Source organism: Enterococcus diestrammenae, assembly GCF_049384045.1.
GTDB classification, from domain to species: Bacteria; Bacillota; Bacilli; order Lactobacillales; family Enterococcaceae; genus Enterococcus_C; species Enterococcus_C diestrammenae.
In genome coordinates this window covers 57,672-115,342 of record NZ_JBMRGR010000006.1, presented here as the reverse complement: position 1 = coordinate 115,342, position 57,671 = coordinate 57,672, and the positions used below count along the sequence as shown (strand labels likewise).

Annotated in this window: 45 protein-coding genes (1 of these 45 only partly in view); 10 read left to right on the top strand and 35 right to left on the bottom strand. The window is 41.0% G+C overall.

The features are described 5' to 3' along the window. Window positions 1–90: 90 nt before the first annotated feature. The 16 genes from ACO03U_RS06020 to ACO03U_RS05945 all read right to left on the bottom strand — a co-directional run bounded on the left by ACO03U_RS06020 (window position 91) and on the right by ACO03U_RS05945 (window position 22,330). Entirely contained in the window at window positions 91–549 is a 459-nt protein-coding gene (locus tag ACO03U_RS06020) for a hypothetical protein (RefSeq protein WP_204686109.1), read from the bottom strand. A gap of 148 nt (window positions 550–697) precedes the next feature. Beyond that, a complete protein-coding gene (gene yicI / locus ACO03U_RS06015) occupies window positions 698–2,989 on the bottom strand; it encodes an alpha-xylosidase (protein ID WP_161870234.1) in 2,292 nt (763 codons plus the stop codon). Next, the gene (locus tag ACO03U_RS06010; protein WP_204686111.1) at window positions 2,986–3,882 is read right to left on the bottom strand and encodes an ROK family protein; all 897 of its coding nucleotides are present in this window, start codon (window positions 3,880–3,882) and stop codon (window positions 2,986–2,988) included. The genes yicI and ACO03U_RS06010 overlap by 4 nt, the downstream gene beginning before the upstream one ends. Before the next feature lie 78 nt (window positions 3,883–3,960). Further along, window positions 3,961–5,622, bottom strand: coding sequence for an ABC transporter substrate-binding protein (locus ACO03U_RS06005; protein WP_204686113.1), 1,662 nt, complete (start codon window positions 5,620–5,622; stop codon window positions 3,961–3,963). A 76-nt stretch (window positions 5,623–5,698) separates the two neighbouring features. Then, window positions 5,699–6,589: a carbohydrate ABC transporter permease gene (locus ACO03U_RS06000; RefSeq protein ID WP_161870231.1), complete on the bottom strand. Its 891-nt coding sequence runs from the start codon at window positions 6,587–6,589 to the stop codon at window positions 5,699–5,701. A gap of 13 nt (window positions 6,590–6,602) precedes the next feature. Continuing rightward, window positions 6,603–7,556: an ABC transporter permease gene (locus ACO03U_RS05995; RefSeq protein ID WP_204686120.1), complete on the bottom strand. Its 954-nt coding sequence runs from the start codon at window positions 7,554–7,556 to the stop codon at window positions 6,603–6,605. Between the two features lie 295 nt (window positions 7,557–7,851). Further along, on the bottom strand, window positions 7,852–9,096 hold the full coding sequence (locus tag ACO03U_RS05990) for a hypothetical protein (RefSeq protein WP_161870229.1): 1,245 nt from the start codon (window positions 9,094–9,096) through the stop codon (window positions 7,852–7,854). Next, the gene (locus tag ACO03U_RS05985; protein WP_204686122.1) at window positions 9,093–9,746 is read right to left on the bottom strand and encodes a DUF624 domain-containing protein; all 654 of its coding nucleotides are present in this window, start codon (window positions 9,744–9,746) and stop codon (window positions 9,093–9,095) included. The genes ACO03U_RS05990 and ACO03U_RS05985 overlap by 4 nt, the downstream gene beginning before the upstream one ends. Continuing rightward, window positions 9,743–11,185, bottom strand: coding sequence for a response regulator transcription factor (locus ACO03U_RS05980; protein WP_204686124.1), 1,443 nt, complete (start codon window positions 11,183–11,185; stop codon window positions 9,743–9,745). Before ACO03U_RS05980 ends, ACO03U_RS05985 begins: the two co-directional genes overlap by 4 nt. A gap of 1 nt (window position 11,186) precedes the next feature. Further along, complete coding sequence (locus ACO03U_RS05975) at window positions 11,187–12,968, bottom strand: sensor histidine kinase (RefSeq protein WP_161870226.1); 1,782 nt, start codon at window positions 12,966–12,968, stop codon at window positions 11,187–11,189. Between the two features lie 263 nt (window positions 12,969–13,231). Next, a complete protein-coding gene (locus ACO03U_RS05970; RefSeq protein ID WP_204686126.1) occupies window positions 13,232–15,895 on the bottom strand; it encodes a glycoside hydrolase family 3 N-terminal domain-containing protein in 2,664 nt (887 codons plus the stop codon). After that, window positions 15,892–17,910 (bottom strand): beta-galactosidase, encoded by a 2,019-nt coding sequence (locus tag ACO03U_RS05965; protein WP_204686128.1) that lies wholly within the window; start codon window positions 17,908–17,910, stop codon window positions 15,892–15,894. Before ACO03U_RS05965 ends, ACO03U_RS05970 begins: the two co-directional genes overlap by 4 nt. Before the next feature lie 4 nt (window positions 17,911–17,914). Beyond that, window positions 17,915–19,387 carry a glycoside hydrolase family 1 protein gene (locus ACO03U_RS05960; protein ID WP_204686130.1) on the bottom strand — a complete coding sequence of 491 codons (1,473 nt, stop codon included), beginning with the start codon at window positions 19,385–19,387 and terminating at the stop codon, window positions 17,915–17,917. Beyond that, window positions 19,388–20,215, bottom strand: coding sequence for an alpha/beta hydrolase (locus tag ACO03U_RS05955; protein ID WP_161870222.1), 828 nt, complete (start codon window positions 20,213–20,215; stop codon window positions 19,388–19,390). A gap of 10 nt (window positions 20,216–20,225) precedes the next feature. Beyond that, complete coding sequence (locus ACO03U_RS05950; protein ID WP_204686132.1) at window positions 20,226–21,683, bottom strand: alpha-L-fucosidase; 1,458 nt, start codon at window positions 21,681–21,683, stop codon at window positions 20,226–20,228. Next, entirely contained in the window at window positions 21,680–22,330 is a 651-nt protein-coding gene (locus tag ACO03U_RS05945; protein ID WP_237583965.1) for an SGNH/GDSL hydrolase family protein, read from the bottom strand. The genes ACO03U_RS05950 and ACO03U_RS05945 overlap by 4 nt, the downstream gene beginning before the upstream one ends. A gap of 151 nt (window positions 22,331–22,481) precedes the next feature. Between ACO03U_RS05945 and ACO03U_RS05940 the strand changes: the two genes are divergently transcribed. Next, on the top strand, window positions 22,482–23,318 hold the full coding sequence (locus tag ACO03U_RS05940) for an AraC family transcriptional regulator (RefSeq protein WP_161870219.1): 837 nt from the start codon (window positions 22,482–22,484) through the stop codon (window positions 23,316–23,318). Between the two features lie 805 nt (window positions 23,319–24,123). On the opposite strand, the gene ACO03U_RS05935 is transcribed toward ACO03U_RS05940, so the two are convergent. The 4 genes from ACO03U_RS05935 to ACO03U_RS05920 all read right to left on the bottom strand — a co-directional run bounded on the left by ACO03U_RS05935 (window position 24,124) and on the right by ACO03U_RS05920 (window position 28,838). Further along, window positions 24,124–25,497: a PTS galactitol transporter subunit IIC gene (locus ACO03U_RS05935; RefSeq protein WP_204686134.1), complete on the bottom strand. Its 1,374-nt coding sequence runs from the start codon at window positions 25,495–25,497 to the stop codon at window positions 24,124–24,126. Window positions 25,498–25,598: 101 nt separating this feature from the next. Continuing rightward, a complete protein-coding gene (locus tag ACO03U_RS05930; RefSeq protein ID WP_204686136.1) occupies window positions 25,599–26,405 on the bottom strand; it encodes a gluconate 5-dehydrogenase in 807 nt (268 codons plus the stop codon). A 242-nt stretch (window positions 26,406–26,647) separates the two neighbouring features. Beyond that, window positions 26,648–27,406, bottom strand: coding sequence for an IclR family transcriptional regulator (locus ACO03U_RS05925; protein WP_204686138.1), 759 nt, complete (start codon window positions 27,404–27,406; stop codon window positions 26,648–26,650). Window positions 27,407–27,638: 232 nt separating this feature from the next. After that, window positions 27,639–28,838, bottom strand: a complete 1,200-nt coding sequence (locus ACO03U_RS05920; protein ID WP_204686140.1) for an MFS transporter — start codon at window positions 28,836–28,838, stop codon at window positions 27,639–27,641. A 117-nt stretch (window positions 28,839–28,955) separates the two neighbouring features. Between ACO03U_RS05920 and ACO03U_RS05915 the strand changes: the two genes are divergently transcribed. Then, complete coding sequence (locus ACO03U_RS05915; RefSeq protein WP_204686142.1) at window positions 28,956–29,879, top strand: helix-turn-helix domain-containing protein; 924 nt, start codon at window positions 28,956–28,958, stop codon at window positions 29,877–29,879. A gap of 152 nt (window positions 29,880–30,031) precedes the next feature. Here the strand turns inward: ACO03U_RS05915 and ACO03U_RS05910 are convergent, their stop codons facing one another. The 4 genes from ACO03U_RS05910 to arsC all read right to left on the bottom strand — a co-directional run bounded on the left by ACO03U_RS05910 (window position 30,032) and on the right by arsC (window position 33,492). Further along, entirely contained in the window at window positions 30,032–30,703 is a 672-nt protein-coding gene (locus ACO03U_RS05910) for a Type 1 glutamine amidotransferase-like domain-containing protein (protein WP_204686150.1), read from the bottom strand. Between the two features lie 525 nt (window positions 30,704–31,228). Continuing rightward, complete coding sequence (locus ACO03U_RS05905; protein WP_204686158.1) at window positions 31,229–31,837, bottom strand: Fic/DOC family protein; 609 nt, start codon at window positions 31,835–31,837, stop codon at window positions 31,229–31,231. Continuing rightward, window positions 31,830–32,045, bottom strand: a complete 216-nt coding sequence (locus ACO03U_RS05900) for a hypothetical protein (protein WP_204686160.1) — start codon at window positions 32,043–32,045, stop codon at window positions 31,830–31,832. Before ACO03U_RS05900 ends, ACO03U_RS05905 begins: the two co-directional genes overlap by 8 nt. Window positions 32,046–33,084: 1,039 nt before the next feature. Next, complete coding sequence (gene arsC / locus ACO03U_RS05895; RefSeq protein ID WP_002372037.1) at window positions 33,085–33,492, bottom strand: arsenate reductase (thioredoxin); 408 nt, start codon at window positions 33,490–33,492, stop codon at window positions 33,085–33,087. A 357-nt stretch (window positions 33,493–33,849) separates the two neighbouring features. On the opposite strand from arsC, the gene cadC reads away from it, so the two are divergent. Beyond that, window positions 33,850–34,209 carry a Cd(II)-sensing metalloregulatory transcriptional repressor CadC gene (gene cadC, locus ACO03U_RS05890; RefSeq protein ID WP_002372035.1) on the top strand — a complete coding sequence of 120 codons (360 nt, stop codon included), beginning with the start codon at window positions 33,850–33,852 and terminating at the stop codon, window positions 34,207–34,209. Further along, on the top strand, window positions 34,206–36,323 hold the full coding sequence (gene cadA, locus ACO03U_RS05885; RefSeq protein WP_002372033.1) for a cadmium-translocating P-type ATPase CadA: 2,118 nt from the start codon (window positions 34,206–34,208) through the stop codon (window positions 36,321–36,323). The genes cadC and cadA overlap by 4 nt, the downstream gene beginning before the upstream one ends. 220 nt (window positions 36,324–36,543) lie before the next feature. On the opposite strand, the gene ACO03U_RS05880 is transcribed toward cadA, so the two are convergent. Continuing rightward, window positions 36,544–37,356 (bottom strand): helix-turn-helix domain-containing protein, encoded by an 813-nt coding sequence (locus tag ACO03U_RS05880; protein WP_002403997.1) that lies wholly within the window; start codon window positions 37,354–37,356, stop codon window positions 36,544–36,546. A 161-nt stretch (window positions 37,357–37,517) separates the two neighbouring features. On the opposite strand from ACO03U_RS05880, the gene ACO03U_RS05875 reads away from it, so the two are divergent. The 3 genes from ACO03U_RS05875 (at window position 37,518) to ACO03U_RS05865 (ending at window position 40,217) form a co-directional block, all read left to right on the top strand. Then, window positions 37,518–38,861 carry a replication initiation factor domain-containing protein gene (locus tag ACO03U_RS05875; RefSeq protein WP_423104418.1) on the top strand — a complete coding sequence of 448 codons (1,344 nt, stop codon included), beginning with the start codon at window positions 37,518–37,520 and terminating at the stop codon, window positions 38,859–38,861. A 3-nt stretch (window positions 38,862–38,864) separates the two neighbouring features. After that, the gene (locus tag ACO03U_RS05870; RefSeq protein WP_002403995.1) at window positions 38,865–39,062 is read left to right on the top strand and encodes a hypothetical protein; all 198 of its coding nucleotides are present in this window, start codon (window positions 38,865–38,867) and stop codon (window positions 39,060–39,062) included. 105 nt (window positions 39,063–39,167) lie between these two features. Then, window positions 39,168–40,217, top strand: a complete 1,050-nt coding sequence (locus ACO03U_RS05865) for a tyrosine-type recombinase/integrase (RefSeq protein ID WP_204686162.1) — start codon at window positions 39,168–39,170, stop codon at window positions 40,215–40,217. Window positions 40,218–40,273: 56 nt separating this feature from the next. Here the strand turns inward: ACO03U_RS05865 and rpsI are convergent, their stop codons facing one another. The 4 genes from rpsI to ACO03U_RS05845 all read right to left on the bottom strand — a co-directional run bounded on the left by rpsI (window position 40,274) and on the right by ACO03U_RS05845 (window position 41,891). Then, window positions 40,274–40,666 carry a 30S ribosomal protein S9 gene (rpsI, locus tag ACO03U_RS05860; protein WP_161868949.1) on the bottom strand — a complete coding sequence of 131 codons (393 nt, stop codon included), beginning with the start codon at window positions 40,664–40,666 and terminating at the stop codon, window positions 40,274–40,276. Window positions 40,667–40,681: 15 nt separating this feature from the next. Continuing rightward, the gene (rplM, locus tag ACO03U_RS05855) at window positions 40,682–41,128 is read right to left on the bottom strand and encodes a 50S ribosomal protein L13 (protein ID WP_333558755.1); all 447 of its coding nucleotides are present in this window, start codon (window positions 41,126–41,128) and stop codon (window positions 40,682–40,684) included. A 199-nt stretch (window positions 41,129–41,327) separates the two neighbouring features. Further along, window positions 41,328–41,717, bottom strand: coding sequence for a YdeI/OmpD-associated family protein (locus ACO03U_RS05850; protein WP_423104417.1), 390 nt, complete (start codon window positions 41,715–41,717; stop codon window positions 41,328–41,330). Beyond that, complete coding sequence (locus ACO03U_RS05845) at window positions 41,718–41,891, bottom strand: YdeI/OmpD-associated family protein (RefSeq protein WP_423104416.1); 174 nt, start codon at window positions 41,889–41,891, stop codon at window positions 41,718–41,720. A 220-nt stretch (window positions 41,892–42,111) separates the two neighbouring features. Between ACO03U_RS05845 and ACO03U_RS05840 the strand changes: the two genes are divergently transcribed. Both ACO03U_RS05840 and argH read left to right on the top strand, forming a co-directional pair. Continuing rightward, window positions 42,112–43,326, top strand: a complete 1,215-nt coding sequence (locus ACO03U_RS05840) for an argininosuccinate synthase (protein WP_204686164.1) — start codon at window positions 42,112–42,114, stop codon at window positions 43,324–43,326. Window positions 43,327–43,576: 250 nt separating this feature from the next. Then, window positions 43,577–44,956 carry an argininosuccinate lyase gene (gene argH, locus ACO03U_RS05835; protein ID WP_204686166.1) on the top strand — a complete coding sequence of 460 codons (1,380 nt, stop codon included), beginning with the start codon at window positions 43,577–43,579 and terminating at the stop codon, window positions 44,954–44,956. A gap of 52 nt (window positions 44,957–45,008) precedes the next feature. Here the strand turns inward: argH and ACO03U_RS05830 are convergent, their stop codons facing one another. Next, window positions 45,009–45,476 (bottom strand): Dps family protein, encoded by a 468-nt coding sequence (locus ACO03U_RS05830; RefSeq protein ID WP_161868953.1) that lies wholly within the window; start codon window positions 45,474–45,476, stop codon window positions 45,009–45,011. A gap of 204 nt (window positions 45,477–45,680) precedes the next feature. Then, window positions 45,681–46,385, bottom strand: a complete 705-nt coding sequence (locus tag ACO03U_RS05825; protein WP_204686168.1) for a DUF5105 domain-containing protein — start codon at window positions 46,383–46,385, stop codon at window positions 45,681–45,683. Window positions 46,386–46,488: 103 nt separating this feature from the next. Here ACO03U_RS05825 and ACO03U_RS05820 point away from each other — a divergent pair, with 103 nt between their 5' ends. Then, complete coding sequence (locus tag ACO03U_RS05820; RefSeq protein WP_161868955.1) at window positions 46,489–47,211, top strand: prepilin peptidase; 723 nt, start codon at window positions 46,489–46,491, stop codon at window positions 47,209–47,211. 100 nt (window positions 47,212–47,311) lie between these two features. On the opposite strand, the gene gap is transcribed toward ACO03U_RS05820, so the two are convergent. The 4 genes from gap to ACO03U_RS05800 form a co-directional block, all read right to left on the bottom strand. Continuing rightward, entirely contained in the window at window positions 47,312–48,322 is a 1,011-nt protein-coding gene (gene gap / locus ACO03U_RS05815; protein WP_161868956.1) for a type I glyceraldehyde-3-phosphate dehydrogenase, read from the bottom strand. Between the two features lie 228 nt (window positions 48,323–48,550). Then, window positions 48,551–52,201, bottom strand: coding sequence for a DNA-directed RNA polymerase subunit beta' (gene rpoC, locus ACO03U_RS05810; protein ID WP_333558754.1), 3,651 nt, complete (start codon window positions 52,199–52,201; stop codon window positions 48,551–48,553). Window positions 52,202–52,356: 155 nt separating this feature from the next. After that, the gene (gene rpoB / locus ACO03U_RS05805; protein WP_204686170.1) at window positions 52,357–55,998 is read right to left on the bottom strand and encodes a DNA-directed RNA polymerase subunit beta; all 3,642 of its coding nucleotides are present in this window, start codon (window positions 55,996–55,998) and stop codon (window positions 52,357–52,359) included. A 549-nt stretch (window positions 55,999–56,547) separates the two neighbouring features. Beyond that, on the bottom strand, window positions 56,548–57,671 hold the 3' portion of the coding sequence (locus ACO03U_RS05800) for an iron-containing alcohol dehydrogenase (protein WP_204686172.1). It continues 70 nt past the right edge of the window; the window shows 1,124 of its 1,194 coding nt (coding positions 71–1,194); its start codon lies off the right edge, out of view; its stop codon occupies window positions 56,548–56,550.

The window sequence follows — 57,671 nt, the reverse complement described above, 5'->3', positions numbered from 1 at the left end:
CTCCTATCTCAGTCCTAATGCATTTCCCACAAATCTAACCGCAACACAAGTTCTGGTAATTGTGCTTGAGCGATGAGGATGGTCTTGTCTTCAACAATTATCCGCAGCGATTTTTGCTCTTTCTTGCTCACGCCACCAATAGCGTAGGCCCACTCCAAGTAGTAAACCAACTTTTACTAATAAATAGCGCAATGACCAAGTACCTTCCAAGTTAGCATAGGGACCCAAGAGAAGATAGCCACCAATAAACGCTACCGAAAATCCCAATAATTCCCACCGTTTTGTTTTTAAGCCATCAATTACACCCCAGAGTTCACTGACAAGGGAAAAACTTGGAATGAAAAAAAATTCAGTACTGAGAATCAAAAAGCGCAGATCCATATTTGTATCGGCAAGCAGCTGCCAGAGAAAGGCGAGTAACTCATTCCACATAAGGAGCAGCAGCAGACAAACCAGTAACTGCACTTTGGGTCGTTTCGTCACCCAAGTCGCCACTCCACCACAAACCAATAAATAAACCAACAATTGCATACCGATCATCAGTGACATTTGGCATCCTCCCACCAAGCTGATTTTTTATAGAACTGTATAGAGTTTTCTTATTTCGTTCAAAAAATTTTTTTCAAGATATAAAAAGCCAATTCCCAAAAATAGATTTATTGTCTAACTTTTGGAAATTGGCACAAACCATTAATATTTAATTAGCTAAAGAAATCTCCACGTTATCACTTAAATCAGTTTCAAAGATTCTAACATTCCCATCTACTTGCGCTATGTGACATTGAATTTTTCCGCCAACAAAACCTGTCGTTTCAACAATTAATTTTTCAACTTCAGCTTTCACGCTAACAGTAGCTATTTCATTGCCCTTTTTATCGTAAATTACTTCGGATAACGTTTCTCCTGTCGTCGGTTCAAAGATATGAATTGTCGCATCCTTTTGATATTCGTAAACCGCATGGTGATCATCCGCCCCAGTCACTAAGATACTGTTTGGTTTTACCAATAATGGCAAGTGGAAGTAATCGTAGTCTTCTTGATACCAGCGACCACCGGTATACGCCTTCCCACTAAGGTAATCAATCCATGCTCCTTTAACAGTTGGCAAGTAAAATTCACCGATGCCCGCTTCATTAAAGATTGGGGCGACTAATAAATTATCTCCTAACATATATTGACGATCTAACGTATTGACAGCTGGATCATTAGCAAAATCTAAAATCATCGCCCGCATCATCGGAACACCACTGGTCGCTGTTTTCACAGATTGACTTTGGAGATACGGCATCAAGGACAATTTTAATTTCGTAAAGGCTCGAGATACCTCTACTGCTTCCTCTCCATAAATCCATGGCACCTTATATTCCCAACTACCATGATAACGGCTATGGGAAGACAATAAGCCAAATTGGGTCCAACGCTTGTATAAGTCCGGTGAGGCACCCGCTTCAAAGCCGGAAATATCATGACTCCAATAACCAAAACCGCCTAAGCCAAAGGAAAGTCCTGCTCGTAAAGATTCAGCCATTGATGGGTAATCAGAAGTGGAGTCTCCCCCCCAGTGAACTGGAAATTGTTGTGAGCCAACAAAAGCACTACGAGCGAAGAGAACCGCTTCATCGGCTCCTCGTTCTACCACTAATAAATCATAAACAGTTTTATTGTAAAGATAAGCATAGTAATTGTGCATTTTTTCAGCATCACTGCCATCATAGTAAACCACATCAGTCGGGATGCGTTCTCCAAAGTCGGTCTTAAAGCAATCTACTCCCATCTCCAGTAAGCCTTTTAATTGCTCTTGGTACCAAGCGGCTGCTTCTGGATTGGTAAAGTCAACTACCCCCATACCAGCTTGCCATTTATCCCATTGCCAAACGTCTCCGTTGGCTCTCTTTAAGAAATAGCCTTTTTCCATACAAACATCAAAAAGTGGTGATTTTTGGCCAATGTAAGGATTAATCCAGACACAAATTTTTAGACCTTTTTCTTTTAAGCGCCGCAACATTTTTTCTGGCTCTGGGAAGGTGCGTTCATCCCATTGGAAATTACACCATTCATATTCTTTCATCCATAAACAATCAAAATGGAAGACCTCTAAAGGAATATCTCGTTCAATCATCCCATCCACAAAGGAATTAACGGTTTCTTCATCATAGTTCGTTAAAAATGAAGTGGATAACCATAAACCAAAGGACCAAGCAGGTGGCAAAGCGGGTTTTCCAGTAAAGTCAGTATATTTTCCTAAAACATCTTTTAAACTATCCCCAGCAAAGATAAAATATTCCATTTCTTCCCCGGGTACACTAAATTGGACCCGAGCAACTTTTTCAGAGCCCACTTCAAAGCTAGAACGATCCGTAGAATTCACCAAAACACCATAGTTTTTATTTGAAAGATAAAACGGAATATTCTTATAAGCTTGGACCGTACCCGTCCCACCATCTTCATTCCAGATATCTACTGATTGGCCGTTTTTTACAAAATTGGAGAAGCGTTCCCCCAGGCCATAGATATATTCACCCACATCAATTGTCAGCTGTTCACTTAAATGTGCTTTACCTTCAGGATCAGTCACATAAGCTTTGGAACGAGGAGTGCTAGAAGTCAACATTTTCCCTTTATAATTAAAGGACATTGTTAGACTTTCCCCTTTAGTAATAGTCAATTGCAAATCTCCCGAAGAAAATGTGAAATTATCTGCTGTTTCACCAATTTCGGGCACGACTGCTTGCGGATGTAAAGGAATTGATGGTGTTTTTTTCTGCAGCCCTTTAAAGTTGTACATCTTAACCCCAATGACATCTGTGGCAGGTGTCGTGACTTCGATGGTCATCAAACCTCCATCTAGGGTTGCTCCTTTATTGGCAATATAGCTATAAGGCAAGAATAATTTCAATTGATCATCTTTTGTTTGGGCATCATAAACATGTACCCCATATTTCACTGAATAGCCTTCCCGGACTAACCAGCCTCCATCTAAAAATTTCATTGTAGTTGTTTCCTTTCCAATTTAGAAATTAAATAATAAGCACCAATAAGACCACTTTGATTATAAAAATGGCAGGTATCAATCTCAGTTTGAAAATCTTTCCAATAGGGATTTCTGGCTAACGCATCCTTTACTAGCGGTAGCAGAGCTGGATTTTGACTAATCCCTCCTCCCAGTAATACTAAGGCAGGGTCAAATTGAGCCACCATATTAAAAATAGTTACGGCTACATAATCACTCCAAGTTTTTTTTACTTCCTTTGCGACTTCGGAGGTATCTGCCATAATTTCTTCTCCGGAAATTTTTTTCTCCGCTGACCAGCCCATTGCCTGACGATAGCGAGTCACCAAGGCACTGGTGGAAGCTAATTCATGTAATGTTTTGTAGCCTTCTTGAGTAAAGTCACATACCATCATGCCAAACTCCCCGGCGCGAAAATGACTACCTTCGTAAATTTCTCCATTTTGGACTAAAGCTCCGCCAATCCCGGTACCTAATGTAATTAAACAAAAGTCGGTTATTTTCTGGGCTGACCCAGCATACTGTTCAGCGATAGCCGCACAGTTGGCATCATTTCCCAAAGCAATTGGCAAGTCTGGTTGACCAATAGCCTCTCCCAATAAAGCCACAATATTTTCCCCATGAAGAATATCGATAGCCCCGGCTAAAAGGGCTTGACCTTTTTGACTATCAATAAAACCGGGGAAACTAATCCCAATCCCTGTTAAAGAATATTGTTGGGCTAACCGATGGTAGATAGCGACTAAATCTGCTAGAAAATCTGCTTTACTATTAAGAGCGGTGGGTCTTTTGGACTCTGATTGTAGCTGGCCTTGTTCATCAAAGACCCCATATTTTACAAAGGTTCCCCCCACATCAAAACATAAGTACATGGTATTATCTCCTATCTTTGGAAGAAAAACTGGAGGAGTCAAAAAGGCTCTCCTCCAGTTTATTTTGCAAGCTTCCTGTTATTTCTCGCCCCATAATTCTAAACGACCTTGAACTAATTCAGTCATTTCTTTATTGGCACTTTCAATGTTTAAGTCTTCTAATTTATCTTGCATAGCAGACCATTTTGACTCAAAATCATCTGGACTTGAGATGATAATGTCAGTAATCGCTTGCGTAGTATAATCATCTGCCCGTTGTTGAATAACAGACAAATCACTAGAAGCTGGGATTGAAATTTCATATGCTCGGCCATGAGGTGCTTGACCTAATTCTTCTGGATCTGGGAAGAGATCAGTCCACAAGTCAGCATCATAGTTTTTCAAAACTTCTTTTTCTTCATCAGTGTAATTTTCCCGAGTTAAATCAACAGTGGCGGTCCGCACAATTGGTTGTCCTGTAGAATCTTCGGCACCGTTACCCCATTGAGGGAATGGCCAAACATAGGCCCCCACACCGGTACGAGATGAGTATTTAGAATCAGTTGAAGCTTCTTCTAAGTCAGTAGCAACTCGTTTACCATCTTTGATTTCGTAATTTTCCCCTTCAATTCCCCAGTTACATAAGATTTGCGCTTCTTCAGAGGCCATCCAGTCAAGAAATTCAAAAGCTTTTTCTTTATGTTCAGAAGTAGCTGAAATAGAAATCCCGGTTGTTCCAGTGAAACCATAGTCTTTAGTTGACATGCTCTTCTCTTGATTAGACAAGGTAACAGGCAATGGGGCATAAGTCCGCCAGTTTTTACCGTCGGCTTTCAATGCAGCTACAGCGGAAGAAATATCCCAATCTTGGTCAGCTACTGCTAAGACATTACCGGCAGAGAGTTTAGAAATATAAGTGTCATATTTTTGTGTAAAAGATTCAGGATCAATTAACCCTTCATCATACATTTTATTCAACCATTTGAAGTATTCTTTAATTTTTTCATCTTGGAATTTATAAACTGCTTCACCAGTTTTATCATCAACTACCCACTGGCCATCATCTTGATATCCTGCCGCAAAACCAGCTGGATTCCCAACAGTAATTAACCAACGCCAGTCAGAACCTAATAAGCTCATCCCCACCGTTTTCTTCCCATCGATTTCTGGGTATTTTTCCATGTAATCTTTCAAAGCTTGTTCAAATTCATCTAAAGTATTGATTTCTGGGTAGCCTAATTCTTTTAAGACATCCAATTGCAAAGAGAATGTTCCTGAAGTTGCTAAAGCTTTGGTTTTTACACCAGCAGTTCCTAAATGATAAATTTGCGGATCTTCATTACTATTTTTCAAACGAACCAATTGGTCCCCATAAAGTTTTTTGATATTGTCTCCTTTTTCTTCAATCATGTCATCCAAAGGCTCCAAAGCTTCCGCATCGATCATTTTGCCGATATCCCCTTTGGCAAAGATCATGTCAGGATAATCCCCACTGGCAATCATTAATGGAACAGCTTGTTCGTCACCGCCAACCGGGTGACTGATTTCCAGTTTCACACCAGTCCGTTTGGTAATTTCTTTAGCTACTGGATTGTCAAAAGGATCATCTTCTGTTAGATCCGCACTAAAAAAACTTAAAGTAGTCACTTCATCTGATTTTTCACCACTACTATCGGAGCTTTCATTTCCTGACCCGCAGGCTGTACCTAGCACCATTGTCGCCATCAGCAACCCGGCCATCATTACAGACTTTTTCTTCATTCTTTTCATCCTCCTGTTGTACTATTGATAGAAATACTAGTGGTCTAACCACCAGTTTTGAAACCATTTGTTAATACTAACTCTTCACTGCCCCTAACGTTAATCCCGAAACAAAATATTTTTGTAAGAAAGGATACACGACTAAAATTGGTACTGTTGCAATAATCGTAATCGCCATTTTGATGGATTCTGGCGTAGTCTTTGTTTGATTTTGCAATTGATCCAATGCGACTGAATTACCAGCGGATGAATTTTGAGAAGCATTATCCAAAATTTTCATCAATTCATATTGCAAGGTGGTCATATTCGCATTGCTTCTTGCATACAAGTAAGTGTCAAACCATGAGTTCCATTGACCCACTGCGATAAACAATGCTACCGTGGCAATTGCTGGAATACATAAAGGCATAATAATCTTGAAGAAGATGACAAAATCATTGGCGCCATCGATTTTAGCAGATTCTTCTAGCGCATCAGGTAAATTGTCGATAAAACTGCGAATAATAATCACGTTAAAAGCAGACAATAACATCGGCAAAATATAGACGGCAAAGTTATTTACCAAACCTAAACTACGAATCAAGATATACCCGGGAATCATCCCTCCAGAAATATACATCGTCAAAATTAACAAGATGGAAACTGGTTTTCGGAAAACAAAATCTTTTCGACTTAAAACATAGGCCATGACACAAGTACAAAAGACGCCTGCTGCTGTTCCAATTACTGTTCGCAACACGGAATTGATAAACGCCCGAATTAATTGGGAATTTCCCGAAAAGATTTCTTGATAGTTTTGCAAAGTAAATTTTCGTGGCCAAATGTGCAAGCCACCTTTAGCAGTATCCACCGCATCATTTAAGGAAACCGCTAAGACATTCAGAAATGGATACAAAGTCACTACTACCACTACTATCATAAAGGCAGCAATCACAAAATCAGTTACAGTATAATGACGTTTTTTCATGATTTTTCTCCCCCTACATTAGTTGGCCTTCGCCAGTTTTTGAAGCAATCTTATTGAAAGTGAAAATTAAGATGACACTGACTACAGATTTAAAGATTCCGATAGCCGTACCATACGAATACCTAAACATTCCAATCCCATAATCTAAAGCATATTTATCTAAGACTAATGCTTTATCTGCCACAATATTATTTCCTAAGAGCATTTGTTTTTCAAAACCAATGTTGATTAGGTTACCAATACTCATAATTAACAACACCATAATAATTGGTCGAATCGAAGGTAACGTAATGCTCCACATTTTTTGCAAGCGGGTTGCACCATCGATATCAGCGGCTTCGTACATTTCCCGATCAATGGAAACCATCGCTGCCAAATAAATAATTGCATTCCAGCCCATTTCTTTCCAAACATCTGCGAAAGTAACAATAAACCAAAACTTACTAGGATCACTCATAAATTGGATGGGTTCACTAATTAGATGGATTGTCATTAATAATTGATTGACAACACCGTTTGTCGATAACATGGTAGTCACAATGTTGGCTACGATTACCCAAGAGACAAAGTGGGGCAAATAAGAAACCGTTTGAGTAAATTTCTTAAAACGCGTAAATCGTAATTCATTTAGTAATAAAGCAAATAAAATTGAACTCCCGGTTCCAAAGATAATCCCTAAAGAACCCATACCAAGAGTATTAATCAAAGAGCTATAAAATAAATCATCTTGGAATAATGCCTTAAAGTGTTTCAAACCAACAAATGCAGAACCTAAAATTCCTGAGGCAGGCTTATAGTCTTGGAAAGCCATAATCCAGCCTCCTAAAGGGACGTAACAAAAAACAATTAGCCAAATGACTAAAGGCACCACCATTAAAATTAATAGTTTCTGTTCCTTAATTGCCTTCCAAACATTTCTTTTCTTTTTTGCTTTTTTTGGCACCCTTTCTAATCCTACATTTTCCATTTTCAATCGCTCCTTTAGTTCACTCATTGACTCACATTTATTATAAAAGCGATTTCAAAAAACGATAACTGCAAAAAGTACACTTTACTACGGCAAAAAAACCACCTTCTTAGTAAGCGCTATCTATATTATCTTAATTGGCTCACAAAAAGCTGGTATTTTACAAATTCAAAAGCAAAGATGCAGCCAAAAAAACAGTGATCTCGCAGAATAAACACCTACAAAACCACTGATCTTTTTTAAAGTAAATCAACATGGACAGAAGCAAAGCAACAGGTAGCCGCTTTAAAGCTGCCTATTTCAGGGCGTTATCAAGTTGGGAGAGCATTTCATCTAGTTGATCTTGGGAGGTGATGAAATCCATTTTCCCATCAATTGACACGGCTAATTGACTTTCATCATCAGCTAATGGATAAAACGCCAACTCTCTTTTTTCTTGTTTCTCATTACTGGTGAAAAGATAAGTAATCGTAGCACTAGCCGCAGATTTAATTTCTTGATCCTGATATTCTGCCTCAGGAGATAAGACAGCAATGTACTGATAAAGGGAGCGAAAATCCGCTTCTAAAAAGTCTTGGTCATCTAAAGTAAACGTATTGCTATTTGATTCATGAGTCGCTTTTACTTGGTGTTGCGTTTTTCCCACAGTAATATCGACTTCGTCTAATGCATCCGCCATAATCAACATTAAGAAACGATCAACGCTGTCAAAAACCGGCTTAGTGAATAGTTTTCCTGCAGCCGTCGGAATTTGCCACAACTGATCTTTTTCATCTGTCAGGTAATAGGTGTCCTCATATTTACTAATTTGCCAAGTAAAATCATCGGCAAAAGTCAAGGTGCGCAAGACTGCTAGTTTTTCCGAAGCATCACTATCACTGACTTTGGTTCCTCGAAGATCTTTAATCGCAGAGAGCAGATAATTGGCGTAGTCGTAGTTAAGAGACATTGCCTTTTGATAATGATCCTGGACAAACCAACCGCTAACTAATGGTTTTTGTTCCACCTCTGAAAGAGTAGTCTTCGTAGTGTAGCGATAGTTGCGATTGCCTTCTTTGATTTTAATTTCTTGATAACCAGCAGGGTCGCCAATCGCTTCTCCACTAAAAAGTTCACCTTCAAAATCTTGCAACAAAGGTCCCACATTGCTTAATTGGTATTCTTGATCTTGGTAAGCCATTTGCCAAGTATCGCCATCTTTGGCAAATGATGCAGTCCCTTCTGGTAAGACGAGTTGAAATTGAGTTTCGCCAGTGATTTTATCAATTAAGCTGCCTTTCACACTATCTATTTCTTCCACAAATAATTTCATCAATGGTGATTCTTCTTCATTAACAGACCAAGTTTGATCTTCTTGAGTAATCTTAGGTTGCCCCACATCACTGGTCAAAGCGAATTCTTCTAAAGCTGACAGCTGTAAAACTTGCTGGCTATCGGCTGAAGGAGAACTTTCTTTGGTGCTAGTGTTTGTAGTTTGTTCAGTGCTTTGGCAACCAGCTAAAAATAAGAGGCAAGCTGCCATTAGTCCGACTTTTTTCATTGAATAAATTCCTCCTCAAGCTTCTCTAACACCGGCCGTAAATACGTCATAATAAAATAGCCCACCGCCGAAAAGCCAATCGCCACGCCAAAAGCTGGTGCCACAGCTAAGATGGCTAATAAAATAATTAAACAAGAAGCACTAAAAAATAATTTAGGAAAATAGCGAATCACGCCATAAATTCCTACCCGCAATAAAGATTTGAAATTAACCGTAAAACGTCCAATAATCCCACATTGTAAAAGATACATCATAATCGCCAATGCCAATAAAATGACAATAAAAATCAGCAATAAGAAATTCTTGCTGTTAAGTAACCACAAAGCATCAATTATCAAAATAAAGAATAGCCCCCAAGCTAGCATCCCATAGGTGAAAGCCAGTTTAAAGTTTTGTCGATAATCGTGAAAAAAGTCCTTTAGCACATTGATTTGTTTTTCCCGTTGCCAACGACCACAGGTGGCAAAAAGCGCGACTGTGGCTGGAGTGATTAGTAAAGCGGGCAATAAAAAGAAAATTAAGGTCGCCAAACTGGCAGGGAAAAATAAAATCATCAGTACCATAGGCAAATTTACCAACAAATACAGACAATTTAATAGAAAAAGATTGCCTACAAATGACAGATATTTATTTAAGATCAGTGGGTTCATACTCCCTCACCTCCTCTAAAATCATTGGGGGACGCTTGATAAAAACGCCGAAATTTTTTATAGAAATAATCGATATTGTTGCCATATCCTACTTTTTCAGCCACCTCATAAACCATCAGCTGGGTTTGTTGTAAGAGGCGTTTGGCTTTGGTCATCCGTTGTTTTTCAAGATAGGCTGAATAGCCCATCCCTGTTTCTTGCCTAAATCGTTTCCCTAAATACGTGCTATTGTAATTAAAGAGCTCTGATAAACGTTTTAAGGAAAGCTCATCCGCTAAATGTTGTTGAGTATAAATCTCGATACGTTTCACAATGTCCCCTTGACTATTTTCTAATAAGAGCGTCGCCCGAATTTTTTGATAATTTTTCCAAGCCACGTCTTTAAGTTGATAGATATCTTCAGCGGCTGAAATGCTTTCGGTGAAATCTAGCGCAGGTTCTGGCAAGTAGTTTTGCTGGAAGAGAGTGGTCACCATTTGGCGCAGATTTTGTTGGAGACGCCACTTGATTTCTTGCTCCTCACAAGGCACTGCCACAAACAACTGCCAATAAGCCTCAAACGCTAACTGATAGTCTTCTTCTTCCATCACTTGTTGTACCAAGTGCTTTTTAGCTATTTCCAATTTCTTCGAAGGTTTTTTTGCAGCAAGTTTTTCTTCTAGCAAACTTTTGGTGAGAAAGTGAGTCGGATAAAAAAAACTGTAGCTTTCCAATTGGCGAATTTCTTCATAAATACGATTTAACTCAGCTGCGGCACAATGCCAGCCAGACCCCAATAAAAGTTCCCCTTGCTGCTGGGCAAAAGGCTCCAATATTTCTATCAAATCAAGCGCTAAACCTGGCTGGTCACTTAACAAAATCACATGATGATTGCTGTGATGTCCTACAACTTGCAACTGGATATTTAACGGTTTTAAGCTAGCTTCCAAGAGTTGGGTTAAAGCGGCAATATCGCCTTGTTTCCCCAGGCGAATATCCATTACTTGCTGAAAATCTGCTAAACCGGTGGCATCATTACCAAAAATTTTAGCCACCAATTGTTCGTACAAATTCTTTTCTTGCTGACTAATGACTTGATCTGCCAACTGGCTAAGTAACTCTTCTAATTCTTCCTCATCAATAGGTTTTAGTAAATAAGAAACGGCTCCTAAAACTAAGGCTTCTTTAGCATAAGCAAATTCTGAAAAACCAGATAAGATAATTGTATGAAAAGTCAGCCCTTCTTCTTTGGCGCTTTTTAACATTTCTAAACCGTCCATCCCCGGCATGCGAATATCAGTGATGACCAAGTCCGGTTTCAGCTGGCGAATTTTTTCTAAACCATCTACCCCATCTTTACCAGTAGCAATGATTTGATAGCCTAAACTCTCCCAATCTATCAACAAAGGCAAGCCTTCACGAATGGTTGGTTCATCATCGATTAATAATACTCGTTGCATTTTAGTCTAGTCCTTCCTCTTTAATCAAGATATCCACGATTGTCCCTTCGCCAATCACACTATCAATAGTGAGTCCATATTCTGCGCCGTAGAAGCTCTTAATCCGTTGGTCTACATTGTAAAGACCAATATGCCGACCTTCCACAGGAGGGGTATGGAGTTCTTGTCGCACGCGGGCTAAGGTGGCTTCATCCATTCCTAGGCCATTATCCACCACTCGGATTAAGAGCCCTTTTGGTGTGGAGAAAATTTGAATTGAAATCAAAGCTTCAGCGATACGTTTTTCTACGCCATGGGCAAAGGCATTTTCCACAATCGGCTGAATAATTAACGGAATTACCCGCAAATTTTCTTCCTCCACCGTACTAACTAATTGATATTGCAGACGATCGGCAAAGCGAATTTGTTGGATATTCATATACATCCGCACCAAATCCAATTCTGCTTCCAAGGTAATAGTTTGCGACAGATTCGTTTCTAAGGAACGTCGTAACAATTTGCTAAGTAATTTGACACTTTCTGCTACTTCAGGATCTTTATTAATTACCGCTTTCATACGAATCATTTCCAAAGTGTTATATAAAAAGTGAGGATTAATTTGGCTGGCTAACAGTTTAAATTCTGATTGCTTTTGCATAATTTGCCAATTTTTTTCTTGCAGGGAATGCTCATAACGTTCCACGATTAATCGCTGCAAACTTTCCATGGTTTGATACAGCGTAGCATAGATTTCTGTGATTTCATCATTGCCACTAATCGTAGGAGAAATATTGAAATCTCCTTTAGCCACCGCTTGCATGGAGCGCTTTAAAGTCAAAAAACGAGCATTAAAGTGATTAGTAAACACAATGATCATGGCTAAGACTGCGATAAAAACGCCTACAATTAAGGCATAACTACGAAACATGGTTACGTTGACTTCTGCTAAAAGTTGTTGTTGATCAATTAAGACGTTTAGCGAAAAATGATTGATAAAGGATTGATCGATAGTTAATGTCGTATTAGTCAGCTGCAAGCCGCTATCGCTTTGATAGTTGGCTTTCGTTTTATCTGAAGAATCTTCTATCAATTTTACCTGTTGTAATTGATAGATTAGGCTATTAGAAATCGTCTCTTTCTTAGCCAAGATGGTATTATCTTCTTTAAAAACCAAGTAACTTTCAATTGCCGAACCAGATACGATGGATTCAATTAAGGGGTCATTGACTAATAAACACAAGACGCCTAGAGTCCTTCCTTCTGTATCCTGCACCGATCGAATCAAGGCCAAGTTTTTCGCGCCTGTCACCGGATCTGCAATCACTTGCCAGCTAATGCGACCATAATTCGCTAAAGCGTTTTGGTACCACTGTTTTTGACTAATTTCTGTGGTCACATTTAAAAAATTGGAATTGGTTAACATGGTAGGATTTTTCACCAAAAAGCGAATATTGGAAATATCATCATAATAACGCAAGCTTTGATCAAAAACTTGAAAATTAGCATAGGCTTCAATTAACTGACTGGGGGTTTCATATTGTGTCAAAACTACCTGACTAAGCTGAGAAGCTTGATAGATTTGATTAGAAATATGTACAACCGTATTTAAAGTATCTTCCAAGTCTTGCCGCATCCGCTGCATTTCTACTTGGGTATCTCGTTGCTTGGATTCAATAATATCTTGGCGAATACTCCAAGTAAAATACATCCCCACTAAAATTAAAGGAATCACAATCAAAAAGAAGATGACTAGTAATCGCTGACGAATTGAAGTCACCTGAAAAAGCTTCTTTATTTTTGTCACCCGGCTCCAACCTCCTTTTTGATTCTTTCCAACCTTTTGAGGGATTACAATGATTAAAACGGTTGGACTTACTTTACCCTTTGTAAGTCCAACCTTATTTAGAAATTAAACCAGACAGATTGATAATTATTCCGCTATTTAAAATGAAAGTAGCTGAATCTTGAATAAGCGCAGACCTAGATTACGCAAAATAAATCTCTCACCACTAAATCCAGCAAGTTTAAAAAACGCATTTTTATTCAACGATTCTATTTTAACAAAACTCAGGCTTTTGTAAATCGCGAAATAGCTAGCAAGATTTCACTAGCAATAACCAAATCAGCGTCTGCGGCAAGTTTAATCATCACTTGATTTTCGCCAGCAATTAATTCGGTGACTTCTCCATTGATGATAATTTTTCCGGCAGTTTCAGCATGGCACTCCATACAATAACTACTGTAACTAAAGTGATTTGCCAGATAGCTGACCTTCCCTCCTGGTGCTAAAGATAAGACCCGTTGATGATTGCAAGCAATGATTTCTGCCAATTGATAGCTATCAAAACTAAATAGCTCTAAGCTTTCAGCAACTTCGCGAGTGGGGATGCACGCTTCAACTAGCGGAGGAACTAGGGTTGTGAACTGTTGATCTTCACTATTAAAGCCGACAAAGAACTCTAATTCCCCACTAATTGGCTGATGTTTTTGACTGCGAACATCAAAATAAGTTAAAGCTTTTTTTGCCACCGTTAACTCAATTATTTTTTGGCTGTTTTGTAACACTTTCACTTTCTTAAAAGCAACAAGTTTGCGAGGTAACAGGAGATGGGTCTGTCTTTCCTTTAAATAAACTTGGATAGTCTCTTTTCCACATTCGTCACTATCATTGATCAGCCCCACCGAAAAGCGTAAGTCTTCGCCACTTTCACCTAAATAAAGAAAATGATCCAAGCGCAAAGAATGATAACTTAAACCAAAACCAAAGGGATACAAAACTTCATCCCGATAATAATGATAGGTGCGGGGATGCTTGATTAAATCATAGTCATTCATTGCTGGTAAACAATCAGCAGAAGTAAACCAAGTTTGCGTCAAGTGCCCGGTAGGTTGTTTTTGGTCTACTAAAACATCTCCAAAGACTTTCCCCAGTGCTTGCGAACCATGGGTGACAAAGAAAATTCCCGGCACATGTTCTTGGGCCCAACGTAAATCAAAGGGATAGCTGCCTAACAAAACTAAAATGGTTTGTGGATTTTTCGCTAACACTTTTTTTAATAATGTTTGTTGAAATTCTGGCAAGTTTAGATTTTGTCGATCTTGAGTTTCTTTTCCGTTAATCATCGGATGATTGCCTAAAACAACAATCGACCATTGACTTTTGGCAGCTAATTCTTCGGCAGCTTGCAGACCATTTTTGATAACCTTAAGCGTAAAATCCCCTACTTCTCCAGTAACAGTAACGACGCCTTTTTCATCAACTCCTAGAAAATCTCCTTGCCAGTTTTGCATTCCTTCTGGAGTTTCTTGCCACAATTCTTTAATAAACCAATCATAGACTTCAGTTTGATGGAGTTTAAAATAACCCGCTTCCTCATCATAGGCTAAATAACGTCCACTAGCTAACTCTTTTAAGACAAAAGTATTATCTTGCCAAATTTCTTTAACAAAAATAGCAGGCTGCTGGTGATTTTCCCCCACTTGCAAGCGCTCATTTTGTACCACCAACGGCTGATTGTTTAAAAAGATTGCCACTTGATCGTGACTGTCACAAACTCCCACTAGGCGGCTAGCAAATTTTTTTTCTAAGCCGTCTTTAATTGTGGAACGCCCATTTCCAAAACCTCCATACCAATCTCTAGGAGTATTATCCGCTAAAGGCCCAATCACAGCGATTTTTTCTTTACCGGTAAAAGGTAAGACGCCATCATTTTTTAATAAAACCATTCCTTCTGCGGTCACTTTTTCACATAATTCTTGATGAGCAGCAGAATTCAACAAACTTTGATCCACTTGGTCATAAGGGCATTGGCCAAAATGCCCCAAACGTTCCCGGACTGTCAGGCAATTCCCAATCGCTTCATCAATATCTGCTTCAGTGATTAAGCCTTGTTGTAAAGCTTCGGTGGCAGCTTGTTCCACCAAAGCTTTATCATCTACAAAACAGTCGACGCCTTTTTTCAAAGAATCCGCCAAAGCTTCGGCAAATGTATCATAGTAATGATATTCTTCGACATTTAACGTCAAAGCTCCCCCATCACTAACAATAAAGCCATCCATTTGCCATTGCCCTTTGACTTTTTCTTTTAATTCCGGCAATTGCATCCCGGGAATCCCATTGACACCATTGTAGGCTGTCATCATGGACTGGGCCTTTCCTTGTTGGAAAACCGCTTGAAAAGGCTGTAAGTAATACTCTTCTTGGGCACGCAAGGGAATAAAGTTTGAAGTATTTTCTCTGCCGGCTTCATTGTTATTGCCAAAGAAATGCTTGGGCGCTGCTGCCATTAATAGATAACCTGGCTCTTTGCCTTGCATCCCACTAACGATTGCTGTCGCCAGCTCTCTTACCAACTGTGGATCTTCCCCATAGGCCTCTTCATTGCGACCCCAACGAGGATCTCTTTCCATATCAATGGTGGGCGCCCACAAGGTTAACCAGCTAGCTTTGCCTGATTGCAAATATTTAATTCGCGCTTCTGTGCCAATCGCTGTCCCGACTTTTTCCAATAAGCGGGGATTCCAAGTTTGGGACAAGCCTAAAGGAACCGGAAAGCTGGTGGTCTTTTTCCCTTCTCGATCAACGACTCCATGGGCAGCTTCTCCTCCCACTTGATAGGCGCCAATGCCTAAGCGTTCCACCGCAGATTGTTTGGTAGAAAGCAGCTTAATTTTTTCTGCCACCGTCATTGCCTGCAAAAATCCAGCAACTTTTTCTGAGTATTGCTTCACGAGTTTGCCTCCTCATTCACCTTCACAATGAATACCCCATAAGAAGGTAAGGTAACTTCGCCAGTGAGGGTTTTTTTAGTTAAAAGATCTTCACCACTAAAGTTTAGGTTCACCTTTTGGGGAGCTTCTTGGTGATTCATCACAAATTTAAACGTGCCCTGCTGATTTTTTCGCGTGGCCACTTCCACATGTTCCGGCCAAGCTTCACTAGTAATACCGACTTTTCTTAGGACTTCATCAAAGAAACGCGCCATCCCTCTTGTGTCTAAATGCGTTCCCACATAAAAAGCGTGACCTTTTCCATAGTCATTACAAGTAATCACCGGGGTATCTTGGTAAAACTCCCCGCGATAATTAGCCAAGACTTCTGCTGTTTGGGGATGAATAATATCACATAGTAAAGTTCCACTAGCTGCTACTTCATCGGCTAAAAAAGCGACTGGTACTTGTTTTTCAGTTGGCATGGCATCAAACTCTTCCACCCAAATACCCGTAACCTCCTTCAATGGTCCAGGATATCCTCCTAGGTGAATATTGTCGTGTTCATCCACCAAGCCACTCATGGTGCTGGTAACTAAAGTTCCTCCTTTAGCCACATAGTCGTTGATTTTTTCTGCTACCTCTTTTGTTACCATATACAAAGCTGGCGCCAACAAAAGATCATATTGACTAAAGTCGCTTTCTAAGCCCACCATATCAATTGCAATGCCCCGACGATAGATCTCTTGATAATAATGATGTAAAAAGTCGACATATTTCAATTCCACATTCGGACCAATGGCAAATTCTAAGCCCCAATAGTTTTCCCAATCAAAAACTAAGCCAACGCGACTAGGGGTGCGCCCATCTAAAAGAGTATCCTTCAAATCCGCCAATTCCTCACCTAATTGCGTAACTTCTCTAAAGACGCGAGTATCTTTGGTACCTACATGGTCAATAATTGCTCCATGAAATTTTTCTCCCCCACCAACCGATTTTCGCAATTGGAAAAATTGAACCGTATCTGCCCCGTGAGCCACTGCATGATAACTCATTAAGCGCATTTGACCAGGACGTTTCAAGGAGTTAAAAGGTTGCCAGTTTTGTTGCGAAGGCGTTTGTTCCATCAACATAAAGGGTTGTCCGTCTTTTAAGCCCCGCATCAAATCATGCATCATAGCTGAAAAACTAGCCGGCGTATCAAAGCTGGGATAAGCATCCCAACTAATCAAATCCATTTCTTTGGCAAATTCAAAGTAATTTAAGGGTTTATAAGCCCCCATCAAGTTGGTTGTGACTGGTGTTTTGCTATCAAACTTGCGAATTGCCTGTTTTTCATCAATAAAGTTTTGCAAAATGGATTGAGAGTTAAAACGATTATAATCCAAACTCAAACCAGCAAAGGAAGCTTTATCCCCGGGGATGCCATCTCCTAAATAGTTTGGTGGCACGATTTCTTCAAAGGAAGTAAAGCGATGGCTCCAAAAATTGGTATTCCAAGCTTGATTGACCTTTTCCAGGGTGCCATAGCGTTTTTTCAACCACACTCGGAACGCTTTCGCACAATTTTCACAATAACATTCTCCACTGTATTCATTGGAAATATGCCAGCAAACGACTTCCGGCAAATGACCATAACGTTCCGCCAATTTTCCTGCCAAACGGGGGGCATATTTACGAAACGTTGGCGAATTAGGACAAGCATTGTGGCGATGGGAAAATTTATGGGGACGACCATAAAAATCCGTCCGATTGACATCAGGATAACGATGGCTCATCCAAGCCGGTAATGCCGCGGTTGACGTCCCAAAAACAATTTGAAAATGATGTTTTTGCAACATCTCCACGATTTTATCCAGCATCGAAAAATCATATTCTTCTTCTGATGGTTGCAACAAGCCCCAACTAAAGACGTTAATCGTGGCAGAATTCATCTTAGCATCCGTCAAAATTTCCATATCCTCTAGCCAAACTTTTTCCGGCCATTGTTCCGGGTTGTAATCCCCGCCGTAAAGCATGTTTTTAAAAAAAGCCATCTTTTTATTTCTCTCCTTTGGTTAAATTCTGACCATTTGTGGCAATCACTTCTTGGTACCAGTAAAAACTATCTTTTGGCAAACGAGTCAAGGCTTTTTCTGATTGATTGTCTCGATCGACATAAACAAAACCATAACGTTTTTTATAGCCATTTAACCAGCTAAGTAAATCAGTGAAGGACCAAGCACAATAGCCTAAAATCTCGACACCATCAGTCAGTGCTTTTTGCAACTCCAGCAAATGACTTTGTAAATAATCAATTCGGTAATCATCATGAATCAGCCCCTCTTGGAGTTCATCATAGGCTCCCAGGCCATTTTCCGTGACCATAATTGGCAAATCATAAGCGCTGGCTAATTTTCGTAAGGCTACTCGGAAACCTACTGGATCAATTTCCCAACCCCAGTCCGTTTTTTCCAAATAAGGATTTTCTACCGTTTGGAACATGGCTTTTTCCGGTGCTTTTTCCCCCTCTTTGGCTGCCATTTGATAGGGATCTACTTTCGAGAAGTCTTTCTCAGTAGCCATTTGACTACCTGCCTCGTATTCGTTTTGTTTGACTGTCCCCCCGTGATAATAGTTCACTCCCAAAAAGTCGGGTCTTACCGAAGCCAATAACGCTTCATCTTCTGGGGTAATCGTTGGTGCTAAGCCTAAGTTGGTTAGTTGTTTTAACATAAATTTCGGATATTTCCCTTTACAATAAACATCTAACCAGAAACGATTGTTAAAGTCCTCCCCGTTTTCAGCAGCTAACACATCATTCGGATTACAGCTTAAAGGATAGGTGGGGCCATAACCAAAGCTGGGGCCGATTTTGCCTTCAGGAACCAATTGGCGAAAAGAGGCAATCGCTTCGGCATTCGCCAAATTCACATGATGATTTGCTTGGTACATCCGTTTTAAGTCAGTCACTTTCGGCGGATGCGCCCCCCAGCGATAGCCTAGAGGAATAAAAACATTTTGTTCGTTCATGGTAATCCAGTAACGAACTTTCCCAGAAAAACGTCGATAGAGCACTTCACAATATTTTTTAAAAGCGGCGACAGTTTCCCGTCCTTCCCAGCCTTGATATTTTTCTTGTAAAGCTAAAGGCAAATCCCAATGATATAAAGTCAATAAAGGTTCAATCCCGTTAGCAAGCAATTCATCAATCAAATTTTCATAAAAAGCTAAGCCAGCTTCATTAACTTTTCCATTACCATCTGGCAAAATTCGCCCCCAAGAAACGGAAAAACGATAAGCTTTCAAGCCCATTTTCTTCATCCATTGCACATCTTCTTTGTACCGATGATAATGATCAATGGCTACTTTTCCATCAGTATTTTCAAAGGTATTCCCTGCAGTCATGGCAAAATCGTCCCAAATCGTGGGACCTTTGCCATCTGCATCAAAACCACCTTCGATTTGATAGGCTGCTGAAGCCGCTCCCCATAAGAAATCTTTTGGAAAATCATCTAGTTTTGTATGAAACACTTATTTCTCCTCCTCTTTTGTAAACAAACACTCTAACCAAGTAGCAAACAATTGTGGCCAACTTTGGATATTTTTCTCAATACCATAAACCCCATTGCTTTGGGTCTCCCAAGTTCCTAGACTTAAGCCATGACCACCTTTCATAAAAGCATGAAATTCTACTGGCACCCCATGTTCTTGTAAAGCTTCTACAAAGACAAAGCTATTTTTTACTAGGACTAAGCCATCTTCCATAGTATGCCAAATAAAAGTTGGCGGTACGCTAGAGGTGACTTGGTCTTCTAAAGAATAAGCTAAGCGTTCTTCATAACGCTCTTGCAATAAGTTTTTAAAAGAATCTTGATGACCAAATTCTTTAGCAGAAATAACAGGATAAGCTAGTAGCAAGGCATTTGGCTGCCACAAGCTAGAGGAAGCCTCTAATTTTTGTTGCAAAAAGTCCGCCTGCCAAAAAACTCCCAAACTAGCAGCTAAGTGGCCCCCTGCTGAAAAACCCGCCACCACAATTTTTTCTGGGTCCACAGCGTATTCAACCGCCTGTTGTCGCACATGAGCTACAGCTTTTGCCAATTGCACTAAGGCTTTGGGGAAAACCGCCGGAGCCACACTATAAGTCAGCACAAAAGCTTGATAGCCCTTTGCTACCATTTCTAAAGCCACCGCTTCAGCTTCTCGATCGGAGACCATCCCATAGCCTCCCCCTGGACAAATGACTACCGCTGGGCGACGACGATTTAAATCAATTTCAGGGGAATTTTCCCGCACATAAGTCCGCAATCCCACCTTTGGATCGGTTTCTCCGGCTAATAACACATCTTTAACAATCATTTTTTCATCCTCACTCCATAATAATTTTACAAGTCACAGGTAAATCGCCAGTTATTTTCGGTACAGAAACCTTCAGTCCTGCAGCTGTTTGTTCCCCAGTGACCTTTTCCTCATATCCCAAGAAGCAAACCTCTTTAATCAAACCGTGAAAGGCTAACGCATCAGGATTGCCACTAGTAGCCAATGAGGTAATGAGTAGTTCCCCTTTTGGAGGCGCCATTACAAAAGCATACAAAGCCTCCCCCACAACGGTGAAGCGAATATCTTTTTCAGTATAGGCTTTTGGCCCTGCTTGAAATTGTCCCTCTATGACTTGAGTCGGCCCTTCCCCAGCTTTTCGCCAAGGTTTCCCAGAATAGATACCTTCTCCATTTATTTGCAACCATTGACCGATGGCTAATAAAATCTCCCGGTCTTTTTCAGGAATCGAGCCATCTGCTTTCGGGCCGACATTTAAGAGTAGATTGCCATTTTTAGCCACCACTTCGATTAAATCCCACAATAGTTCCTTCACTGTTTTATATTCCAAACTATCCGTATAGCACCAAGAATTATGGGCAATCGCTGTATCCGTCTGCCAATAAAAAGGTTTCGCATCGGCAAATTTTCCCCGTTCGACTTCCACAATCCCTGATCCAAACATCATGGCATCATGCTTATAAGTGATACTGGTAGGCTTTTTCCATTCCACTCCGCGATTGTAATAAAAAGCTGCGACTTGTTTTAAAGGTTCTTTAAAAGCTTGATGTTGCACCCACCAGTCAAAATACAACACTTCTGGCTGATAGCGATCAATCAATTCACAAGTCCTCAATAACCAATCTTCCAAAAATTCCTGACTAGGCGCCGGCTCACTAGTTAACTCTTGATTATCCGGCTCTGGCATTGCTGGCCAATAAAAGTCACCCTTTACTAGCGGTTCTTTCACATCACTAGCAAATTCCTGACCATGACCAAAGAAAAACCAATGCTCTGCTCGGTGAGAAGAAGTACAAAAATGCAAGGAAGTTTTTTGGGCCGCCGTTTTTAATTCACCCAAAATATCTCGTTGTGGCCCCATCTTGACACTGGTAAAATCTGAAAACTCACTGTCATACATTTGGAAGCCATCGTGATGTTCTGCCACTGGACAAAAGTAAGTCGCTCCGGCCGCCGCAAAAAGTTCCACCCATTCTTTTGGATCAAATTTCTCGGCCGTAAACAGCGGGATAAAATCTTTGTAGCCAAATTCTGATTGCGGACCATAAGTTTTTCGATGATGCTCAAACTCAGGACTTCCTTGAATATACATATTTCGGGAATACCATTCGTTGCGAAAAGCCGGCACGCTGTATAACCCCCAATGAATAAAAATCCCAAACTTTCCTTGGCGAAACCACAAGGGTACTTGATAGCTATTTAAGCTAGCCCAGTTGGCTTGATAGGGTCCAGCGGCAATTACCTCTTGAATTTTTTCTAGTGTAATCATAATTTCCCTCCTAAACCAGCTGCCTCAAGCCAGGCTTTCGCAATAATCATATGCCCAACTAAAGATGGATGGATCCGATCGATACTTAAGTAATAGCCCGCTTGCACCTTCAGATAATCATCCATCGCAGCTTGTACATCGACAAAGACCACATTTAATTCTTCAGCTATTTTTTTCGTCAAAGCATTGTAGTCAGCCAACATTTTCCGCATGGGATCATCTTTGGCTTCCATTAATAAAAATCCTGATAATAAATAAACTTGTTTTGTCACTGGAATAGTCGCCGCGATTAATTCCTTTAAGGTCTGATAAAAGATCTCTGGAGTCACTTGTTCCTCTTGATAAAAGACGCCATCAAAATGACGACCCACATCATTCACCCCAATCATGACCGTCACCACATCTGGCTTGAGATCAAAAACATCGCTTTGCCAACGCGCTTTTAAATCCGTTACTCGATTGCCACTCACTCCTTGATTAATGACCATCAATTCCTTTTCCGGATAAAAAGCCGTCGTATAAGAATTAATTAATTGCACATAGCCTTCCCCCCAAGACTGCCAACGAGCTGGTAATGCTTCTTTATTACGTTCACTATCCGTGATGGAATCTCCAATAAACAGCAACCGATCATTTTTACAAAACATCACTTGACCCCCCCCTGTGTAACCGCTATCTTTTTGTTGTTTAAAAAAAAGAAAGTCCAGCTGTCTTTACCAAGAGTATAATTCTCGATATAATAATGGACAAGTTTAAATTTGAAAGGAATAATTATAAAATACGAAACAAGGAGGCCCTATGAAAAATCTACGTTTCAGTTTTAGCCATAAAGATCGCAGCTTACCCCTTTTAATGGATAGTCTTGGCTACCAATGGGAACAAGAAGATGTCCAACGTCCTAAAGGTTACCACTATATTCATTGGCTCCACACTCAATCAGGTAACGGTCGAGTAGAAATCAACAACCAGCATTTTTACCTCCCAAGTGGTACCGGTATTTTAATCAACGAAGGGATCCCACATAGTTATTTTTCTGAAACTAATTCTTGGATGACCGCCTACTTTACCTTCGGGGGCAGTTTAGCTCAAGAGGTACTCACTCTTTTAGGAATTCATGATTATGTTTATATGGACTTTGGGATTGAAGAGATTGATCAATTGATTTATCGTCTCATTACTACCAAAGATTGCTCTGAACCCAATTTTCAATATGATAGCTCTGGGCAAATATACCGCTTCTTAATGGAATTTAAGAAAAAGATGAACTTAATGCTAGCCGACGACTATCGCTACCAAAGTATTATCCGTCCTATCCAAGATTACATCGCCATCCATTTTCATCAAGATCTCAGCAATCAGCGTCTCGCTGAAATCGTGGGTTTCACCCCTCAATACGTCAATAAAATTTTTAAAGAAGTCCTGGGCCAATCTCCTCAACAGTATCTCGTCGACTTTCGCATCCGTAAAGCCAAAGAACTTCTAGTTAAAGATCGCCAAGCTACCCTCACTGATATTGCGACGGCCACCGGATTTAGCACCGTGAACTATTTCATCACGGTCTTCAAAAAGCACACTGGTCTAACACCTGGACAATTTATTCGCTGGTATTCTTGGAATGCTAGCGGGGAAACATGAAGAATCTAATGAGGAGTTTCTATCTATTGTCCAAACGTTATGATTAGTGTGGATTTCTTCAACCGGAAAAAGCTAATTCTGTGGAAGTAATGTTCCAAAAAACAAGTGGAATAGCTTTCTGATAGGATCTCGATCTACCAAAAGTAAAATTAGACCATCAAAAATTGGCGCTCTCAGTAAGAAATTTTAAGCACTTTTGATATATTCCGTTTTATCCCCGTTGAATCATAGTACGATATGCGGTTATTTGAGGTCAGAATATCTTTGATGACAGAATTAGAAAAAACCAATAGAATAACTCGCTCGCATGATCGGACAGTTGGAAGTGTGAGGTATTACGATAAAATGTTTCGAATGGAGAAACTTAGAAAAGCAAGGCTTAACCAATGAGAAACTACTAATCAATCGTCATACAAAAGCTGAAAATTTAGTGAATCGTTTCTAGCCATTGATAGAAAATCTACTTGTAATTAAAGGACCATGGCAAAAAGTAATCAATTACGCTTTAAAACTCAAAATACTCTTAAGTGAGTTTCTAGAAAAAAGCTAGTTGGCGAGCTTCAATAGTCTCACAAAACGAAGTATTCGATCGATTACTGTAGGACATAAGAACTGGAATTTCAGTACTACTCCAGAAGATTCAACAGTAAATGTCATCGGCTATAGTCTCATCCAAACGGCTAAAAAAATAGATTAGAGACATTTCGTTACGTGACTTGGCTATTTGCCGATGTGTTGAATTAGTTCCAGCTTACAAAAAAAGCCCCCAACCAACGTCAGGAGCTTCTCACTACTTGAGTACTCTTTAAGCTAACTTACTTGCAGTCGTTTCTTGGCTATGAGCTTCTTCCACGATTTTCTTACGATTGAAGAGTGCAAAAGCAATCACCAGAACTGCTAAGATTACGGCGCCAATAATTCCAATATTGGCAGTCATTTGATAGACAATCCAAGAAAATGGGCTGGCCGCAAAATCGATTGAGGCCACTGATTCCGTCCCTTTTGGAATCAACGCGCCATCTACCATTTGAACCGCTTTGGTAAAGATGGTGGAAAGTGAAGTAGCAAATAAAACGCCCGTCACTAAAGTCAAAATACCGGTAATCAAAGAACGTAGTACGTTCCCTTTAGTATAAGGTAATACCAAGGGGAAGATATAAATCAAACCAGAAAGTGAAGCCAGTGGTAAGAAACGATTTCCTGGAATAATCACAGATAAGAACAAAATAATTGGTACTAATAACAGTGAACAAACTAACGTAACAGGATGACCAATAACTAATGCAGGTGTCATCCCAATATTGATTTTACGACCACCTTTTAATTTTGAACCAATCAATTCTTGAGAACGTTTGGAAATTGGATTTAACCCTTCAATAAATTGACCAGTGATTTTAGGAATCAAGACCATCACAGCAGCCATGGTAATTCCCAGAGTCAACATTTCAGCAACAGAGTATTGTGCAATCAAGCCCAACACCACACCGACGATGACACCGAGAAACAATGGTTCACCGATAATCCCAAATTTTTCTTGCATTTTTTTGGCATCTAAATCCACTTTGTTCAATCCAGGAATACGTTCCATAATCCAATCTGTCACGATTGCAAAGGGAATGAAACCGACACAAAAGGCTTGTGGTATCGAAATACCTTTCAAATCTTCCCCATAGAAGGCTTCCATTTTTTCTTGGGAACGGTCAGCACCGATCAACGTTACCGCAACCGTCACCACCACTGCAAAAAGGCCCCATAAAAAGCTGTCGGTCGCAATCGAAACAATCGAACCCACGAAAGCAAAATGCCAGTAGTTCCACAAGTCGATATTGACTGTATTGGTGGTACGAGTCAACAACATGATGATATTGACCAACAACCCTAAAGGAATCACGATGGCCCCAACTTCTGTCCCATAAGCTACCGCAGCAGCAGCCGGCCAACCAATATCTAGCGTTTTCAAATTCAAGCCGTACAAAGATACCATCTTGTTGACGGCAGGTCCTAAGTTATCTGCTAATAATTTTGTAATAACACTCAGGCCGACAAAACCAATTCCGACTGAAATCCCCGCCCGCAATGATTTCGAAACACCCAAACCTAAAATAATACCAAAAACAGTGAAAATAATTGGCATCATGACACTTGCTCCCAAGCTCATGATGTAATTAATGACTACCATTTCTGTCTTCCTCCTTTTTTGTTAAATTAAAACTTTCACAATCAACAACATAGTGAAAGGCTGGCGGTGCCAGCCCTTCACCCTTTTTAGTTCACAGTGGCTTAAGGTTGTTTCCCGATATAGGCTAAGATTCCGCCATCGACATACAAGACATGACCATTGACAAAGTTTGAGGCATCTGATGCCAAGAAGACGGCTGGTCCTTGCAAGTCTTCAGTAGTCCCCCAACGAGCTGCTGGTGTTTTAGAAATAATAAATTGATCGAAAGGATGACGGCTACCATCTGCTTGCAATTCCCGCAATGGCGCAGTTTGTGGTGTTGCAATATAACCAGGTCCAATCCCATTACATTGGATATTCGCTTCACCAAATTCAGAACAAATGTTACGCGTCAACATTTTCAAGCCACCTTTAGCTGCTGCATAGGCAGAAACAGTTTCGCGACCTAATTCACTCATCATCGAGCAGATATTGATGATTTTGCCATGACCTTTTTTGATCATACCTGGGATAACAGCTTTCGCCACAATAAATGGCGCGTTTAAGTCCACATCCACTACCTGACGGAAGTCAGCTGCTGACATTTCTAACATTGGAATCCGTTTGATGATACCGGCATTATTAACTAAGATGTCGATCCCACCAACTTCTTTTTCAATCGTTGCTACCAATTGATTCACTGCTTCTTCATTCGTCACATCGCAAACATACCCTTTGGCAGTAATTCCTTCTTCGGCATAAGCTGCGATTCCTTTATCGACTAATTCTTGGTTAATGTCGTTAAAAACGACTTGGGCGCCGGCTTTAGCATAAGCTGAAGCAATCGCAAACCCGATTCCGTATGAAGCGCCAGTGACTAATGCAACTTTGCCTTTCAAATTAAAGGCATCTAAAGTAAATTCTGACATTTTTCTCCTCTTTTCCTATTTGGAAAATAAACTTTCCAAATAAACTTATTTCATTTGTGATTATATGCGCAACGTTACAAAAAAACAACCCCTTTTTTAAAAAAATGAGAACCCTTTTAAAACCAAAATCTCCAGCAATTAGCAAATCAGTTTGCGGGAGGGGAAAGCCCTTTAAAAAAAGACAAAAAAATACTGCTTCACTCAAAAAAGTGAAACAGTATCTGCTATTTTCGAAAATTAACCTAGGCTTCCAAAGATTTTTCGATAGCGGCTTTCGTTTTTTCGATCGCTGCGACCACGGTTGTCTCAAATTCAGCTGTGTAACGAAACTTAGGAAAGCTGACACTCATGGCGCCAATGGTCTGCCCATTATCCTCTAGTTTAACCGCTATACAGTAGCCATCATTTTCTTGCTCTTCATCATCAATCGCATACCCCCGCTTGCGAATAGCAGTCAAATCCTGCCGTAAAGCATCAGGGGAGGTGATGGTATTTTTAGCATAAGGGACCAGTTCCGTTTTTGCCAAATATGCTGTCAATTCCGCTTCGCTAAAACTACTCAAGACCGCTTTCCCCATGCCAGAGCTATAAAGCGTCCGAGCCAAACCCACTTGTGACGTCATATAGATTCCTTTATTTTTGGGTTCCAGCTTCTCAATATACACCACTTTATCATTTTCCAAAATAGAAAGGTGAATGGTTTCATCTACCGCTTCCAACAACTGTTCTAAATGGGGTTTCGCTACCGCTAGCAAACGTTGTGCCGCGATATTTTGAGTTTGGTATTCCATAAATTTCGAGCCCAAGTAATACAATTTATCTTGATCTCGAATAACGTAACCAATGTACATCAAGGTTTCCAAAATTTTGGATAAATTCGATGGTGAAATCCCTGTTTCTTTTGATAATTGCTGGATCGTTTGACCTCCTTTTTTCGCCAAGGCATCCAGAATCTCCGCCGCTTTTAACAACACCGATCCGTAAAGTTTTTTTTCGGTCACATTTTTCCCCCGCTTATCTACACTATTCTAACAACTAATGCTTCCTGATAAGTATATCACTTATTTTCGGATTCGTTGTCACTCTTATGAAAACTTGCGGGATGCTAATAAAACCTTTTCAAAGAACTTAAAAAAAGATTCTTCCCTAAGAGAAAGAATCCCTAAACGCTATGAAACTGACGACTATTTTCGCTTTTGTTGGCCGCTTGTTTCAACATTACCCACAACCATCTTACACTTTAACTTTTTTACTTTCCTTCACTCTCAACTGGTTGAGTAAGATTAAGTTAATCACCAAAATCAATGGAAAAATCGTCCCAGCAAGCATTCCTCGCTGCAAATTATTATCTGACTGTTGCGTCACCACGCCAATCATGCCTGGTCCTAATGCGCCGCCGAGATCACCGGCCATCGCTAGAAAAGCAAACATCGCTGTCCCGCCAGCAGGCAGACGCCCCGCCGATAGACTGATGGTCCCTGGCCACATGATCCCCACCGAAAACCCGCAAAGGATACAGCCAATTAAACCAAATACCGGCAGTCGGGACAAGGAAGCCAACAAATAACAAAACAGACAAAGAATCCCCGAGCCCATCATGACTTTTGTCAAATCCAGTTTCTCGCCGTATTTACCATAAATCACCCGGCTAATCCCCATCATCACCGCAAACAGACATGGACCTGCAATATCCCCTACGCTTTTGGTAAAGCCAAGAGCTGATTCCGTATAAGCAGAAGCCCACTGCGACATGGCCAACTCTGAAGCACCAGAGCAAACCATCAACACTACCGCTAGCCAGAAAAAAGAGGTCTTAAAAAGTTTTGCCACTGGCATTTCTTTACCGTTTTCCACCGGCTGTTCAATGGGGCATACCGCAAAATTATAGATATTGATCAATGGAATCACCGCCCACAGACAGGAAAGCCACTGCCAATGTTCAATTCCAACCGTCGCAAAAAATAACGTCGACAACAAGATAACCGCCACTGATCCCCAACAATAAAAAGAGTGTAACAAACTCATGGCAGCTTCTTTGTGCTCAAAGGGACAAGCCTCCACGATTGGACTACACAAGACTTCTGTCAGTCCACTACCAGTGGCATAAATCATCGTACTAAGCAAAATTCCTGTGAAAGGATCCGGCAACAATACCGGTAAAAAGGCCAGACCAATCAACCCGATCGCAGAAAATAACTGGGAGCCCACTACGCAACGGCGGTAGCCAATTTTATCAGCAAAATGAACACACAGATAATCCACAATTAACTGGGTAATAAAAAACACCGATGAAATCAAAGCAATTTTACCTAGAGAAATCTGAAATTCATAATGAAAAGTCAAAAAAAGTAGTGGCGCAAAGTTAGCTGCTATCGCTTGGGTCACAAATCCTAGATAACAAGCCCACAACGTTCGACCATAGCTTTTTTGCATCTTGACATTCCCTCCTTTTTACAATATGTTTTCATTGAATTATATCATCAGATACAAGGTGAAAAGAGGAATAATATCGCAATTTTATTGCACTATATCGTAAAACAGGAGGAGCGAATGAACAAGCAAACTACGGTTAACAGTATTCTTACTGATGAAACGATGCGGGAAACCGCCCATCACGGTAGTACCGACTACCCCTTTTGTTATTATTACGAGAACGTCTGGGACTTTGATTTTCATTGTATCGACTGGCATTGGCATCCAGAAGTCGAGTTTGTCTATGTAAGTACTGGTCGTATCACCTGTTTGATTGGCAGTCAGCGCTATATCCTTTCCGCCGGTCAAGGAATATTTATCAATACTCAAGTTATTCATCGCTTCGAAGCGGAAGATGAAGCGATCATCCCGAATATCGTCTTTTCACCTCGTTTACTCGCTTCTCCCGACAGCCGGATTTATCAGAAATACCTCAAACCAATCCTAGACTCTTCGGTGGCATGTGTCATATTCTCAGCAGAAACCAAACAAGGGATTCTGGCCACATTACTGGAAATTTTTGCCCTTCAAGAAGCAGAAGAGTGCTCGGAAATCGCTACCGTACAATTACTCCTAAAACTCTGGCAACAAATGTACGATTGCAACGATTTCAGTGAACGTCGAAACTCCCCTTCTGCCCATAAACAGGCCCAACTACAAATGATGATGCAGTTTATCCACAAAAACTACTCCCAGCAAATCACTCTGGCAGACATTGCCAAGTCGGTGTCAGTGAGTAAGAGTAGCACCCTGACACTCTTTAAAGAATACCTCCATACCACCCCAGTGAACTATTTGATTGATTATCGGCTTAAGCAGGCAGCTAATCTGCTGATTACCACCGATAACCATGTCGGTACGATTGCCCAGGATACTGGCTTTGAAACGACTGCCTATTTCTGCCGGCAATTCAAAAAATTATTTCAACTGACGCCAAGAAAATATCGGCAGGCAGGGCGGAAAAGAACAGAGCCTACTCACTATCCAGCTGAATCCTCCTGAGACCAACCTATTTTTCACCGCCAGCCTTTGTTTTTCTCCGCCATTTCAGCTTGCTTGGCGGAGAAAAACAGACTTGCAGCTTTTTCTTAATTTTATCGGTAGGAAGCAATGATTGAGAAGTTCAAACTAGATTTGCTTATTTTATCGATGACCTATTGCGACTGTTGCTCATATTTTTCAACCTCACCAAGCGTTAGGATACTGTCGCCTTCAACGATCACCGCACCGGCATTTCCAATTCCATAGACAACCTTCTTCTTTTCCTTCAAACAACGCTGGATACTTGCCTGCATGGTGGAATCGTCTTTCTCAAAATGAACTTCCACATCAAAATCTGTGAGCAAATCCAACCCCTCATAGTAGCTATATTCTTTGTAATGGTCATCTTCAGTAATATGGAAATCTTGAATCTGAACCATGGCACCGGCACTGAACCCAATAATTGTGCCATTGAACTGCTGAATAGCATCTATTAAGTTCTTTTCTTTTAGCCTGTCAAAGAACTCATCCGGTGCTCCTCCAGGCAAAAAGAGAACCTCCGCCTCGTTAATCTTTGCTTGCAATGCTCTAGAGCTATCTTCAAAATAATTTCCCCAGCTAATCTCTTCTTCTCTAACCCCATAACTGGTCAAAGCTTTTAGCATCGGTCTATAGTACTCGCCCTCCGGTTGGCCATAAGCCTGAATCCATTCTTCGGAAGAGTGAATGTATTCCGCTGCAAACGAAAAAGCCAAGATGAATACTTTTTTCCCAGCCAGATATTTTTCTAACGCGCTACTCCATTCTTCTTTTTCCGAAAATAAACTCATTAAAATATTGGTCATGATGCCTTCTCCTCCCTATTTGCTTGATGGTCATTCTTCATTCAAAAACCGGCACCATCGCAAATTCTTTTATTCTATAAATTATAGTACATGAAATCCTAATAACAGACACCTACTTATGCAGATTAATTAAGGTATCACAGCGCCCCTACGCGTAGAAGTGTGAATTCCTTCGTCATTTTACTTCATCATTTCATTTTATTTCACATTATAAAAGAAAATAGCGTATTTATTTGCGTCCCACAGAATAAAAAAAGCACCTTCCAAATGAATGGAAAGTGCTTGAAATCGTTGGTATAACAACGATTAACGTTTTGAGAATTGAGAAGCTTTACGAGCTTTTTTAAGACCTGGTTTTGCTTATAAATAACACAACAAGTTTGATTACCTTTTAATATCAAGGTTTTTATAGATTTTCCCCAAATCTATATATCAATCAATTTGAACTGATTTCAAGCAACTCGCACATCAAAAAAATACGCAAGCCAGAACATGACTGCTTTTTATAAATAACAGAAACCAATTTTAAAAGTCATTAATTGCTTCACCCATGATTTTTAAGAAATAACCTTTTTCAGGAGCCTCTTCAACACAATATAGCACCAATGATTTTCTTACATAGTTTGCATGGTCTCGTAAAAATTTAGAGTTTAGTGGAAAGCCTTTCGCGTTTGCAAACAAGCCACCAAACCGAATGATCGTCCGCGTGTTCCCTTCTCGAAAAGGATGAATCAGCCACAGTTTAGCAATTAGATCAGAAAACAATGGTATTGTTTCTTCTAAACTAATTTCTGACCAGGAAACCTGATTCAATTTATCAAGAACAGCCACAATCTGATCAGTTAACGAAGAAGTATCCCCATACCTTAAGGATACACCGCCTAAAACCTCTTCTTCCTTAAAAATATCAATCGTTCTTAGCTGCCCAGCCCAAGGATATAAATCACCAAATATATAGCCGTGAATCGCAAGGAGAGTTTCATAGTTAAGTGATCTATTCTCAAACCAAGCGTCAATATCTAGTAACTTTAAGTAGGTAATATCTGCCTCTGCCTTATCAAGAAGCTCTTTATTAGTTATCCCTAAATGGTTCTTCAAAACATCTGTACCAGGAATTACATAGGGATCAAACATTTTGTAAACCCATATTACGGTATTTTTCAATAACCGATTCTAAAGCATCTGCAATTTCAATATTTCCAGCAACATACTCTTCTACTAATTTCATCGTATCTTCTGAGGGAGCTGCTGCATCTAATGTTGAGTAGCTTAAGGCTACATTACGAAGTTTTTCACGCTCGATTTTTGTGGTGTTTTTTATTGAATATTTATAATCAGACATCTCCTACCAACTCCTTAAAAATCTCTTGATGAATAGTATAGCATGAATCAATATTTTATTTATTGATGAAAGTATACTTTTGAGAAAAAAATATGGTTTAAAATATTCCTATTTTAATATCTCCAAAGCCCGTTAAGCTACATAGACTTCGAAGTCCTTGTCGCTACAAATAAACATTCAATATTATTACCTTCGTATATTAATCAATCTTGCATGAGACAATAGCATTTTGAAGCTTTATATCTATACCCCTATCAAATTTTTAAAACTAATATTTCTCACTGTACCTAGAATAATTAGTAACAATATCATCAATAATATTTATTCGCAATCAAACAAGATAAAAAGAACGATTAAATAGTATCTGACCTAGGTCTTAAAAACAGCCAATTCAAAATCTCGTACATTTTTTCGTACCTAAGCGTACAAAAAAAGACACTCTCCAAAAATTGGAAAGTGCCTGAAACGTTGATATATAAAGGATATTAACGTTTTGAGATGTGACTCGTACTTATTACAAGTACTTCTATCAATAGAAATCCAATTATATCAACATTACAAACATCTAAAAAACAGTTTGATATGGATAAAATAGGATTAATATTGATATTACTTGAACCAATTTGAACCAAAGATGAATGGTAGTTGAATACAATTTTCTTACTAGTTTATCAATCTTTTTTAGAGTTATTCCTCCCCTCTTATTTATTTGAGACCGTATTGATGGCTGGATAGCTGTCTAATAGGGGTTTCAAGGCCAGAATTAGCTAAGCTACTAGATTCTCGAATAATTGTATAAGCCGGTCACACCTACTTAAATGTGATTGAGAAGGTCAAATATAGGGTCAAAAAATACTCGTCAGTATGTCAGATAGATAAATCCAATTTTACGCCAAAAGCAGATCCTTTTCTCTTAAAATAGTAAGAGCCATCGAAGATTTATGTTTCACTTCGCACGGCTTTTACTTTAATTTTCCAATTTATCAAAAGGACATTTTACGTCTTTTTATCTTTTACCGAGATAGATGACAGTTGCTACTTAATCTAGCAAATTCGCTACACGACTTTTTATATCATCTCTAATTTCTCTGAATTTATTAATGATTTCTTCTTCTGTTCCAGTTGCTTTGGCTGGATCTTCCAAATCCCAATGAACATGCTTAATCCCTTTTGGAATTACTGGACATTTATCTTTGGCATCGCCACATAGCGTAATAATTAGGTCTGCTTGATTAAAATAATCCATATCGATCAAATCAGATGTTTGCGTAGAGATATCTATCCCTTCCTCAGCCATTACTTGAACGGCTCTAGGATTTAACCCATGTTGTTCAATGCCGGCGCTTTTAATTTCAAATTCATCTGTTGGCAAAATCGCTTTCCCATAGCCTTCTGCAATTTGACTACGACAAGAATTGCCTGTACATAAAAAGTAAATTTTTCTCATTATTATTTCCTCCGATATCAGACAATTCTGATGGATTTTGAATGAACCAATTTTTTTGTGCGATTAGATATTTTAACTAACAGTAACATGACTGGCACTTCAACTAAGATGCCAACTGCCGGCGCTTATGTAAAAATATAGATAATCATCTATGTTTTGTCAAATGCTTCTGTCTTTCAGTTCAAATTAATTAGTTTATTATTTGCATTCGATTCAATCTAATTTGAAAATCACTACTTATATAGATGCATCCATACAATCTATATAACTCCTCACATATTCAAATTAAAATTTGATTATTCTATTAATCTATGATACACTACATTCAAATATCCGTTAGAATAAAGGAGGAGCTGTATGAAAAACGAAATTTGTGAAATCTCATGTGTTCATGAAGATAAAGTTTTACTAGGAAAAGAAAAGTTACAAACTGAGGATATTTCGAGCTTAAAAAGTGTCTTCAAAATTTTAGCTGATGAGAATCGCTTAAAAATTATCTACGCCCTAAGTTATGAGGATGAATTATGTGTATGTGATATCGCAGCAACTATCGAGGCAACCGTGGCAACAACCTCACACCATTTATTATCATTGAAAAAAAATGGAATTGTTGTGAGTCGGAAAGTAGGGAAATTGGTTTATTACTCTATCAAGAATGATAAATTTGTCCAACTACTAAATTCCAAACTGTATTTAGAAGATGAGGTGCTAGTATGAGTGAAAAAAAACAAGTCTATCGGGTTGAAGGATTGAGCTGTACGAATTGTGCGGCAAAATTCGAAAAAAATGTTTCTCAAATACCAAAAGTTACCGATGCAAAAGTAAATTTCGGTGCCGGAAAAATCTCTATCGAAGGCGAAGCGACTATTGCGGAAATTGAAGCTGCAGGAGCTTTTGAGAATCTTAAAGTTCAGTCCGAACATGATACAGAACCTCGCATTGAAACAAAAGAGCCTTTTGTGAAAAGAAACTGGAACCTATTGGTTTCACTGTTTTTAATTATTTTGGCATTAGGATCTCAAGTAGTTAACGGTGAAGATGCGCTATTAACAGAAGGATTATTTATACTAGCGATTATTATCGGCGGATTTAGTTTGTTTAAAGAAGGATTTTCAGACCTATTAAAATTGAATTTCTCAATGGAATCTCTTATGACAATTGCAATCATTGGTGCTGCAATTATTGGCGAGTGGACTGAGGGCTCAATCGTTGTTATCTTATTTGCAATTAGCGAAGCTTTAGAACGGTTTTCAATGGATAAAGCAAGACAATCAATACGTTCCCTAATGGATATTGCTCCGAAAGAAGCATTAATTAGAAGAAATAATGTTGAACAAATGATTAATGTTTCAAAAATCGAAGTAGGCGATATTATGATCATTAAGCCTGGACAAAAAATTGCTATGGATGGTCAAGTCATTAAAGGCCATTCCTCAGTAAATCAGGCTGCGATTACCGGTGAATCTGTCCCTATTGAAAAAAATATTAATGATGATATCTTTGCAGGAACGATTAATGAAGAAGGTGCACTTGAAGTCAAAGTTACAAAGCATGTGAACGACACGACAATTGCCAAAATTATTCACCTAGTTGAAGAAGCACAAGGTGAACGAGCACCTGCTCAAGCATTTGTCGATAAATTTGCGAAATATTATACACCCACCATTATGGTGATTGCCGCATTAATCGTCATCGTTCCCCCATTATTTTTTAACGGAGATTGGAATACTTGGTTGTATCAAGGGCTCTCTTTATTAGTTGTTGGCTGTCCTTGTTCTTTAGTAATCTCAACACCTGTGTCTATCGTTTCAGCAATTGGAAACTCTGCTAAAAATGGTGTTTTGGTAAAAGGCGGTATTTATCTTGAAGAAATTGGTGGCCTCAAGGCGATTGCCTTTGACAAAACAGGAACATTGACTAAAGGAACACCAACGGTAACAGATTTCACTACAGTTGATTCAAAAGACGAAGAGAAATATTTCTCAATTATTACAGCATTAGAATCATATTCTCAACATCCTCTCGCGTCAGCAATCTTAAAAGAAGCTGATAATAGAGCGATTTCTTATAAATCAGTAGTTGTTGACGAGTTTACTTCAATTACTGGAAAAGGAATACAAGGAAACATTGAGGGGATTACCTATCTTGTAGGGAGTCCAAAGCTTTTTGAATCTATCTTAACAGATAACTCAAAGATTATTGAAAATTACCAAAGACTTCAGCAACAAGGAAAAACAGCAATGCTCTTAGGAACAGATAAACAAATTTTAGCAGTCATTGCAGTAGCTGATGAGTTAAGAGAATCAAGTAAAGCAGTCATTGAAAAATTACATGATTTAGGAATCGAGCATACGATAATGCTGACTGGTGATAATGCTACAACTGCTCAGTCAATCGGAAAACAAACAGGTGTAACTGAAATAAAAGGCGATTTGATGCCTCAAGATAAATTAGATTATATTAAATCACTTAAGGAAACCTATGGAAAAGTCGCCATGGTTGGTGATGGTATTAATGACGCACCAGCATTAGCTGCCTCAACAGTCGGTATCGCAATGGGTGGCGCTGGAACAGATACAGCTTTAGAAACAGCTGATGTAGCTTTAATGGGTGATGACTTACAGAAACTTCCCTTTATAGTTAAATTAAGTCGACAAACATTGAGAATCATTAAGCAAAATATTACCTTCTCATTGGGAATCAAACTATTAGCATTATTACTTGTAGTTCCAGGCTGGTTAACGTTATGGATTGCTATCTTAGCTGATATGGGAGCAACTATATTAGTTACCTTGAACGGCTTACGACTGATGAAAGTTAAATCTAAATAGACAAGTAGTAGCATAAAAAGAGGAAAGACTAGCGACGGCAGCGCCGTATAAGCTAGTCTTTCCTCTTTTTAATGCTGTTGCAGGACGGCGTAGCCGGACTGCATGGGCAAGCCCCTCTTTCTAACAGGGGGCTAACAAAGAACAGGAAACTGTGACAACTACCCATTTGGGAGTGTCCTAGCAGTATTTTCTTTGTCACGTGCTTATAAAGCTTGTCACTTTATTTTGATGATGGATACGCTGCGTTTAACAGATGTTCTTTCTCGACTTCCATCACGAATGGCAGATAAAGATATTGTTGTTCTAGTAGATATTGATTGTCCTCTGTGTACTGATAAGAAGCGGTTTCTTTTGAATACACCAACGGGGCAATTCGCACATCTCCGGTTGATTGATTGATCGAGTATAAAAGAATGACTTTTTCAACTAGTTTCTTTGGCAAATGTTTCCCAAAATAGGAATAGGATTCTTGATTTGCTAAATAGACGAGTAAGCGATCCACACTAAAGTTGGAGAAGGTAAAGGGCATCATGTGCAGAATATGATTTTGATTATCATGGTGTAAATAGAGTTGCGCTTCTTTACCAAAATTGGTTGAACCAAGGTAAAGTTGCTTTTTCTCATCGATACATTGGAAAGTAAACTGGTCTTGTTCGGTTGGTGGAATGAGGTTTGTAATAAAAAATTCAATCATCCGATCCATTTCTTTTTCACTGACATGACCTGCTTGTTTCAGTTCGTCTACTATCAGTCCTTCAATCTTAGGATCAAGCTTACCTGCCTTCTTTTGAAGCATTTCTAAAATGTATTGATTCTCTTGATCACCATACAGAAGATATTCATTGGTGACATGACCTACCTCCGCAATCTGGTGAAGAGTTTCGGTTTTTGGAAGATTAATCCCGCGTTCCCAATTATTGACAGTGCTTCGTGGTAAATCACCAATTAGTTTGCCAAATTTCTCCATACTCAACTTTAACTCTTGGCGAATCTGGCGAATTCGATTGCCCACTGCTTGCTTGTCTATCTCCATGAAAAAACCTCCTCATGATAAGTTCTTAAATTTATTATACGTGTGTACTTAAAAAAAGTCAAAATATATTGACTTAAAATAAATACAGGCGTACAATCCGTTTGTACTTAAAATAAGTCTGAAGGTTCTTTGACAAGTAAATAGCAGAAGGAGGTTTTTCTATGAATCAAGTGAATCAACATGATCTCGGGGAATCGATTCGAGTTTCTCGAGAAGAAAGGGGGTGGACCCAGCGATATTTAGCAGAAAAAGTAGGGATTTCGAGATCGTTATTATCAAAGGTAGAAAAAGGAACGAGACAATTAAGTGAAGAAAAATTGAATCTTATACTGGATAGTTTGCAAGAAGCGGTCATTCCAGTTAACCGTGTTTTGATTGATTATCTAACCATTCACTTTTTCTCGAATCAACATTTAAAGTTGATTGAAGAGATTATTGGCATGCCTATTGAACGCTTTGAGGAACTGGATTATGCACCAAAGGGCTATATTGGGCAATATGTTTGGAATCAAGTAATCACGATTCGGTATTCCATTGACGATACGGTAAAAGGAACCGTAATGGAGTTTTCAGGTCAAGGCTGTAAACATCTTGCCATGCGTTTGAAGACCGCAAAATCAAACTGGCAAGAGTTCTTTCGTAAGGTATTAGATTATCAGGGAAACTTTACACGGATTGATTTTACTTTAGATGATTTTGTGGGGAGTCTCAGCATTCCAGAACTGAAGCGTAAGGTAACACTAGGCCATGTGTGGACCACTTTTCAAGTGAGTGAATCTCATGGCGGTACGGATATCATAAACAATGAATCAAATGGTGAGACCTTGTATTTAGGCTCAAAGAAGAGTCAGTGTCGCTTTTGTTTTTATCAGAAGGATTATGAACAACGCAAAAGACGAGGAATTCCTTTAGAAGAAGCAGAAGTAAAAAATCGCTTTGAACTACGGTATCGAAAAGAGAAAGCGCAAAGCTTGGCAAAGATTATTTCAAGAACCCATGATTTAACCAAACTGTTCTTTGAGTTACTTAATGGCGCAATTTGTTTTTATGACCGTGATCCAAATGATCCAGGTGCAAAAGTCGATAAAAAATGGGCAGCCTTTATTGGCAATCATGGCGCAATCACCATTTCTTTAGAAACAATTCCTCAAAGCTTTGAAAAAAGTATGAATTGGTTAATTCACAGCGTTTCTCCCACCCTCGCATTTATTCAAGAGGTAGATAATCATTTTGATTCAAATTTGATTAACGAGATTATTAGCTGTGGGGAACTTAGTTCACGGCAGCAAAAAATATTAGAAAATTTGATTGCTGAGCCTGATTATTATCAGGAAGAAGTAGAATTTTATATCCAGTGTCTTCAAAATATGAAGACAGAAAAAATACACAAAAAAAAGCAAAGCACAGCTTACACATTAAAATGTATAAACGTACTCCGCCCTAGACAAGTTGAGTATAGCACATTTCCTTGTGTCAGCCAAAAAACATTTTTGGAAAGGAAATAGACTATGAAAAATACAATAACTACTTATGAATTGCCCTATCTACTTACTAGAGAACAAGCTTCTCAGTTTTTAGGGATTGATCCAAAATCTTTTGATAAATTCGTTCGCGCAAACGATGAGTTAGAGCGTTTTATGATAGGAAGACAAGAGCGATACACTGTCACTTCTCTTATCAGTTTTATTAAGACGCACTCTATCTAGCTAAAATATCGTAGGATGGTTGATTAGATGCTTTTCGCCATGTAGAATGGCGGTGTATTCAACTAGCATTTATCAACCATCTTTCAGTGAAAGGATTTGTTATAAATGCCTAGTATAATTAAACGTGGTAACTCATATAGAGCTCAAATTTCACTTTATAACCATGGTCAACATAAGAAATTGACAAAATCATTTAGCTCTAAAAAGGAAGCAACTCGTTGGGCTTTGGAAAATGAATTGGAGAAAGGAAATGGAAAACAATTAGCAGAGCGTACAACAACATTTGCTGACTTCTTTGAAAACTGGATTCATATCATAAAGAAAAACGATGTAAAAGAAACGACTTTTCAAAATTATCAAAGGACTTCTCAAGTGGTGAAGAAATTATTTGGTGATATACAGTTAAAGGATTTGAACGATATTGTAGTACAACGAAAAATAGATAAGTATGCGGAGACTCATTCTCGTAAAACCACTCATGAAGTACTATTGAAAATCAAACCAGCATTACGTGATGCTTATGCTCGTGGCTATCTTGCTACCGATTTTGCAAATTTAGTCAAAACACGAGGGAAAGTTTTGGATAAGAGAAACCGTGCGCTTTCCATTACCGAATTAAAGAAACTACGTACTTATGTCATTAATCATCAAGAAAATGAATTTTACATTCTTGTACTCCTTGCCTTAGAAACTGGTATGAGACGCGGAGAACTTTTAGGTATGCGTCCCGAAGACCTCTTTGAATATGGTGTCCATGTCAGACGTTCTCTTAGTCCAACTTCTGAAGATACTTCGTTAAAAACCAAAAATTCAAGACGAGATATTTCCATTAACCAAGAAGTCTACAATATTCTAAAATCTGTCCCGATTAAGGATAATGGATATTTTTTTGATCCTGACGGCTTTCAACAATCTGTTAAGCTCGCCAGATTACTGAAAAAACTAGATATTCCAAAAACTACCTTCCACGGCCTAAGAGATACCCATGCTTCTTTTCTATTTTCACAAGATATTGATATTGCCTATGTATCAAAACGCTTAGGTCATATCAATATTCAAACAACACAGAACTATTATCTTGAACTGATGCCAGAAAAAAAGCACCAGCAAGATGCTGATGCTTTAAACCTCTTAAATTCTTTGTCAAATTTATAATTTGAACCAACTTGAACCAAAAAATTCTTGTAAACGTTGATACAATAAGGAATTGATTAACGTTTTGAGAATTGAGAAGCTTTACGTGCTTTTTTAAGACCTGGTTTTTTACGTTCAACCATGCGGGCGTCACGAGTAAGCAAGCCAGCACGTTTCAAAGCCAAACGGAAGTCAGGATCAACTTCTAACAATGCGCGCGCGATACCATGACGGATAGCGCCGGATTGTCCTGCGTAGCCACCACCGTTTACGTTTACGAAGACATCGTAAGCGCCTTTGGTTTCAGTAACGCCGAATGGTTGGTTGATAACTTCACGCAAGTCAGCGTGTGGGATGTATTCAGTCACATCTTTGTTGTTAACAGTGATTTTACCAGTACCCGGTACCAAACGTACGCGAGCAACTGCATTTTTACGACGGCCAGTGCCGATATATTGTGCTTGTGCCAATGAAATTCCCTCCTATTAGATTAAGTTTGTGATGTCCAAAACTTCTGGTTTTTGAGCAGCATGTGGATGTTCAGCGCCACCGTATACATGCAACTTCATGCCTTGAGCGCGGCCCAAAGTATTTTTAGGAAGCATGCCTTTTACAGAAGTTTCGATCAGACGACGAGAATTTTTAGCACGCAATTCGCCAGCAGAAACTTGTTTCAATCCGCCAGGGAAGTTTGAGTGACGGTAGTAAATCTTGTCACTTGCTTTGTTACCAGTCAATTTCACTTTATCTGCATTAATTACGATTACAAAGTCACCAGTATCCACATGAGGGGTGAATGTAGGTTTGTTTTTACCGCGCAAGACAGATGCTACAACTGCAGACAGACGACCCATAGGCACATCTGTCGCGTCAACGACATACCATTTACGTTCTACTTCGCCAGCTTTGGCCATATATGTTGTACGCAAGATTTTTTCCTCCAATTTCGATTTCGAATGTTTACAATCACGTGAGTTTCCGGGGCTCTTGTGGGGTAAACAATACCATTTAACATAATACCTTCTATATCAAGCAAAGTCAACGATTATCTCCAAGTTTTACCGATATCTGGACAAAATATTCAGGCACACTTTTTGATTGCGCAACGTTTTTCTACTATATAGAAGAACGCTACATCGGTGGTAGATTGCGTTCTACTCGATCCATGGGCCAAGCCAGACGTTTTGGGCGACCGGCGGGGGTCTTAGCATCGAAATACGCGCGGGTGTAGGTCTTTTGGACAGAAGGGGATAGGTTTGTAAAATTTTCATAAGCACGAGTGCTGACTTGTAGGCGTGCAGCCAGTTCTGCCACCTGTTCTGAGGTGACGGCTGTCGGTGGTTTCGCTTGTTGCCATTGCCCATTGGCTTGGGTCTCGGCGATTTTTGCTTGGCCTGGCTTTGTCATTTGACCACTAGCTTGCAGTTTCTCCGCCAAAGCTTTGTTTTTCGCGGACCATTTACTGTTTGGACGACACTGGGCGAAATATTTCTGATAAGATCTGACATCGATTTTCTTCATCTACCCATCAATCCAACCAAAACACAGGGCTTCTTCTAGTGCTTCCTTGGCAGTCAAGGTAGTCGGGCCCCCTTTTTTGCCAAAACAAAGCCAAACTACCTCAGTTTTAGTGCCATACTCTTCTAACCACCGGCGGAAATCTCGGCGTTCTTTAAAGGTATCCAGTTTTTTCATCCCCACACCCTCCTTTTTCGATACTTTATTTTTATCATGACGAGATCTTTCTAAAGAAACCCAAAATAAAAAAGCAATGAATAATGAGGGATATCTGTATATTCCCAGCTATTTTTAACATTTTATGTATATTTATTTATTTTTATCTTGCATCTTGTATGAATATTTGTTAAGATAGCCTCAGTTAATTGAAATTGACGAAAAGCGAGGGTGTATAAATATGAAAGAAAAAGTAGTTTTAGCCTATTCCGGAGGTTTGGATACTTCTGTTGCCATCAAATGGTTAGTCGATGAAGGGTTTGATGTGGTGGCTTGCTGCCTGGATATCGGGGAAGGTCGGGATATGCAGTTCATCAAAGACAAAGCACTTCAGGTGGGTGCGATTGAATCTTACGCATTGGATTGCAAAGAAGAGTTTGCCAACGACTATGCGCTGATTGCCTTGCAAGGCCATACTTTTTACGAACAGTCTTACCCCTTAGTTTCTGCCCTCTCTCGTCCTTTGATTGCCAAAAAGCTTGTGGAAGTGGCTCATGCGGCTGGTGCTACGACAGTGGCTCACGGCTGTACCGGCAAAGGCAATGACCAAGTACGTTTTGAAGTGGCGATTGCCGCCCTTGACCCCCATCTAAAAGTCATCGCACCGGTGCGGGAATGGAAATGGTCCCGGGAAGAAGAAATCGCCTATGCCGCGGAAAAAGGGGTGCCGATTCCTGCCAATTTGGATAACCCGTATTCCATTGATCAAAACATCTGGGGTCGGGCATGCGAATGTGGGATTTTGGAAGATCCATGGGCAGCCCCACCAAAAGAAGCTTATGCCATCACCGCCGAACTGGAAGATACCCCAGATGTAGCTGATATCGTGGAAATTACCTTCGACCAAGGGGTGCCGGTGGCTTTAAACGGCGTTGAAATGAGTTTTTATGAAATCATCGATGAACTAAACATCACCGCTGGCAAACACGGGATCGGTCGGATCGATCACGTGGAAAACCGGTTAGTCGGGATCAAGTCCCGGGAAGTTTATGAATGTCCAGGGGCAATTACCTTGATGAAGGCCCACAAAGAGTTAGAAGATTTGACTTTCGTCACCGAATTGGCACATTTCAAACCAACCATTGAGAACCAACTCAGCGATGTCATCTACAACGCTTTGTGGTTTAATCCCTTGACTGATGCGTTGATTGCCTTCTTAAAAGCGACGCAAAAATACGTGAATGGCGTGGTGCGGGTAAAACTTTTCAAAGGCAATGCCATCGTGGAAGGTCGGAAATCCGATAATAGCCTCTACAACGAAAACTTAGCGACATATACTTCAGCCGATACTTTTGATCAACACGCAGCAATCGGCTTTATCAAACTATTTGGCTTGCCAACCAAGGTCAATGCCGAAGTCCAAGCCAAGGTCAACGAGAAACACTTGGTGAAATAATTTAGGTAGTTTTTCCTGATGATGCGTACCGCGAGCCGCACGTGAGGATGAAAATACACTTTCCCGATGATGCGTACAGGGAGGCGTACTTGGGGAAATACGCAAAGGCATAAGCAGGATTTGCCTGCTTATGCCTTTGTTACTTATGAAAATCACCGTATAACCACTGGGATTTGCTATACTTAAAGTAGTTAGAAAGCGCCAACAGGTAAGGGTCTTTCTCAGAATATATCAACGAGGGGATGAACGAATGGCAAAATTATGGGGTGGCCGTTTTGACGGCAAGAATGAAGGTTGGATCGATGCCTTTGGGGCTTCCATCAACTTCGATCAAAAAATGGCGCAACAGGATATTTTCGGCAGTCTGGCTCATGTGAAGATGTTGGCCCATACTGGCATTATCTCGCAAACAGATGCGGAGCAAATTACCGCGGGCCTACTTGCTGTTAAGGACAAATTGGAGGCTGGTCAGTTAACCTTTACTGTAGAAAATGAAGATATCCACATGAATATCGAAACCTATCTCCACCAAGAAATCGGCGCGGTGGCGGGCAAGCTCCACACGGCCCGCAGTCGGAATGACCAAGTGGCGACGGATATGCACCTCTATTTGAAAGATACCCTTCACACTGTCATCGACAAGATTCAAACATTTCGTAGTGTCTTGGTAGATAAGGCAGAAGCAAATGTTTATACCGTGATGCCCGGCTACACTCATCTACAACACGCACAACCCATTAGCTTTGGTCAGCATTTATTGGCTTACTACAACATGCTGACTCGTGACCAGGAGCGGTTTTCTGAGAGTATCAAGCGTACCGATCTTTCACCTTTAGGAGCGGCCGCTTTGGCAGGTACGACTTTTCCTATCGATCGAGAGTTTTCCGCTAAAGAACTAGGCTTTGCCACTGTCTATACGAATAGTTTAGATGCTGTCAGCGACCGGGACTTTATTCTGGAGTTTCTTAGCAATAGTGCCATTTTGATGATGCACCTTTCGCGTTTTTGTGAGGAACTAATTTTGTGGTGTAGTCATGAATTTCAGTTTGTCGAGCTGACGGATACTTTTTCCACTGGCAGCTCCATCATGCCACAAAAGAAAAACCCCGACATGGCGGAGTTGATTCGAGGCAAAACCGGACGAGTTTACGGCAATCTTTTCGGCCTACTAACAGTGATGAAAGGCCTGCCTCTCGCCTACAACAAAGATTTTCAAGAAGACAAAGAAGGGATGTTTGACACCGCTGAGACGATCCTCACCAGTCTGGATATCATGGCGGGGATGATCCATACCATGACTGTTCACCAAGAACACATGCTGGAATCTACCGAAAAAGACTTCTCCAACGCTACCGAACTGGCGGATTATCTGGCGAGCAAAGGGATTCCTTTCCGCGAAGCCCACGAAATTGTCGGCAAACTGGTGATTGATGGTATCCACAAAGGTCGCTACCTACAAGACATCCCTTTAGAAGAATACCAAGCCATCACACCGGTTATCGAAGCCGATGTTTATGAGAAACTGGATTCCTTCAATGCAGTGAAAAATCGCCATTCCTTAGGGGGCACCGGCTTTGATCAGGTGAAACACCAGATTCAATTGGCCAAAGAGCAGTTGGAACAAGAATAAATGGTACGAAAAAACGGGAACCCGCGGGCTCCCGTTTTTTTAATCTTACTGATTATTTACCAAGTTCTGGTGCTTTGCCCAAGTGCGCTTGGATCATCCAAATACGTTTTTCAGTAGCGCCTTTGAAGTCAATGAACATGTCTTCTGTTACATTGTCTTCTTCTTCGCCAGCAACTTCGATCCCTTTTTCAAAGACTTCAACTAAATAGCGGTAGTTTGCTACCAATGTTGCCAAACGTTCTTCCATTGAACGGTCGTAGCTGCCTTTTTCGTCTTTAATTTTGGTGTTTTCAGCCATTTCTTTCAAAGTAGAATAAGGTGCGCCGTCTAATGTGATTAAGCGTTCAGATACTTCATCTAATTGATCATTGACGTCATCCATGAAAGTATCCATCAATGGGTGCAAAGTTAAGAAACCAGCACCACGCATGTACCAGTGTGTTTGATGAATGACCATAGACATTTGGCTAAGGTCGGCTACTAATTGGTTCAAGACTTCTTTGGTTTTTTCGTACTTCATTACAAATCCCCCTACAAGATATTTTTAAGGAAGAACCGTTATTTTGCGGAGCTCCCTCGGTTACATATCTATGGTAGTATGAAAGTTCAAAAATGTACAATAATCCGCTTATCACTAATTATTTGTAAGTCTAGAGCTACTTTATAATAATTATTAACTGAAAATTTAGCTATTCTTTTGTTACTACTCTCGAAAAACCCACCGTTATTTCATTTTTTCAGCAAGTTCCTTCGTCAACTCATCTTGCGCCTGTTGCCAATCATTGGTCAAGGTCTCTTGGTCTTTCACTCCGGCCACAAATGCAAGATATAACTTTTCTTGTTCCGCTTGTTGACCTGCAACAACGGTCCACTTCCCTTTGACCGGTTTCATTTCCAACATCACGGTCACAGGCTCGGTCTTCACGGGAGGAGCTTGCAAGACTTGCTTCAGCTCAAGGATAGTTTGCTTTTGCAGTTTTGTCTCATCTTTGGCAAGACTCGTATCCGCTAGCATCGCCTCTGTTACTTTCTCAGTCGTTTGTTTCATCACCGCTACGATATCCAAACCGTAAATCTCATAGCTGACGTTACGAACCGAATCTGTTTCTGTCACCTTCACTTGGTAATCCGTAGCACTTCGGACTTTTTCCATCAATAGTTGCGAAATTTCCGCCGCAGTCTCTTCACTGACTTCGGTATCGGCAGCCACCAATCCTGAGGCAAAGGTATCTTGAAAGAGGGCGGCATTTGCTTCAAAGTTTTTGGTGAGTTCTTTGCCATTTTGAAAGTTTTCCGTGAATTTCGTTTCCTCTTTTTGATAAACCAGCTGCTCCACAAACAACGTAGCCGCCTCTTTTGCCGGGATTGCTTTGGCACACCCCGTCAAAAATAGCAGTCCAATGAATACTGGTAATAGATATTTTCTCATGTTGGGCTCCTTCTATACTGTTTTTCTTATTATCGGAAACTTTTTTCTGTCTGTCCAGTTTTAGTCGCTTTTCGCGTATCTTCCTCTGAAAAGAGGTATTCCTATGTTAGAAAAAATTCTGTTGTTCATCATTGGTTGTATCTTGGGTTCTTTTTTTTGGTTAGTCGCCGAACGTTGGCCCCAAGGATTGTCCATCTTGCGTCCCGCTTCTCATTGTAGTAGCTGCCAAACTCCTTTGCGCAAGCGGGATTTAATTCCTTTACTCTCCGCCTTACAGTTGAAGTTCCGTTGCCGAGACTGTCGCCATCCCTTTTCCAAAATGAGTTTCTTTGCGGAACTGGCCAGTGGCTGCTTCTTTGTCTTCACCTTTCCCCAGTTTTTGACTTCCACCACTCTATTGCCTTTCGTTTGGTTATTGACTGCCTTTATGATGGCTCTAGCCGACATCCGTCACTATATCCTAGAACCAAAAATCTTCTATCCTGCTAGTCTGATGCTTTGGCTCTGGCATTTCCACCAAGGAGCAGCTGTTCAATGGTTGACGGTATTGTATTGTATCGGTATCAGTAGCTTTCTGATGATTTTTTTGAGAGGACGGTTTGGCTTCGGTGACCTTTTATTGCTCCTTAGTTGGAGTCCTTGGCTTAATTTGCAACAATTTTGTCTACTCCTCATTTTCGCGAGTTCTTTAGGTCTTGCCACATTTGGGATTTACTATGTAACGCAGCGAAAACATCACCGTTTTCCACGTAGCCAAGAACTACCGCTACCCTTTATTCCTTTTCTAGCAAGTGGGCTTTGGCTGATTCTTCGGTTTGGATTGTGAGAAACATCTAGGCGTTCTATGAATTATCCTCACCTAAAGAACACAAAAATGCGCAATTCCCACAGGAGTTGCGCATTTCTGATTTTCACAAGGAGAGGGCTTATAAGTTTGCAAATTTTTCCAGTAAACGAATCATTTGGCAAGTAAAGCCGTATTCATTGTCGTACCAAGCGACTGTTTTCACCAGTTGGAAATCCCCAGCTGTAGTTACTTCGGTTTGGGTTGGGTCAAAGATTGAGCCTTGTGTGGTCCCAATAACATCTCCGGAAACAATTTCCCGATCATCATAACCAAAGGATGGATTGTCTACTGTGTGTTTTTTAATTGCTTCGTTGACTTCATCAGCGGTTACTTTTTTCTTCAAAATAGAAACCAATTCAGTCAAAGAGCCATCCACTACTGGTACCCGTTGTGCGTGACCTTGGAGTTTCCCTTGCAATTCAGGAATAACCAAGCCGATTGCTTTAGCGGCACCGGTTGAATGAGGGATGGTGTTATCTGCTGCAGAGCGGGCTGCCCGCAAATTGCCACCTTTCACTGGGCCATCCAATAACATTTGTGTCGAAGTATATGCGTGAACTGTGGTCATCGTCCCTACTTCGATCCCAAATTCGTTATTTAAGAAATAAGCCATTGGTGCTAAACAGTTAGTCGTACAAGAACCAGCAGAGATAATCTTGTCATTGGCATCCAATGTGTCGTCATTTACATTATAAACGATTGTCTTCATAGCCCCAGCTGGTGCCGAAATCACTACTCGTTTTACGCCAGCATCCAAGTGGGCTTGGGCTTTTTCTTCAGAAGTGTAAAAACCCGTACATTCCAATACGATATCCACGCCATTTTCTTTCACCCAAGGAATCTTGCGTGCATCAGGTTCAGCGTAAACCCGTGTCACTTCGCCATCGACGACAATAGAGTCTTCTGTAGCAGTTACTTTTCCAGGATAAGTTCCGTGGGTCGAGTCAAATTGCAACAATTGCGCCAACATCGTCGGACTAGTCAAATCATTGATTGCCACCACTTCAATATCATCAGAAACTTCTTGAATACGACGAAAAGCCAAACGACCAATCCGTCCAAAACCGTTGATACCTACTTTTACTGTCATAAACTTTTGACCTCCTTTAAAGTATGGAACCATTACAATAACTATTTTGCGATTCACTGGGTGGAAAGTCAAAAGATACGTTTTGCGAAAAATTTCATAACTGATCGCTAATCGGCAATGCAAAAGCACACGATCTCTTTTAGCTGAGGGATTTTGTGAAATGAACTTCCAATCTACATAAAAAGCTCGCCCTCATTAAGAGGAGCGAGCTTTTTGTCATGCTGAGTCTTAGTTTTGTTCGTTCAAAGCGTCTTCTGCTGCCATTTGTGCTTCGATGTCTGAGATACTGTAGACATTTTCGCTAGCGACAGTGACTTCTTTGGGCTCCATATTGCGGTAATGAGCCATACCGGTACCAGCAGGAATGATCTTCCCGATGATAACATTTTCTTTCAAACCAAGAAGTGGATCTTTCTTGCCGCGAATCGCTGCATCCGTCAAGACACGAGTCGTTTCTTGGAAGGAAGCGGCAGACAAGAAGGAATTGGTTTCCAGAGAGGCCTTGGTAATCCCCAACAAGACTGGACGAGAAGTTGCTGGCACGCCACCGGATACCAAAGTATCGTAGTTGCGGTCTTTGAAGTCAGCGATGTCCAAAAGTGTCCCTGGCAAGATGTCAGAATCACCTGGGTCCATGACGCGGACTTTACGCAACATTTGACGAACCATTACTTCGATATGCTTGTCGCCGATTTCAACCCCTTGCATCCGGTAAACACGTTGTACTTCACGGAGCAAGTAGTTTTCGACTGAAAGCACGTCACGCACTTGTAGCAATTGTTTAGGATCGATGGAACCTTCTGTCAACGGTGCACCCCGGTGGATGAAGTCTCCTTCAGCCACTTTCATGCGAGCTGTATAAGGGACGGTGTAAGTCCGCGTATCGGTTTCCCCTTTGATAGTGACTTCTTTGGTACGAGTCGCTGCATCTTCAGAGATATCGATAACTTCACCAGTTACTTCGGTAATAACCGCTTGCCCTTTCGGATTCCGAGCTTCAAAGATTTCTTGGACACGAGGCAACCCTTGGGTAATATCGTCCCCAGCAACCCCACCGGTATGGAAAGTACGCATGGTCAACTGAGTACCAGGTTCGCCGATGGATTGGGCCGCGATGGTTCCGACTGCTTCACCGACTTCAACTTCATTACCAGTAGCCAAGTTACGGCCGTAACAATGTTTACATACACCGTGTTTCGTATTACATGTGAAGACAGAGCGGATAGAAACAGTTTCGATGCCAGCGTTGACGATTTGTTTAGCCAAATCTTCAGTGATCAACTGGTCTTTACCGATGATCACGGCACCAGTTTCTGGATGGATAACAGATTTGTGGGTATAACGCCCAACCAATCGTTCTTCCAAGGACTCGATGTTTTCATTGCCTTCTTTAATCGCAGCAATTTCCAACCCACGGTCCGTACCACAGTCTTCTTCACGAATAATTACGTCTTGGGCAACGTCTACCAAACGACGAGTCAAGTAACCAGAATCGGCTGTCTTCAAGGCGGTATCGGTCATCCCTTTACGCGCCCCGTGAGTGGAGATAAACATTTCCAAGACCGTCAAACCTTCACGGAAATTGGAGATGATTGGCAATTCCATGATACGGCCATTTGGTGCGGCCATCAACCCACGCATCCCTGCCAACTGAGTAAAGTTGGAGATATTCCCACGGGCACCGGAGTCAGACATCATGAAGATTGGGTTTTTAGCATCCAAGGATTCCATCAGTTTTTGTTGGATTTCATCTTTGGCAGCGTTCCACACGCCGATAACTCGTTCATACCGTTCATCATCCGTAATCAAACCACGACGGAACTGTTTAGTAATGTTTGCTACTTGTTTGTGGGCAGCTTCGATGATGTCATGTTTTTCTGACAAGACCATGATATCAGCAATCCCTACAGTAATCCCGGCATGAGTCGAGTGTTTGTACCCTAAGTCTTTCATGCGGTCAAGCATCATTGAGGTTTCGGTCACTTTGAAACGTTTGAAGACTTCCGCGATGATATTTCCTAAGTTTTTCTTCTTGAATGGTCCAACCAATTCTTGTTCTTTGATAAAGGCTGGAATATCAGTCCCTGCTTCCACAAAGTACTTGTCCGGTGTTTGGACGGTCAAGTTGAAATCAGTTGGTTCGTTCAAGTAAGGAAATTCTGGTGGCATGATGGAGTTAAAGATCACTTTACCAACTGTAGTCACCATCAATTTGCTTCGTTGTTCTTCGGTAAATGGCTTGTCTCCTAATTTCTTAGGATCGACAGCGATACGAGAATGCAAATGCACATAGCCATTGCGCCAAGCTGTCACTGCTTCATCCATATCCCGGAAGAGCATCCCTTCCCCTTCACGGCCATCTTCTTCCATGGTCAAGTAATAGTTCCCCAAGACCATATCTTGAGATGGGGTAACGACTGGTTTGCCATCTTTAGGGTTCAAGATGTTTTGAGCAGCTAACATCAACATCCGTGCTTCAGCTTGAGCTTCTTCATTCAATGGTACGTGAACCGCCATTTGGTCCCCATCGAAATCGGCATTATAAGCTTCACAAACCAATGGATGCAAACGAATGGCCCGGCCTTCAACCAAGACAGGTTCAAAGGCTTGGATCCCCAAACGGTGAAGTGTCGGTGCCCGGTTCAAAAGGACTGGGTGTTCTTTGATGACGTCTTCTAAGACATCCCAAACTTCATCTTCCATCCGTTCAATTTTACGTTTCGCATTTTTAATATTTGAAGCAATTTCTCGTTGTACCAATTCTTTCATTACGAAAGGTTTGAACAATTCGATAGCCATTTCTTTAGGCAGACCACATTGGTACATCTTCAAGAAAGGTCCAACGACGATTACTGAACGGCCAGAGTAGTCCACCCGTTTACCCAACAAGTTTTGACGGAAACGCCCTTGTTTCCCTTTCAACATGTGAGACAAAGATTTCAATGGACGGTTACCTGGACCAGTGACTGGACGGCCCCGACGACCATTATCGATTAAGGCATCGACCGCTTCTTGCAACATCCGTTTTTCGTTTTGGACGATGATGTTTGGTGCGTTCAAGTCCAACAAACGTTTCAAACGGTTATTCCGGTTAATTACCCGACGGTACAAGTCATTTAAGTCAGAAGTCGCAAAACGGCCCCCTTCTAATTGCACCATTGGACGCAAATCTGGAGGAATAACTGGAATGACATCCATTACCATCCAGCTTGGTTTGTTACCGGATTTGCGGAAAGCTTCTAAGATATCCAAACGACGAATCGCACGGGTCCGTTTTTGGCCAGAAGCAGTTTTCAATTCTTCTTTCAGTTCAGCAACTTCGCCTTCCAAGTCCACCCCATCTAACAATTGCTTGATGGCTTCGGCACCCATGGCGGCGTTAAAGCCTTGCCCATATTGGTCCCGTTTTTCCCGGTATTCTCGTTCGGTCAACAGTTGTTTTTTCTCTAAATTGGTATCTCCTGGTTCAATCACCACATAAGACGCAAAGTAGATGACTTCTTCCAAGGCTCGAGGACTCATATCTAAGACAAGACCCATACGAGATGGGATACCTTTGAAATACCAGATATGAGAAACCGGTGCAGCCAATTCGATATGGCCCATCCGTTCCCGACGAACTTTGGAACGAGTAACTTCAACGCCACAGCGATCGCAGACGATGCCTTTGTAGCGAATCCGTTTATATTTACCACAAGCACATTCCCAGTCTTTGGTAGGGCCGAAAATACGCTCATCGAATAAGCCTTCACGTTCTGGCTTTAAAGTACGATAGTTGATGGTCTCAGGTTTTTTAACTTCCCCGTATGACCAGCTTCTGATTTTCTCGGGAGAAGCCAGACCTATTTGCATACTTTCGAATTTATTTACATCGATCAAAAGGGGTTCCCTCCATTTCATTTCTCGGCGGAAAGACCGGCCAAAACAATGCCCTCCGCTAGTCGTCACCAACGTGGCAACTAGCGGGTCATTGGGTTTTCGGTAGGGTCTTTTTAAGCTTGCGGAAAAAGCTAGTTCCCGCGGCTTAGGCTACATTAGTCGACGATGCCACCGTCAGACTCTTGACGATCTTCGGCTGTTTGGACTTGTTGATACAAGGCATCCTCTTCAGCTTGGACTTCTTCTGCAGCTTTTTCTTCTAATTCTTTAGCGGATTGGCGTTGTTGCGCGAATTTTTCAAGGGCGTCGACAGTGATTAAATCATCGTCGTCGTCATCCATATCCCGCAATTCAATCTCTGCGTCATCGATATCCAAGACGCGCATATCTAACCCAAGAGATTGCAATTCTTTCACCAATACTCGGAAGGATTCTGGTACACCTGGTTTTGGAATTGGTTCACCTTTGACGATGGCTTCGTAAGTTTTCACCCGACCGACAACGTCATCTGATTTATAAGTCAAGATTTCTTGCAAAGTATAAGCAGCCCCGTATGCTTCCAAGGCCCAAACTTCCATTTCCCCGAAACGTTGTCCACCAAATTGAGCTTTACCACCCAATGGTTGTTGAGTAACGAGAGAGTATGGTCCAATTGAACGGGCATGGAGTTTATCATCAACCATGTGGGCCAATTTGATCATATACATGACACCGACAGAAATCCGACCATCAAATGGTTCCCCAGTCCGACCATCGTACAAGACCGTTTTCGCATCAGAAGCCATTCCTGCTTCTTTGACAGTCGCCCATACATCATCATCGTTGGCCCCATCAAAGACTGGCGTAGCAACATGGATACCCAACTGACGAGCAGCCATCCCTAAATGCAATTCCAATACTTGTCCGATATTCATCCGCGAAGGTACCCCTAATGGATTCAACATGATATCCACTGGTGTGCCATCTGGCAAGAACGGCATATCTTCTTCCGGCATGATCCGAGAAACGACACCCTTGTTCCCATGACGGCCGGCCATTTTGTCCCCTTCATGAATCTTACGTTTTTGCACGATATAAACACGAACCAACATGTTTACACCCGGTGACAATTCATCCCCTGCTTCACGAGTAAAGATCTTCACATCGTGGACGATCCCACCACCGCCGTGAGGTACCCGTAAAGAAGTATCGCGGACTTCACGAGCTTTTTCACCAAAGATGGCATGCAACAAACGTTCTTCAGCGGAAAGTTCGGTAACCCCTTTTGGAGTGACTTTACCGACTAACAAGTCGCCATCTTGAACTTCGGCACCAATGCGGATAATCCCCATTTCGTCCAAATCTTTCAAAGTGTCTTCGCCGACATTCGGGATTTCACGAGTAATTTCTTCAGGTCCTAATTTGGTATCCCGTGCTTCTGATTCATATTCTTCAATATGGACAGAAGTGTAGACATCATCTTTCACCAAACGACGGCTCATGATGATGGCATCTTCATAGTTGTACCCTTCCCAAGTCATGAAGGCAACTAGCACGTTTTGACCCAATGCCAATTCCCCTTGTTCCATGGAAGGCCCGTCAGCCAACGTATCTCCTTTATCGACTTTTTCACCCAAGGTCACAAGTGGCCGTTGGTTGTAAGAAGTACCGGAGTTTGAACGACGGAATTTAGTCACTGAGTAGACATCCAAAGCGCCATCTTCCCGACGAACACGGACTTCAGAAGCATCGACATACTCAACAACACCTGGGTTTTTACACAACAAGGCAGCCCCTGAGTCATGGGCGGATTTGAATTCCATCCCAGTCCCAACCCATGGTGCTTTCGGGTTGATCAATGGTACTGCTTGCCGCTGCATGTTGGCACCCATCAAGGCCCGGTTGGAGTCATCGTTTTCCAAGAAAGGAATACAAGCCGTAGCTACTGCGACTACTTGTTTTGGTGAAACGTCCATGTAATCGACTTTATCGATGGACACTTCGATATTTTCAGAAGTTGCCCGCGCCATAACAACGTCTTCGGCAAAAGTACCGTCTTCGTTCAACAAGCTATTTGCTTGGGCGACAACGTAATGGTCTTCAATATCAGCTGTCAAGTAATCAATGGTATCTGTTACCCGACCGTGTTCCCGATCCACACGACGGTAAGGTGTTTCGATGAACCCATATTTGTTCACCTTCGCATAAGACGCCAAGGAGTTAATCAGCCCAATGTTCGGACCTTCTGGGGTTTCAATCGGACACATCCGGCCATAGTGGGAATAGTGAACGTCTCGAACTTCATAACCCGCCCGGTCACGAGTCAAACCACCAGGCCCTAAGGCAGATAACCGACGTTTGTGGGTCAATTCACCCAGTGGATTGGTTTGGTCCATGAACTGGGACAACTGGGAAGAACCAAAGAATTCTTTGATGCTTGCCACTACCGGACGAATATTGATCAATTGTTGTGGGGTCAAGGTTTCGGTGTCTTGAATCGACATCCGTTCCCGCACCACTCGTTCCATCCGAGCCAAGCCGATACGGAATTGGTTTTGCAACAATTCACCAACGGAACGAATACGACGGTTCCCTAAGTGATCGATATCATCAACGTTACCGATGTTTTCCATCAAGTTTAAGAAATAGCTCATGGAAGCGATGATGTCAGCCGGACGGACCGTTTTCACGGTAGCATCGGGATAGCCATTACCGATTACATTGATTTCTCGTTCAGGATCTTTTGGTGAGAAGACTTTGATCACTTGGACCACCATCGGATCAGTGACTACTGCGTCTTCTGAAGGATAGTAAGTCACAGAGTTCAAGCCGTTTTCCAAAAATGGTGCCAATTGGTCCATTTCATTGTGGCCTAACACCGTGCCTTTTTCCAAGATGATTTCGCCAGTTTCTGGATCCACCAAGGTTTCAGCCAAGGTCAGATTCAACAAGCGCGTCTTCAAATCGAGTTTTTTATTGACTTTGTAACGACCAACATTAGCTAAGTCATAACGCTTTGGATCAAAGAACCGGGCATTTAACAAGTTACGAGAACTGTCAGCCGTTTTTGGTTCCCCTGGGCGCAGTCGTTCGTAAATGTCTTTCAAGCCTTCATCGGTACGAGAATCACTGGCATTTTTGTGCAAGTCTTTTTCAATAGTGTTGCGCAAAGACTCACTTTCGCCAAAGATTTCAAAAATCGTATCATCGGAACCAAAGCCCAACGCCCGCACCAAAACAGTCAAAGGAATCTTACGGGTACGGTCAATCCGTACATAAGAAATATCTTTGGCATCTGTTTCCATTTCCAACCAGGCACCCCGGTTAGGAATGACAGTTGAGCCAAAGCCCTCTTTCCCATTTTTGTCGACTTTGCCATGGAAGTAGACCCCAGGAGAGCGCACCAACTGGGAAACGATAACCCGTTCTGCCCCGTTGATGATGAATGTTCCTTGTTCGGTCATCAGTGGGAAATCTCCAAAGAAGACTTCTTGTGCTTTGATTTCGCCAGTTTCCCGGTTTGTCAAACGCAAAGTAACATGTAATGGCGCCGAGTAATTGGCATCATGAGCCCGTGCTTCTTCCACCGTATACTTCGGTTCTTTTAGTTCATAATCTACAAATTCTAGTGACAAATTGCCATTGAAGTCATCGATTGGCAAGATGTCTTCAAACATTTCCCGCAAGCCCTCATCTAAGAACCATTGGTAAGAATCCGTTTGAATCTCGATCAGATTCGGTAATTCCAGTACTTCACTGATACGTGCGAAACTTCTACGTTCGCGGTGTTTCCCGTATTTTACTACGTGTCCAGCCAAGCTCTTCACCCCTCAAAATTTCTTTCAAAAAGGCTATCGGATTTCGTTACAAAACTTTTACATATGTTAAGTTTGTGTAACAAAAAGCATTTTTTGCGGCTTTTGGGCACAAAAAAACACAAAAGGTGAAAGCGAAATTTTCGTCTTGCAACTTTTGTTTTCCTGTGCTGGAGCCGGAACGGACAATAGATCGTTCCTACTTCCTTGTGTCAATCAGATAGTTTTTGCATTTACCTATTATATAGAAGAGAGACGCAAATGTCAACGTCTCACCCCTTGGAATTTTCATGAAAAGCTTGATAGTTAAGGTATTCTTTAGGATTTTTCCATGAAAATGAGAATCGCAACCAAAAACACTGGGTTACCCAACGTTGTCAACCATTCTTCTCTATTCCACCAATTGCTATGCAGCTAATTTTTCTGTCTTTCATAGCAGCCATGTTATGTCGCTTGTTTTCCAATAATTCCTTTACATAAATAAGAGCCAGACCGCTACGGCCCGGCTCTTATTTTTGGCTATCGAATGAGTAGCGCTGCCTTTAACCAAAATTACACAAATTGGCTTTCTGTCATGCAAGCCTGATAAATCGCCAAGACATCAGCTTTTTGCAACGGTACAAAGGCTGCCGTGGCAATACTGCTATGGTCGATGGCTTGCTGAGCCATGGCCTCAAAATCACGCTCGTCTTTGATTCCCACCTCTGGTAAGGTCATCGGAATTTGGCATTCTTTAAAGAAGTCATACAATTTTTGAATGCCCATTTTCGCTGCAAGTTCCGGTACAGTTTCTGTGATACCCCACACCTCTCTGGCATAAGTAGCAAACTGGAAGACGGTCTCTTCGTTTAGGACATGGGCCATCCAACGTGGTGTCAAAATTGCCAGCCCTACACCATGAGTGATGTCATAAAAGGCACTTAATTCGTGTTCCATCGGATGGCAAGACCAGGCCCCACCTTTACCAGCACCAGTCAATCCATTCAGGGCTAACGTGGAGGCCCACATCAAGTTGGCCCGGGCATCGTAGTCAGCTGGTGTTTTCAAGGCGATCCGCATATTGGCAATGGTCCCCCGCATCAAGCCTTCTGTGATACGATTTTGGACATCTACCCCAGTAACTCTGCTAAAATAGTTTTCCATCAAATGACTCAAGATATCTGCCGATCCAGCCGCTGTCTGGTAGTGATTGACCGAAAAGGTATTGGTTGGATCTAAAAAAGAAACACTTGGTAACATCGATGGACCGCCGAAACCGAGTTTTTGTTTGGTTTCTGGATTGGAAATCACCGCCCCAACGTTCATCTCAGAACCCGTAGCCGCCAAAGTCAAGATCGTAACGATTGGCAAAGCCGGTCCGGTATAACCCCGGCGTCCCAACACTAACTCCCAAGGATCATCCATGCCACTCAAAGCGAAGGCCGCCACCGCTTTGCCACAGTCAATCGTAGACCCTCCACCGATTGGTAAGACGACGTCAATGCCATGTTCTTTACATAAATCAGCGCCACGTTTTACGGTTTGTACTCGAGGATTGGGTTCTACCCCAGCTAGCTCCCACATATCAAAACCTTGTTCTGAAAGCAAAGTAGTTACGCGATCGTACAATCCATTTTTCTTGATACTGCCGCCACCGTACACCAATAACACTTTTTTGCCAAATTGAGCCAAGGCTT

Bases quoted from the DNA above. Each gene is read 5' to 3' on its own strand.
- ACO03U_RS05985 (WP_204686122.1), bottom strand. From the start codon at position 9,746: ATGAACCCACTGATCTTAAATAAATATCTGTCATTTGTAGGCAATCTT.
- cadC (WP_002372035.1), top strand. From the start codon at position 33,850: ATGAAAAACGAAATTTGTGAAATCTCATGTGTTCATGAAGATAAAGTT.
- ACO03U_RS05965 (WP_204686128.1), bottom strand. From the start codon at position 17,910: ATGGCTTTTTTTAAAAACATGCTTTACGGCGGGGATTACAACCCGGAA.
- ACO03U_RS05915 (WP_204686142.1), top strand. From the start codon at position 28,956: ATGAACAAGCAAACTACGGTTAACAGTATTCTTACTGATGAAACGATG.
- arsC (WP_002372037.1), bottom strand. From the start codon at position 33,492: ATGAGAAAAATTTACTTTTTATGTACAGGCAATTCTTGTCGTAGTCAA.
- ACO03U_RS05865 (WP_204686162.1), top strand. From the start codon at position 39,168: ATGCCTAGTATAATTAAACGTGGTAACTCATATAGAGCTCAAATTTCA.
- ACO03U_RS05870 (WP_002403995.1), top strand. From the start codon at position 38,865: ATGAAAAATACAATAACTACTTATGAATTGCCCTATCTACTTACTAGA.
- ACO03U_RS05910 (WP_204686150.1), bottom strand. From the start codon at position 30,703: ATGACCAATATTTTAATGAGTTTATTTTCGGAAAAAGAAGAATGGAGT.
- ACO03U_RS05850 (WP_423104417.1), bottom strand. From the start codon at position 41,717: ATGAAGAAAATCGATGTCAGATCTTATCAGAAATATTTCGCCCAGTGT.
- ACO03U_RS05945 (WP_237583965.1), bottom strand. From the start codon at position 22,330: ATGTTTTGTAAAAATGATCGGTTGCTGTTTATTGGAGATTCCATCACG.
- ACO03U_RS05820 (WP_161868955.1), top strand. From the start codon at position 46,489: ATGTTAGAAAAAATTCTGTTGTTCATCATTGGTTGTATCTTGGGTTCT.
- ACO03U_RS05900 (WP_204686160.1), bottom strand. From the start codon at position 32,045: ATGTCTGATTATAAATATTCAATAAAAAACACCACAAAAATCGAGCGT.
- ACO03U_RS05940 (WP_161870219.1), top strand. From the start codon at position 22,482: ATGAAAAATCTACGTTTCAGTTTTAGCCATAAAGATCGCAGCTTACCC.
- gap (WP_161868956.1), bottom strand. From the start codon at position 48,322: ATGACAGTAAAAGTAGGTATCAACGGTTTTGGACGGATTGGTCGTTTG.
- ACO03U_RS05990 (WP_161870229.1), bottom strand. From the start codon at position 9,096: ATGAAAAAAGTCGGACTAATGGCAGCTTGCCTCTTATTTTTAGCTGGT.
- yicI (WP_161870234.1), bottom strand. From the start codon at position 2,989: ATGAAATTTTTAGATGGAGGCTGGTTAGTCCGGGAAGGCTATTCAGTG.
- ACO03U_RS05845 (WP_423104416.1), bottom strand. From the start codon at position 41,891: ATGAAAAAACTGGATACCTTTAAAGAACGCCGAGATTTCCGCCGGTGG.
- ACO03U_RS05935 (WP_204686134.1), bottom strand. From the start codon at position 25,497: ATGGTAGTCATTAATTACATCATGAGCTTGGGAGCAAGTGTCATGATG.
- ACO03U_RS06020 (WP_204686109.1), bottom strand. From the start codon at position 549: ATGTCACTGATGATCGGTATGCAATTGTTGGTTTATTTATTGGTTTGT.
- ACO03U_RS05875 (WP_423104418.1), top strand. From the start codon at position 37,518: ATGAATCAAGTGAATCAACATGATCTCGGGGAATCGATTCGAGTTTCT.
- ACO03U_RS06010 (WP_204686111.1), bottom strand. From the start codon at position 3,882: ATGTACTTATGTTTTGATGTGGGGGGAACCTTTGTAAAATATGGGGTC.
- argH (WP_204686166.1), top strand. From the start codon at position 43,577: ATGGCAAAATTATGGGGTGGCCGTTTTGACGGCAAGAATGAAGGTTGG.
- ACO03U_RS06000 (WP_161870231.1), bottom strand. From the start codon at position 6,589: ATGAAAAAACGTCATTATACTGTAACTGATTTTGTGATTGCTGCCTTT.
- ACO03U_RS05840 (WP_204686164.1), top strand. From the start codon at position 42,112: ATGAAAGAAAAAGTAGTTTTAGCCTATTCCGGAGGTTTGGATACTTCT.
- ACO03U_RS05830 (WP_161868953.1), bottom strand. From the start codon at position 45,476: ATGAAGTACGAAAAAACCAAAGAAGTCTTGAACCAATTAGTAGCCGAC.
- ACO03U_RS05825 (WP_204686168.1), bottom strand. From the start codon at position 46,385: ATGAGAAAATATCTATTACCAGTATTCATTGGACTGCTATTTTTGACG.
- cadA (WP_002372033.1), top strand. From the start codon at position 34,206: ATGAGTGAAAAAAAACAAGTCTATCGGGTTGAAGGATTGAGCTGTACG.
- ACO03U_RS06005 (WP_204686113.1), bottom strand. From the start codon at position 5,622: ATGAAGAAAAAGTCTGTAATGATGGCCGGGTTGCTGATGGCGACAATG.
- ACO03U_RS05920 (WP_204686140.1), bottom strand. From the start codon at position 28,838: ATGCAAAAAAGCTATGGTCGAACGTTGTGGGCTTGTTATCTAGGATTT.
- ACO03U_RS05930 (WP_204686136.1), bottom strand. From the start codon at position 26,405: ATGTCAGAATTTACTTTAGATGCCTTTAATTTGAAAGGCAAAGTTGCA.
- ACO03U_RS05955 (WP_161870222.1), bottom strand. From the start codon at position 20,215: ATGATTGTTAAAGATGTGTTATTAGCCGGAGAAACCGATCCAAAGGTG.
- ACO03U_RS05950 (WP_204686132.1), bottom strand. From the start codon at position 21,683: ATGATTACACTAGAAAAAATTCAAGAGGTAATTGCCGCTGGACCCTAT.
- ACO03U_RS05980 (WP_204686124.1), bottom strand. From the start codon at position 11,185: ATGCAACGAGTATTATTAATCGATGATGAACCAACCATTCGTGAAGGC.
- ACO03U_RS05905 (WP_204686158.1), bottom strand. From the start codon at position 31,837: ATGTTTGATCCCTATGTAATTCCTGGTACAGATGTTTTGAAGAACCAT.
- ACO03U_RS05880 (WP_002403997.1), bottom strand. From the start codon at position 37,356: ATGGAGATAGACAAGCAAGCAGTGGGCAATCGAATTCGCCAGATTCGC.
- ACO03U_RS05995 (WP_204686120.1), bottom strand. From the start codon at position 7,556: ATGGAAAATGTAGGATTAGAAAGGGTGCCAAAAAAAGCAAAAAAGAAA.